At 65.7% G+C, this 55,923-nt stretch carries 50 protein-coding genes and 1 tRNA gene (1 of these 51 cut by a window edge); 17 read left to right on the forward strand and 34 right to left on the reverse strand.

Annotation, left to right across the window (positions count from 1 at the left end; all coding sequences use genetic code 11):
• Together L3V85_RS21115 and L3V85_RS21120 are read right to left on the reverse strand one after the other, a co-directional pair.
• Window positions 1-1,597 carry the 5' portion of an ATP-dependent DNA helicase gene (locus tag L3V85_RS21115; RefSeq protein WP_237674665.1) on the reverse strand. 494 nt of this gene lie to the left of the window's left edge, so only the first 1,597 of its 2,091 coding nucleotides appear in the window; the start codon lies at window positions 1,595-1,597; its stop codon lies beyond the left edge, outside the window.
• Window positions 1,594-1,797 carry a YdcH family protein gene (locus L3V85_RS21120; RefSeq protein WP_198087701.1) on the reverse strand — a complete coding sequence of 68 codons (204 nt, stop codon included), beginning with the start codon at window positions 1,795-1,797 and terminating at the stop codon, window positions 1,594-1,596. Before L3V85_RS21120 ends, L3V85_RS21115 begins: the two co-directional genes overlap by 4 nt.
• 106 nt (window positions 1,798-1,903) lie before the next feature.
• Here L3V85_RS21120 and L3V85_RS21125 point away from each other — a divergent pair, with 106 nt between their 5' ends.
• Entirely contained in the window at window positions 1,904-2,674 is a 771-nt protein-coding gene (locus tag L3V85_RS21125; RefSeq protein WP_237674666.1) for a PP2C family protein-serine/threonine phosphatase, read from the forward strand.
• 40 nt (window positions 2,675-2,714) lie between these two features.
• Here the strand turns inward: L3V85_RS21125 and L3V85_RS21130 are convergent, their stop codons facing one another.
• The 8 genes from L3V85_RS21130 to L3V85_RS21165 form a co-directional block, all read right to left on the reverse strand.
• Complete coding sequence (locus L3V85_RS21130; protein ID WP_237674667.1) at window positions 2,715-3,398, reverse strand: hypothetical protein; 684 nt, start codon at window positions 3,396-3,398, stop codon at window positions 2,715-2,717.
• On the reverse strand, window positions 3,395-4,495 hold the full coding sequence (gene zapE / locus L3V85_RS21135) for a cell division protein ZapE (protein WP_237674668.1): 1,101 nt from the start codon (window positions 4,493-4,495) through the stop codon (window positions 3,395-3,397). Before zapE ends, L3V85_RS21130 begins: the two co-directional genes overlap by 4 nt.
• Before the next feature lie 4 nt (window positions 4,496-4,499).
• On the reverse strand, window positions 4,500-5,930 hold the full coding sequence (gene lpdA, locus L3V85_RS21140) for a dihydrolipoyl dehydrogenase (RefSeq protein ID WP_237674669.1): 1,431 nt from the start codon (window positions 5,928-5,930) through the stop codon (window positions 4,500-4,502).
• Between the two features lie 18 nt (window positions 5,931-5,948).
• Window positions 5,949-7,220: a 2-oxoglutarate dehydrogenase complex dihydrolipoyllysine-residue succinyltransferase gene (odhB, locus tag L3V85_RS21145; protein ID WP_237674670.1), complete on the reverse strand. Its 1,272-nt coding sequence runs from the start codon at window positions 7,218-7,220 to the stop codon at window positions 5,949-5,951.
• A 53-nt stretch (window positions 7,221-7,273) separates the two neighbouring features.
• The gene (locus L3V85_RS21150; protein ID WP_237674671.1) at window positions 7,274-10,150 is read right to left on the reverse strand and encodes a 2-oxoglutarate dehydrogenase E1 component; all 2,877 of its coding nucleotides are present in this window, start codon (window positions 10,148-10,150) and stop codon (window positions 7,274-7,276) included.
• Between the two features lie 179 nt (window positions 10,151-10,329).
• Window positions 10,330-12,300, reverse strand: coding sequence for a propionate--CoA ligase (locus L3V85_RS21155; protein ID WP_272933928.1), 1,971 nt, complete (start codon window positions 12,298-12,300; stop codon window positions 10,330-10,332).
• A gap of 75 nt (window positions 12,301-12,375) precedes the next feature.
• A complete protein-coding gene (locus L3V85_RS21160) occupies window positions 12,376-12,981 on the reverse strand; it encodes an isochorismatase family protein (protein WP_237674673.1) in 606 nt (201 codons plus the stop codon).
• Window positions 12,982-13,015: 34 nt separating this feature from the next.
• The gene (locus tag L3V85_RS21165) at window positions 13,016-13,666 is read right to left on the reverse strand and encodes a TetR/AcrR family transcriptional regulator (protein ID WP_237674674.1); all 651 of its coding nucleotides are present in this window, start codon (window positions 13,664-13,666) and stop codon (window positions 13,016-13,018) included.
• A gap of 93 nt (window positions 13,667-13,759) precedes the next feature.
• On the opposite strand from L3V85_RS21165, the gene L3V85_RS21170 reads away from it, so the two are divergent.
• A complete protein-coding gene (locus L3V85_RS21170) occupies window positions 13,760-15,382 on the forward strand; it encodes a 4-hydroxyphenylacetate 3-hydroxylase family protein (protein ID WP_237674675.1) in 1,623 nt (540 codons plus the stop codon).
• 10 nt (window positions 15,383-15,392) lie between these two features.
• The gene (locus tag L3V85_RS21175) at window positions 15,393-16,187 is read left to right on the forward strand and encodes an alpha/beta fold hydrolase (RefSeq protein ID WP_237674676.1); all 795 of its coding nucleotides are present in this window, start codon (window positions 15,393-15,395) and stop codon (window positions 16,185-16,187) included.
• 10 nt (window positions 16,188-16,197) lie between these two features.
• On the opposite strand, the gene L3V85_RS21180 is transcribed toward L3V85_RS21175, so the two are convergent.
• Complete coding sequence (locus L3V85_RS21180; protein ID WP_237674677.1) at window positions 16,198-17,238, reverse strand: PQQ-dependent sugar dehydrogenase; 1,041 nt, start codon at window positions 17,236-17,238, stop codon at window positions 16,198-16,200.
• A 331-nt stretch (window positions 17,239-17,569) separates the two neighbouring features.
• Here L3V85_RS21180 and L3V85_RS21185 point away from each other — a divergent pair, with 331 nt between their 5' ends.
• A complete protein-coding gene (locus tag L3V85_RS21185) occupies window positions 17,570-18,145 on the forward strand; it encodes a C40 family peptidase (protein WP_237674678.1) in 576 nt (191 codons plus the stop codon).
• Between the two features lie 99 nt (window positions 18,146-18,244).
• Here L3V85_RS21185 and lpdA (L3V85_RS21190) read toward each other — a convergent pair whose 3' ends face one another.
• Genes lpdA (L3V85_RS21190) through aceE form a run of 4 tightly spaced genes read right to left on the reverse strand, consistent with a single transcriptional unit; the run spans window position 18,245 to window position 25,082 of the window.
• Complete coding sequence (gene lpdA, locus L3V85_RS21190) at window positions 18,245-20,065, reverse strand: dihydrolipoyl dehydrogenase (RefSeq protein ID WP_237674679.1); 1,821 nt, start codon at window positions 20,063-20,065, stop codon at window positions 18,245-18,247.
• Complete coding sequence (locus L3V85_RS21195) at window positions 20,062-20,655, reverse strand: MFS transporter (protein WP_237674680.1); 594 nt, start codon at window positions 20,653-20,655, stop codon at window positions 20,062-20,064. The genes lpdA (L3V85_RS21190) and L3V85_RS21195 overlap by 4 nt, the downstream gene beginning before the upstream one ends.
• Window positions 20,652-22,316: a dihydrolipoyllysine-residue acetyltransferase gene (aceF, locus tag L3V85_RS21200; RefSeq protein ID WP_237674681.1), complete on the reverse strand. Its 1,665-nt coding sequence runs from the start codon at window positions 22,314-22,316 to the stop codon at window positions 20,652-20,654. The genes L3V85_RS21195 and aceF overlap by 4 nt, the downstream gene beginning before the upstream one ends.
• A 51-nt stretch (window positions 22,317-22,367) precedes the next feature.
• Complete coding sequence (gene aceE / locus L3V85_RS21205) at window positions 22,368-25,082, reverse strand: pyruvate dehydrogenase (acetyl-transferring), homodimeric type (RefSeq protein ID WP_237674682.1); 2,715 nt, start codon at window positions 25,080-25,082, stop codon at window positions 22,368-22,370.
• A 219-nt stretch (window positions 25,083-25,301) separates the two neighbouring features.
• On the opposite strand from aceE, the gene L3V85_RS21210 reads away from it, so the two are divergent.
• The 5 genes from L3V85_RS21210 (at window position 25,302) to L3V85_RS21230 (ending at window position 32,152) form a co-directional block, all read left to right on the forward strand.
• Window positions 25,302-27,842, forward strand: coding sequence for a PAS domain-containing sensor histidine kinase (locus L3V85_RS21210; RefSeq protein ID WP_237674683.1), 2,541 nt, complete (start codon window positions 25,302-25,304; stop codon window positions 27,840-27,842).
• The gene (locus L3V85_RS21215; RefSeq protein WP_012747279.1) at window positions 27,839-28,471 is read left to right on the forward strand and encodes a response regulator transcription factor; all 633 of its coding nucleotides are present in this window, start codon (window positions 27,839-27,841) and stop codon (window positions 28,469-28,471) included. The genes L3V85_RS21210 and L3V85_RS21215 overlap by 4 nt, the downstream gene beginning before the upstream one ends.
• Before the next feature lie 76 nt (window positions 28,472-28,547).
• Window positions 28,548-29,399: a bifunctional methylenetetrahydrofolate dehydrogenase/methenyltetrahydrofolate cyclohydrolase FolD gene (gene folD, locus L3V85_RS21220; protein ID WP_237674684.1), complete on the forward strand. Its 852-nt coding sequence runs from the start codon at window positions 28,548-28,550 to the stop codon at window positions 29,397-29,399.
• A gap of 5 nt (window positions 29,400-29,404) precedes the next feature.
• Window positions 29,405-31,474: a M3 family metallopeptidase gene (locus tag L3V85_RS21225; protein ID WP_237674685.1), complete on the forward strand. Its 2,070-nt coding sequence runs from the start codon at window positions 29,405-29,407 to the stop codon at window positions 31,472-31,474.
• 30 nt (window positions 31,475-31,504) lie between these two features.
• Window positions 31,505-32,152, forward strand: coding sequence for a glutaredoxin family protein (locus L3V85_RS21230; protein WP_237674686.1), 648 nt, complete (start codon window positions 31,505-31,507; stop codon window positions 32,150-32,152).
• An 18-nt stretch (window positions 32,153-32,170) separates the two neighbouring features.
• On the opposite strand, the gene rpiA is transcribed toward L3V85_RS21230, so the two are convergent.
• Entirely contained in the window at window positions 32,171-32,884 is a 714-nt protein-coding gene (gene rpiA, locus L3V85_RS21235; protein ID WP_237674687.1) for a ribose-5-phosphate isomerase RpiA, read from the reverse strand.
• A 40-nt stretch (window positions 32,885-32,924) separates the two neighbouring features.
• Between rpiA and L3V85_RS21240 the strand changes: the two genes are divergently transcribed.
• Window positions 32,925-34,004 (forward strand): quinone-dependent dihydroorotate dehydrogenase, encoded by a 1,080-nt coding sequence (locus L3V85_RS21240; RefSeq protein ID WP_237674688.1) that lies wholly within the window; start codon window positions 32,925-32,927, stop codon window positions 34,002-34,004.
• A gap of 20 nt (window positions 34,005-34,024) precedes the next feature.
• On the opposite strand, the gene L3V85_RS21245 is transcribed toward L3V85_RS21240, so the two are convergent.
• From L3V85_RS21245 to L3V85_RS21260, 4 genes are all read right to left on the reverse strand, one after another.
• The gene (locus L3V85_RS21245; protein WP_237674689.1) at window positions 34,025-34,750 is read right to left on the reverse strand and encodes a phage holin family protein; all 726 of its coding nucleotides are present in this window, start codon (window positions 34,748-34,750) and stop codon (window positions 34,025-34,027) included.
• A gap of 51 nt (window positions 34,751-34,801) precedes the next feature.
• A complete protein-coding gene (locus tag L3V85_RS21250) occupies window positions 34,802-35,098 on the reverse strand; it encodes a glycine zipper domain-containing protein (RefSeq protein WP_237674690.1) in 297 nt (98 codons plus the stop codon).
• Between the two features lie 135 nt (window positions 35,099-35,233).
• Window positions 35,234-36,343, reverse strand: a complete 1,110-nt coding sequence (locus tag L3V85_RS21255) for an NAD(P)/FAD-dependent oxidoreductase (protein WP_237674691.1) — start codon at window positions 36,341-36,343, stop codon at window positions 35,234-35,236.
• A gap of 40 nt (window positions 36,344-36,383) precedes the next feature.
• Window positions 36,384-36,506, reverse strand: coding sequence for a stereocilin (locus tag L3V85_RS21260; RefSeq protein ID WP_237674692.1), 123 nt, complete (start codon window positions 36,504-36,506; stop codon window positions 36,384-36,386).
• Window positions 36,507-36,737: 231 nt separating this feature from the next.
• Between L3V85_RS21260 and L3V85_RS21265 the strand changes: the two genes are divergently transcribed.
• Both L3V85_RS21265 and L3V85_RS21270 read left to right on the forward strand, forming a co-directional pair.
• Window positions 36,738-37,340 (forward strand): peptidoglycan recognition protein family protein, encoded by a 603-nt coding sequence (locus L3V85_RS21265; protein WP_237674693.1) that lies wholly within the window; start codon window positions 36,738-36,740, stop codon window positions 37,338-37,340.
• Window positions 37,341-37,372: 32 nt separating this feature from the next.
• A complete protein-coding gene (locus L3V85_RS21270; protein WP_237674694.1) occupies window positions 37,373-37,717 on the forward strand; it encodes a hypothetical protein in 345 nt (114 codons plus the stop codon).
• A 58-nt stretch (window positions 37,718-37,775) separates the two neighbouring features.
• Here L3V85_RS21270 and L3V85_RS21275 read toward each other — a convergent pair.
• The 10 genes from L3V85_RS21275 to uvrB all read right to left on the reverse strand — a co-directional run bounded on the left by L3V85_RS21275 (window position 37,776) and on the right by uvrB (window position 46,514).
• A tRNA-Val gene (locus L3V85_RS21275) sits at window positions 37,776-37,850 on the reverse strand.
• 60 nt (window positions 37,851-37,910) lie between these two features.
• Window positions 37,911-38,633, reverse strand: a complete 723-nt coding sequence (dnaQ, locus tag L3V85_RS21280) for a DNA polymerase III subunit epsilon (protein WP_237674695.1) — start codon at window positions 38,631-38,633, stop codon at window positions 37,911-37,913.
• Window positions 38,633-38,971: an ISC system 2Fe-2S type ferredoxin gene (fdx, locus tag L3V85_RS21285; protein ID WP_013542153.1), complete on the reverse strand. Its 339-nt coding sequence runs from the start codon at window positions 38,969-38,971 to the stop codon at window positions 38,633-38,635. The genes dnaQ and fdx overlap by 1 nt, the downstream gene beginning before the upstream one ends.
• Window positions 38,972-38,977: 6 nt before the next feature.
• Entirely contained in the window at window positions 38,978-40,843 is a 1,866-nt protein-coding gene (gene hscA, locus L3V85_RS21290) for a Fe-S protein assembly chaperone HscA (RefSeq protein WP_237674696.1), read from the reverse strand.
• Window positions 40,844-40,934: 91 nt separating this feature from the next.
• Window positions 40,935-41,453, reverse strand: coding sequence for a Fe-S protein assembly co-chaperone HscB (gene hscB, locus L3V85_RS21295; RefSeq protein WP_237674697.1), 519 nt, complete (start codon window positions 41,451-41,453; stop codon window positions 40,935-40,937).
• A 63-nt stretch (window positions 41,454-41,516) separates the two neighbouring features.
• Window positions 41,517-41,840 (reverse strand): iron-sulfur cluster assembly protein IscA, encoded by a 324-nt coding sequence (gene iscA, locus L3V85_RS21300; RefSeq protein ID WP_081268993.1) that lies wholly within the window; start codon window positions 41,838-41,840, stop codon window positions 41,517-41,519.
• A 1-nt stretch (window position 41,841) separates the two neighbouring features.
• Window positions 41,842-42,255 (reverse strand): Fe-S cluster assembly scaffold IscU, encoded by a 414-nt coding sequence (gene iscU / locus L3V85_RS21305; RefSeq protein WP_237674698.1) that lies wholly within the window; start codon window positions 42,253-42,255, stop codon window positions 41,842-41,844.
• Window positions 42,256-42,305: 50 nt separating this feature from the next.
• Complete coding sequence (locus tag L3V85_RS21310) at window positions 42,306-43,526, reverse strand: IscS subfamily cysteine desulfurase (protein ID WP_081268995.1); 1,221 nt, start codon at window positions 43,524-43,526, stop codon at window positions 42,306-42,308.
• Window positions 43,527-43,626: 100 nt separating this feature from the next.
• Window positions 43,627-44,163 carry a Fe-S cluster assembly transcriptional regulator IscR gene (iscR, locus tag L3V85_RS21315; RefSeq protein ID WP_007828186.1) on the reverse strand — a complete coding sequence of 179 codons (537 nt, stop codon included), beginning with the start codon at window positions 44,161-44,163 and terminating at the stop codon, window positions 43,627-43,629.
• A 242-nt stretch (window positions 44,164-44,405) separates the two neighbouring features.
• Window positions 44,406-46,514, reverse strand: a complete 2,109-nt coding sequence (gene uvrB / locus L3V85_RS21320; protein ID WP_237674699.1) for an excinuclease ABC subunit UvrB — start codon at window positions 46,512-46,514, stop codon at window positions 44,406-44,408.
• Window positions 46,515-46,619: 105 nt separating this feature from the next.
• On the opposite strand from uvrB, the gene L3V85_RS21325 reads away from it, so the two are divergent.
• The 4 genes from L3V85_RS21325 to L3V85_RS21340 all read left to right on the forward strand — a co-directional run bounded on the left by L3V85_RS21325 (window position 46,620) and on the right by L3V85_RS21340 (window position 50,707).
• Window positions 46,620-47,816 carry an amino acid aminotransferase gene (locus L3V85_RS21325; protein WP_237674700.1) on the forward strand — a complete coding sequence of 399 codons (1,197 nt, stop codon included), beginning with the start codon at window positions 46,620-46,622 and terminating at the stop codon, window positions 47,814-47,816.
• Window positions 47,817-47,974: 158 nt separating this feature from the next.
• Window positions 47,975-49,417 carry a polyhydroxyalkanoate depolymerase gene (locus L3V85_RS21330; protein WP_237674701.1) on the forward strand — a complete coding sequence of 481 codons (1,443 nt, stop codon included), beginning with the start codon at window positions 47,975-47,977 and terminating at the stop codon, window positions 49,415-49,417.
• 19 nt (window positions 49,418-49,436) lie between these two features.
• The gene (locus tag L3V85_RS21335) at window positions 49,437-50,072 is read left to right on the forward strand and encodes an RnfABCDGE type electron transport complex subunit B (RefSeq protein WP_237674702.1); all 636 of its coding nucleotides are present in this window, start codon (window positions 49,437-49,439) and stop codon (window positions 50,070-50,072) included.
• Window positions 50,069-50,707 (forward strand): LysE family translocator, encoded by a 639-nt coding sequence (locus L3V85_RS21340; protein ID WP_237674703.1) that lies wholly within the window; start codon window positions 50,069-50,071, stop codon window positions 50,705-50,707. The genes L3V85_RS21335 and L3V85_RS21340 overlap by 4 nt, the downstream gene beginning before the upstream one ends.
• Window positions 50,708-50,819: 112 nt before the next feature.
• Here L3V85_RS21340 and L3V85_RS21345 read toward each other — a convergent pair whose 3' ends face one another.
• On the reverse strand, window positions 50,820-51,728 hold the full coding sequence (locus L3V85_RS21345; protein WP_237674704.1) for an EamA family transporter: 909 nt from the start codon (window positions 51,726-51,728) through the stop codon (window positions 50,820-50,822).
• Window positions 51,729-51,846: 118 nt separating this feature from the next.
• Here L3V85_RS21345 and L3V85_RS21350 point away from each other — a divergent pair, with 118 nt between their 5' ends.
• A complete protein-coding gene (locus L3V85_RS21350; protein WP_237674705.1) occupies window positions 51,847-52,344 on the forward strand; it encodes an Lrp/AsnC family transcriptional regulator in 498 nt (165 codons plus the stop codon).
• Here the strand turns inward: L3V85_RS21350 and L3V85_RS21355 are convergent.
• From L3V85_RS21355 to L3V85_RS21365, 3 genes are read right to left on the reverse strand one after another with little or no spacing between them, the layout of a single operon-like run.
• Complete coding sequence (locus L3V85_RS21355; RefSeq protein WP_237674706.1) at window positions 52,334-52,825, reverse strand: VOC family protein; 492 nt, start codon at window positions 52,823-52,825, stop codon at window positions 52,334-52,336. The two genes, L3V85_RS21350 and L3V85_RS21355, sit on opposite strands and share 11 nt — an antisense overlap.
• Window positions 52,822-53,856 carry a biotin synthase BioB gene (gene bioB / locus L3V85_RS21360; protein WP_237674707.1) on the reverse strand — a complete coding sequence of 345 codons (1,035 nt, stop codon included), beginning with the start codon at window positions 53,854-53,856 and terminating at the stop codon, window positions 52,822-52,824. The genes L3V85_RS21355 and bioB overlap by 4 nt, the downstream gene beginning before the upstream one ends.
• Window positions 53,856-55,904, reverse strand: coding sequence for an acetyl-CoA carboxylase biotin carboxylase subunit (locus L3V85_RS21365; protein WP_237674708.1), 2,049 nt, complete (start codon window positions 55,902-55,904; stop codon window positions 53,856-53,858). Before L3V85_RS21365 ends, bioB begins: the two co-directional genes overlap by 1 nt.
• Window positions 55,905-55,923 lie beyond the last annotated feature (19 nt).

The raw sequence follows: 55,923 nt of genomic DNA on the forward strand, positions 1-55,923 counted from the left end.
TGGCATCGCCAATGGTGCGCAAGGCGCGCAGCGTGGTCGTCAGCACCAGCGTGCGGCCACCGAGCTCGGCAGCGCCGCGTGCAGCCAGTTGGGCGACCCGCTGGCTGTGGGAGGGATCATTGGGCTTGGGGAACGCGCGAGGCACGTACAGCGCGGCCTGCGATGCGTAGTCGAACGGGCTCTGCACCCGCAGTACTTCGGCATCGTGCAGACCACAGGGCTCGGTGAACCAACGCAGCGTGGGCTCGTCGCCCAGCGTGGCCGAGGTAAAGACCCAGGCCCGTCCGCCGTCTTCCTGCACCGGCGCCTCACGTGCCGACCGTTCGCCATAGGCATCGAGTTCGTCGTCGCTGTCGTCCCCGTCATCGTCCGCATCGGCACCCGCTTCGTCGACGATCTTGAGCACCCGCTTGCGCATCGCATCGGCGATGTCCAGCGGCGACTCGATCAGTCGCAGCTGCGAGCCGACATCAACCCAGCGCACCGAATCGACCTCGCAAGGCAGCGCGAAGCGTGCGGTGCGCTTGGCTAGCTGGCGTGCCCGCTCGTGCAGCCGCACGAAGTCAGGGGAAATCTCGCTGACGGTGGCCAGCCCCTCGGCCGCCTGCTCGAACGAGTGCTGCAGGTCGTCGAGCGCGCTCTGCCAGGCGTCGGGGTCGATGCCTTCCGGCGCGGGCCCCAGCCAGCGCAGCTTGGCGCCCGGCCACTGCTTGCCGACCACCAGCCGCAGCTCGCGCGCGGTGCGCTCGACACCGGAAACCAGCTGCTGCCAGTCGACCAGCCCGCGCGCGTGCTGCAGGCCCGAGCCCAGCATGTCGCGCGCGAAATCCAGCGCCTGCCCGCTCCCGAGCTGCGCGCCCAGGAACTGCACGCCGGTTTCATTGAGCTGATGCGCCTCGTCGAACACCACGACGCTCACGGTGGGCAGCAATTCCGCCATGCCGGTCTCGCGCACCGCAAGGTCGGCAAAGAACAGGTGATGGTTGATGACGACGATGTCGGCCGCCAAGGCTTCACGCCGTGCCAGGTTGACGTGGCAGGCCTTGAACTGCGGGCACTGCGCGCCCAGGCAGTTCTCGCGGGTGGAGGTGATCAGCGGTATCAGCGGCGAGCGTTCGTCCAGCCCCGGCAGCTCGGCCAGGTCGCCGGTGCGCGTGGCTTTAGACCATTGCTCGATCTTGGCGAGCGTGCGCAGACTGCCGCGCTCGGGCAGCGAGGCGTCGTGGCGCGCGGTGTCGAGCCGGTGCAGGCACAGGTAGCTGCCGCGCCCCTTGAGCAGCGCGGTGCGCACCGGCAGGCCGAAGGCTTCGACCAGCCGCGGCAGATCGCGGCCGAAGAGCTGGTCCTGCAGCGTCTTGGTGGCGGTCGACAGCAGCACGCGCTCGCCGCTCAGCAAGGCCGGCACGAGGTACGAGAAGGTCTTGCCCACGCCGGTGCCGGCCTCGACCACGAGCACGCCGCCCTGGTCGATGGTGCGGGCCACGGCCATGGCCATTTCGGTCTGGCCCGAGCGTTCGCGGAATTGCTCGGCGGCACGCGACAGCGCGCCATCTTGCGCGAAAGCGTCGCGCACCTTGTCTTCGAGTGCGCCCGTCACGCCGGCTCTCTCGGGTCGAGCACGTTTTCGAGGCGCGCGATCTGGTCGCGCAATGCGAGGCGGCGCTTTTTCAGGCGCCGCAGCAGCAGCTCGTCTTGCGGCGAGCCTTCGGCCAGCCGGTCGATGGTGGCGTCGAGATCGGCATGCTCGATGCGCAGCTCGATCAGCTGCCGGGAAAGGGAATGAAGATTGGAGTCCAACGGTGGGGAGCGAACGCAGAGTTGGCGCGTCGCGTGTTCATTCGATAATACGTCCTGACACGAATCCCCGAGCAGACAGAACCACGCGCTTGCGCGCATATGCCTCATGACCCAAGGCTTTCGACTAGCAGCGGCCACCGGACTCCACAAGGGAGACCGCCCGTACCAACAAGACCAGGTCTTGATGATGAGTCATCCGCGGGTGCCCGGCTGCGTGCTGGGCGTCGTTGCCGACGGCATGGGCGGGCGCAGCGGCGGGCGCAAGGCGTCCGACCAGGTCCTGATGACCGCGCGCCAGCTCTTCGCGCGCTACGCGCCGGGCCGCGACGACCCCGAAGTCCTGCTGAGGCAGATGCTGGAAGACTCGCACACGGTCATCAAGCTCACCGCCATCTCCAGCGAACAGGAGCCCCACAGCACGCTGGCGGCCTTCCTGCTGAACCCCAAGGGCGACTGCGCCTGGATCCATGCCGGCGACTCGCGCATCTATCATTTCCACGACGGACAGCTGGTCAAGCGCACGCGCGACCACTCGTACGTGCAGGCGCTGATCGACCGCGGCCAGATCAGCGAAGCGGAGGCCAATATCCACCCGCAGGGCAACATCCTGCTGGGCTGCCTGGGCATGACCACGACACCGCCGCCCATCGACCCGCACTACATCCCGAAGATGCGGTCCGGCGACCTGCTGATGGCATGCAGCGACGGGCTCTGGCACTACTTCACGCCCGAGGAAATGGCGAGCGTTCTGTACGCCCAGCCACCACGCGACGCGGTCGAAATCCTGGTGGGCGAAGCACGACGCCGGGCGCGCGGCACCGGCGACAACATTTCCATTGCGGTCCTGAAGCTCGACGCGCTCCCGGCAGCCGCCTGACTGAGCGCGCCCTTCGCAGCGGCAGCGCCCTATCGATCGATCAGGGTGCGGCCGAGGCCGGAGCCGGAGTGCCCGGCGGGGGAGGAGGCGCCGGCAGCGGCGCACCACGCGGCTTGTCGCGCGACGCATTCTGCCGCTCGACGCTGGCCTTGTGCTCGGCCGCCCTCTTCTGCTTGTCCTGGAAGCGCTGCACGTTTGCGGGCGCTTCGGTACGCTGCTGGGCCGTCTTGGCCTGCTCGTCGGCATGCGCCTGCTGCTTCGACTGGAATGCGCGCTCGCGCTCGGCGTCGCTGGCGGCCGTGGAGGCACGGCTGGCCGCGTGATCGGCTGCGCGCTGCTCGCGGTCTTTCTGGTTCTGGATCGACTGTTCCTGCTTCTCGCGCGTGTCCTGCTCGCGTGGGGTGGCGGCCTTCTGGTCGAGCTTCTGCAGCTCGGCCGCGCCGCTGCGCTGGCGCTGGATGTCGTTGATCGCGGTTTCCTGGCGCTTGATGCTGTCGGACTCGACCCGGCGCCGGGTACGGCTCTCGCTCAGGCAGTCTTCGACCGCGAATTTCTTGTAGCAGGCGGTCCGCTCTTCCAGGAAGCGCTTTTCCATGGCCTCGCGCTCGGACGAAAGCCTGCGCTTCTCGGCTTCGAGGTCGACGGTGCCCGAAGCGGCATTGGACTGCGCCCACAGAGGCAGGCTGGCCAACGACATCAGCAGGACAAGAGCGAATTTTTTCATGTGAGTCGGGTGTCGACGATGCGGCGTTCCAGGGAAAGAAACTCGCTCGACTGCATTTCAGTGAGCCGGGAGACCGTGCGCGGGAATTCGTGCGCCAGCGGACCCTCGGTGTACAACGCCTCGGGCGGAACCTCAGCCGACATGATGAGCTTGCAGCGCCGGTCGTACAAGACGTCGACCAGCCAGGTGAAACGGCGTGCTTCGGAAGCCATGCGCACGGGCATGTGCGGCACGTCGGACAGCAGCACGGTGTGAAACTGGCTCGCGATTTCCAGATAGTCGTTCTGGGAGCGCGGACCGCCGCACAGCGTCTTGAAGTCGAACCAGACCACGCCGCCGGCCTTGCGCCGCGCGCGGATCTCGCGCGACTCGATATGCAGCACCGGGTTTTCGTCCGCCACCTCGGCCAGCTTGTCGAAGGCCTTGCGCATTTCCTTCTCGGCCGCCGCGTCGTTGGGCGTGAGATACATGCGCAGCTGCTCCAGCGTGCGGCGCCGGTAGTCGGTGCCGTTGTCGACGCTGAGCACTTCGAGCTTCTCGTTCAGGAGCGCAATGGCGGGCAGGATGCGGTCGCGATGCAACCCGCCGGGGTAAAGATCGTCGGGCTTGAAGTTCGAGGTGGTGACGAAGCCCACGCCGTTCTCGAACAGCGACACCAGCAGCCGATGAAGAATCATCGCGTCGGTGATGTCCGCCACATGGAACTCGTCGAAGCAGATCAGCTTGTAGCGCTTGGAAATGCGCAAGCCCAGTTCGTCGAGCGGATTGACGGTGCCTTGCAGCTCGCGCAGTTCGCGGTGCACTTCACGCATGAATTCGTGGAAATGCAGACGCGTCTTGCGCCGCAGCGGCACGGCGTTGAAGAAGAGGTCCATCAGGAAGCTCTTGCCCCGCCCGACGCCACCGTACATGTAGACGCCGCGCGGAAGCTCCGGCCGGTTGATGAACTTCTTCAGCGCATTCGAGCGCTGGGCCTTGTACTCGGCCCACTCGTTGGCGCAGCGATCCAGCGCCTCCACGGCGTGCAGTTGCGCGGGATCGCTGTGGAACCCGCGCGCTGCGAGTTCCGCCTCGTAGGCCTGTTTGACGCTGGTCAAAGGATCAGAAGTTCAGCGTGCGCTTGTCGACAGCCAGCGCGGCTTCCTTCGTTGCTTCCGACAGCGACGGGTGCGCATGGCAGATGCGCGCGATGTCTTCCGCGCTCGCCTTGAACTCCATGGCCACGACGGCTTCGGAGATCAGCTCGCTGGCCTGCGGGCCCACGATGTGCACGCCCAGGATCTCGTCGGTCGTGGCGTCGGCCAGGAACTTGACCATGCCGGTCGTGTCGCCCAGCGCGCGCGCGCGGCCGTTCGCCAGGAACGGGAAGGTGCCGGCCTTGTAGGCGCGGCCCGCGGCCTTGAGTTGCTGCTCGGTCTGGCCGACCCACGCGATCTCGGGGTTGGTGTAGATCACCCACGGGATCGTGTTGAAGTTGACGTGACCGTGCTGGCCGGCAATGCGCTCCGCCACGGCAACGCCCTCTTCCTCGGCCTTGTGCGCCAGCATCGGGCCGCGCACCACGTCGCCGATGGCCCACACGTTGGGCAGGTTGGTCTTGCACTCGTCGTCCACGGCGATGGCGCCGCGCTCGTCGAGCTTCAGGCCCACGGCTTCGGCGTTCAGGCCGATGGTGTTGGGCACGCGGCCGATCGACACGATCAACTTGTCGACTTCCAGCGTCTGGGCTTCGCCCTTGGCATTGGTCCAGGCAACGCTCACGCCCTTCTTCGACGACTTGATCTCGCCGACCTTCACGCCGAGTTCGATCTTGAGCTTCTGCTTGTCGAAGGCCTTCTTGGCTTCCTTGGCGATCTGCTCGTCCACCGCGCCGAGGAAAGTCGGCAGTGCTTCGAGCACCGTGACTTCCGCGCCGAGGCGACGCCACACCGAGCCCATTTCGAGGCCGATGACGCCCGAGCCGATCAGGCCCAGCTTCTTGGGCACCGCGCCGATGCGCAGCGCACCGTCGTTCGAGAGGATGTTTTCCTCGTCGAACGGGGCACCCGGCAATGCGCGGGCGTTGGAGCCCGTGGCAATGACGACATGCTTGCCGCTGATCGACTCTTCGGTGGCGCCTGCCACCTTGAGTTCGTAGCCGGTTTCGTCGGTCTTCACGAACGACGCGCGACCGTGGAAGAACGTGATCTTGTTCTTCTTGAACAGGTACAGGATGCCGTCGTTGTTCTGCTTCACGACCTGGTCCTTGCGGGCCAGCATCTTGTCGATGTCCAAGCCCAGGCCTTCGACCTTGATGCCGTGGTCGGCGAAGTGGTGGCCGGCCTGGTCGAAGTGCTCCGACGACTGCAGCAGCGCCTTCGAGGGGATGCAGCCGACGTTGGTGCAGGTGCCGCCCGGTGCCGGGCCGCCCTTGCCGTTCTTCCACTCGTCGACGCAGGCGACGTTGAAGCCGAGTTGCGCCGCACGGATCGCAGCGATGTAGCCGCCGGGGCCGCCGCCGATGACGACGACGTCGAATTGCTTGTTTGCCATCTGATTCTTTCTCCCGGATCAGATATCGAACAGCAGGCGCGACGGATCTTCGAGAGCTTCCTTCATGGCGACCAGGCCCAGCACGGCTTCGCGGCCGTCGATGATTCGGTGGTCATAGCTCATGGCCAGGTAGTTCATCGGGCGGATCACGATCTGACCGTTCTCGACCACGGCGCGGTCCTTGGTGGCGTGCACGCCCAGGATGGCCGACTGGGGCGGGTTGATGATCGGGGTCGAGAGCATCGAGCCGAAGGTGCCGCCGTTCGAGATGGAGAACGTGCCGCCGGTCATGTCTTCGATGCCCAGCTTGCCGTCTTGCGCCTTCTTGCCGAACTCGGCGATCTTCTTCTCGATGTCGGCGAAGCTCATCTGGTCGGCATTGCGCAGGATCGGCACCACCAGGCCGCGCGGCGAACCGACGGCGATACCGATGTCGAAGTAGCCGTGGTACAGGATGTCGTTGCCGTCGACCGAGGCGTTGATCACCGGGTACTTCTTCAGTGCGTGCACTGCCGCCTTCACGAAGAAGGACATGAAGCCGAGCTTCACGCCGTGTTCCTTGGTGAAGCTGTCCTGGAAGCGCTTGCGCAGTTCCATGACGGGCGCCATGTTGACTTCGTTGAAGGTCGTCAGGATGGCGTTGGTCGACTGCGACTGCAGCAGGCGCTCGGCGATGCGGGCGCGCAGGCGGCTCATAGGCACGCGTTGTTCCGGACGCTCGCCCAGGTCGGGCGCGCCGGTGGGCGCTGCGACTTGCGGCAGCGCGGGCTTGGCAGCCGGCGCGGCGATGGTGGCGGCAGGTGCCGCGGGCTTGGCGCCCGAAGCAACGGCGCCGAGCACGTCACCCTTGGTGACGCGGCCGTCCTTGCCGGTGCCGGCAACGTCGCTGGTCTTCAGGTTGTTGTCGGCCAGCAGCTTGGCGGCGGCGGGCATGGCCACGTCGGCCTTCGAGCCACCGGTGGCAGCGGCTGCCGAGGCAGGCGCCGCGGCTGCCGGAGCAGCGGCGGGTGCTGCTGCGGCAGCAGCCGGCGCGGCAGCCGAAGCCTTGCCTTCGGTGTCGATCTTGGCGATCAGCTGCTCGGCCACCACGGTGGCTCCGTCGGGCTGCACGATTTCGGCCAGCACGCCGGCCGATGGCGCGGGCACTTCGAGCACGACCTTGTCGGTCTCGATCTCGATCAGGATTTCATCGACGGCGACGGCTTCGCCGGCCTTCTTCTTCCAGGTGAGCATGGTGGCTTCGGCCACGGATTCGGAAAGCTGGGGGACTTTGACTTCTACGATAGACATGTGGAGTTAGCTCCGTTTTGTTCTTCAGGTGTTCGTGTGAAAAGGGACAGGTATTACTTGGTCAGCACGAAGCCCTTGAGCTTGCCGAACGCGCCGTCGACCAGCGCCTTCTGCTGTTCCTGGTGCAGGTGCGAGTAGCCCACCGCCGGCGATGCCGAGGCGGCACGGCCGGAGTAGCCGAGCTTCTGGCCGTCCTGCATGTTTTCGTGGATGTAGTGCTGCACGAAGAACCAGGCGCCCTGGTTCTGCGGCTCGTCCTGGCACCAGACCACGTCGACGAGGTTCGGGTACTTCTTGATCTCGGCGGCGAATGCCTTGTGCGGGAACGGATAGAGCTGCTCGACGCGGATGATGGCCACGTCTTCGTTGCCCAGTTCTTCGCGCTTCTTGGCCAGGTCGTAGTAGACCTTGCCCGAGCAGGCGATCAGGCGCTTGACCTTGTCGGCCTTCAGGCCCTTGCTGTCCGGAATGACGGTCTGGAAGCTGCCCTTGGTGAACTCGGACAGCGGCGAGGTCGCGTCCTTGTTGCGCAGCAGCGACTTGGGCGTGAGGATGATCAGCGGCTTGCGCAGGTTGCGCACCATCTGGCGGCGCAGCACGTGGAAGATCTGGCTGGCCGTGGTGGGCTGGACCACCTGCATGTTGGTGTCGGCGCTCAGCTGCATGAAGCGCTCCAGGCGTGCCGAGCTGTGCTCGGGGCCCTGGCCTTCGTAGCCGTGCGGCAGCATCATGGTCAGGCCGTTGACGCGGCCCCACTTCACTTCGCCCGAGGCGATGAACTGGTCGATCACCACTTGCGCGCCGTTCACGAAGTCGCCGAACTGGGCTTCCCAGATCACGAGCGTGTTCGGGTCGTTCGAGGCGTAGCCGTATTCGAACGCGAGCACGGCTTCTTCCGACAGGATCGAGTCGATGACGACGAACGGAGCCTGGTTGTCGGCCACGTTCTGCAGCGGCGTGTAGGTGCCGGTGTCGAACTTCTCGCGGTTCTGGTCGTGCAGCACGGCGTGGCGGTGCGTGAACGTGCCGCGGCCCGAGTCTTCGCCCGACAGGCGAACCGGGTAGCCGCTGGCCACCAGCGAGGCGAAGGCCATGTGCTCGCCCATGCCCCAGTCGATGTTGACGTCGCCGCGGCCCATGGCCGCGCGGTCGTCCAGCACCTTCTTCACGAGCGGGTGCACGGTGAAGCCTTGCGGCACGGCCGTGATCTTCTCGGCCAGGCGCTTCCACTCGCTCGAGGGAATGGCGGTGTCGCCGGCATCGGTCCACTTCTTGTTGAGGTACGGGCTCCAGTCGACGGCGTACTTGCTCTTGAAGTTGGTGAGCACGGGGTCGACGGTGTTCTTGCCTTCGTCGAAGGCGGCGCGCTGCGCCTTGACCATGTCGTCGCCGAGCGTGTCGCCCAGGCCTTGAGCGGCCAGCTTGTCGGCGTACAGCTTGCGCGTGCCGGGGTGCTGGGCGATCTTCTTGTACATGAGCGGCTGGGTGAGCGAGGGGGTGTCCTGCTCGTTGTGGCCCAGCTTGCGGAAGCAGATGATGTCCACGACCACGTCCTTCTGGAACTCCATGCGGAAGTCCAGGGCGATCTGGGTGGCGAGCACCACGGCTTCGGGATCGTCGCCGTTCACGTGCAGCACGGGTGCTTCGATCATCTTGACGATGTCCGAGCAGTACAGCGTCGAGCGGCTGTCGCGCGGGTCGCTGGTGGTGAAGCCGATCTGGTTGTTGATGACGATGTGCACCGTGCCGCCGGTGGAGTAGCCACGGGTCTCGGCCAGCGCCAGCGTTTCCATCACGACGCCCTGGCCTGCGAAGGCGGCGTCGCCGTGCACGATCACGGGCAGTACCTGCTTGCCCAGCGGGTCGCCGCGGCGGTCCATGCGGGCACGCACCGAGCCTTCGACCACGGGGTTCACGATTTCAAGGTGCGAGGGGTTGAACGCGAGGCTCAGGTGCACCGGGCCGCCGGGGGTGGTCACGTCCGAGCTGAAGCCCTGGTGGTACTTGACGTCGCCGCTGGGCAGGTCTTCGGGGGCGGTGTGGTCGAACTCTGCGAACAGGTCGGCCGGCATCTTGCCGAGCGAGTTGACCAGCACGTTCAGGCGGCCGCGGTGGGCCATGCCGATCACGATTTCCTGCACGCCCTTGACGCCGGCCTGGTTGATCAGCTCGTCCATCGCGACGATGAAGCTTTCGCCGCCTTCGAGCGAGAAGCGCTTCTGGCCGACGTACTTGGTGTGCAGGAAGCGCTCGAGGCCTTCGGCGGCCGTCAGGCGGTTCAGCACGTGCTTCTTCTGCTCGGCGCTCAGCTTGGGGTTGGTGCGGGCGCTTTCGAGCCGCTGCTGCCACCAGCGCTTGTGGTTCTGGTCGGTGGTGTACATGTACTCGGCGCCCATCGTGCCGCAGTACGTTTCGCGCAAGGCGTTGAGCAGGTCGCGCAGCGACATGGTCTCCTTGCCGAAGAAGGTGTTGCTCGTGTTGAACACCGTTTCGAGGTCGGCATCGGCAAAGCCGTAGAACGAGGGCTCGAGTTCAGGAATGGCGGGACGCTCGGCGCGCTTGAGCGGATCGAGGTCGGCCCAGCGGGCGCCGACGTTGCGGTAGGCGGCGATCAGCTGCTGGACGGAGGTGCGCTTGCGGCCGAGTTCGGAGTCGGCGCCGCTGGCCTGCACGACCTTGGTCGTGCCCTGCTTCGCGCGTTCGGCGAAGGCGTTGATGACCGGCAGGTGCGGGACGTCGCGGGTGTTCGTGCCGTCGGCGGCGGGGACGTTCTGCAGCGCGTCGAAGTACGAACGCCAGTTGTCGGGCACGCTGCCGGGGTTGGAGAGGTAGTTTTCGTACATCTCTTCGACATAGGGCGCATTGCCGCCGAAGAGGTAGGTGTTGCCTTGATAGGCGGTGTACGCCGATGGCGTCGATGAATCGCTCATGATCCGCTGACCTTCGCTTCCCTGAAGGAAGCACTAGCTGGTTAAGAAACCTTCCGCGACACGGCTGAACCGATTGGCGGATGCGACTGTGGCTGGGGAAGGGCCTGAGTACCTTGGCATTGTGCCACGTCAACCATATGACGATTCAAAGGACCTACGCAACCCCCTCCCCCGCTAACTCAGACGGAAGAAAGTAACTGTTTGATCTGCTGCAGCGTGGCGGGATCGTCGATGGTGGTCAGGTCGCCCGGATCGCGCTGCTCGCACACGGCCTGGATGGCACGGCGCAGCAATTTGCCGCTGCGCGTCTTGGGCAGCCCGCTCACGAAGCGCACGCGCGCGGGACGGGCCAGCGCGCCGAGCTGGTCAGCCACCAGCTTCATGATTTCACCTTCCAGCTTGAGCGCCAGGTCGGCGTCGGCCACGGCCTTTCCGTCCTTCGGAACGACGAAAGCCATCGCGACCTGCCCCTTGAGCGCATCGGCCACGCCGACCACGGCCACTTCGGCGACGTTGGCATGGCCCGAAATGCTCTCCTCGATCTCGCGCGTGCCGAGGCGGTGACCCGCGACGTTGATCACGTCGTCTGTACGCCCGAGGATGTAGAAATAGCCGTCCTCGTCGCGAATGCCCCAGTCGAAGGTCGAATAGACCATCTTGCCGGGCACGCTTTTCCAGTAGGTGTTGACGAAGCGCGCGTCGTCCTTCCACACGGTCAGCATGAAGCCGGGCGGGGTTGGGCCCTCGACCACGACCACGCCTTTCTCGTTGGCGCCGGTCAGTTCCTCGCCGGTCGACTCGTGCAGGATCTTGATGCGGTAGCCGTACATCGGCACGCCCGGGCTGCCGAACTTGCTGGCCTTGGCCTCCACGCCGTTGGCGATGGTGATCATCGGCCAGCCCGATTCGGTCTGCCAGTAGTTGTCGATGATCGGCACGCCCAGGCCCTCGCTGATCCAGCGGGCGGTCGGCTCGTCGAGCGGTTCACCGGCCAGGAACAGCGCGCGCAGGGTCGACAAGTCGTACTTTTTCAGCAATGCCGGGTCTTGCTTCTTGAGCACGCGCACCGCGGTCGGCGCGCTGAACATCACCGTCACCCTGTATTTCTCGACGAGGCGCCACCAGATGCCGCCGTCCGGCTGGCGGTCGATGCCTTGGGTGGGCAGGCCCTCGTACATGATGGTCGCCATGCCCGCGATCAGCGGGCCGTAGACGATGTAGCTGTGGCCCACGACCCAGCCGATGTCGCTGGTCGAAAAATAGGTTTCGCCGGGCCTGCCGTCGAAGATGTGCTTCATGCTGGCGGCCAGCGCCACCGCATAGCCGCCCACGTCGCGCTGCACGCCCTTGGGCTTGCCGGTGGTGCCGCTCGTGTAGATGGTGTAGCTGATATCGGTCGATTCCATCCAGGTGCAAGGCACCTTGGCGTCGATGTGCCGCTGCCGCAGCTCGGCGGCGAGGTGGTCGCGGCCCGCCGCCAGGTCCATGGGCGCGAGGCCGCGGTCGGTGAGCAGCACCGCGGAGGGCTTGTGCTTCGAAAGGCGGATCGCCTCGTCGAGCAGCGGCTTGTATGCGATGACCTTGCCGCCGCGCGAGCCGGCATCGGCGCTCACGATCACCTTGGGCTCGGCGTCCTCGATGCGCGTGGCCAGCGAAACGCTCGCGAAGCCGCCGAACACCACGCAGTGAATCGCGCCGATGCGCGCGCAGGCCAGCATGGCGAACGCGGCCTCGGGAATCATCGGCATGTAGATGAGCACGCGGTCGCCCTTGCCCACGCCCAGTTCCATCAGGCTGGCGGCGGTGCGCTGCACTTCGGCGTGCAGCTCGTCGAAGCTGTAGCTCTTCTCGACGCCGGTTTCGGTGGAAACGAAGACCAGCGCGGGCTGGCCGCCGCGCGTGGCCAGGTGCCGGTCGACGGCGTTGTGGCAAAGATTGGTGGTGCCGCCGACGAACCAGCGCGCGAACGGCGGCTGGCTGGCGTCGAGGATCTGCTGCGCCGGCGTGTGCCAGTCGATCAGCTTCGCCTGTTCGGCCCAGAAGGCCTCCGGCTCATCCACGGACTGGCGATAGAACTCTTCGAAGCGGCTCATCTGACTTGTCTCCGTTTTATGTTTTCGTTCTGGCTGTCGCGCCAAAACTGAATTCATAATTATGGAGACCGATCTTGCAGCAAGCTGACGGCCGGTACAACCCGGCCAAGCCCCAGCACTGGCCGCGCCGGCTTATCGGATCAGGGTCTGCAGGTCGCGAAACGCCGGATGCTCGGCGGTGCGCAGCCATTCGAAACCGACCATCTCGGTCGTGACCAGTTCCGCGCCCGCGCCGGCCAGGCGGTCGAACGCGGCGTCGCGGTTGCGCTCGGTGCGCGAGCTGCAGGCGTCGGTGACGACCCACACTTCGAATTCGTCTTCCAGCAGGTCCAGCGCGGTCTGCAGCAGACAAACGTGCGCTTCGCAGCCGGCGATCACGATGGTGTTGCGCTCTTCGGGCGCGGCTTGCGGCTTCTGCAGGTGCTTCGGCAGGCTTCGGGCATTGCCTTGCGGCGCGGCCTTGGCGGGCGCTCGCAGCCATTCGCCGAGGCCCTCTTCCACGCCGCTGAAGTGCATCTTTGCCAGCGTCTTCTTGCACAGCGCGCGGATGTCCGGCAGGTTTTCGCCCAGCTTGGACGGGTTCTGCTCGGTGCCCCAGACCGGCACGTCGACCCACTTCGCCATCTGGCCGAGGCGCACGGCATTCTTCGCAACGGCCTCGCTTTCGAAGACCGCCGGCATCAGCCGTGCCTGGTAGTCGACCAGCACGAGTTGGGATTGCGAAGCGTCGAGCAGCATGAACGGATTCTTTCTTGTAGAGGTTTAGATTGGGCTAAACCGTACCACTGAAAAGACCGGGTTTGCCCGCTTGGGCTGCAACGCGCTCCACGAGCTGCGCCACGTAGGTCTTGAACAGCGCGTCGGCCGACTGCCTGAACATGCGGATGCGCCCGGTGTGCTGCATCAGCAGCAGGCCGACGCCGTGCGCGAAGAGCGAGGTGTTTTCCCGCAGGGCAGCTTCCGCATCGAGGCCCATGGCCTGCAGCGCGTCTTCGCAGGGGCGAAGGGCCTGATGCAGGTGGTCGTTGAGTTCATGGTCGAGCTCGCTGGTCAACCCGCGCGGGCGCATGCCCTGCACCAGATAGAAGCCGAGATCGAGTTCGCGCGGGTTCGCGGCGTAGAAGTCGAACCAGGCCTGCGCCTTCGCGGCCAAGGTGAGGTCGGGGCGCCCTTCGGACGCCGGCGCATCGGCGACCGCCGTCTGCAGCCGCTGGATCGATTCATCGAGCAGCGCGCCGTAGATCGCCTCCTTGCTCTCGAAATAGGAGTAGATGGCGCCCGGCGTGTAGCCGGCCCTGCGCGCGATTTCGCGAATGCTCGCGCCCTCGATGCCGGCCTCCAGGAACACGGCGCGCGCGGCGTCGAGCACAAGGGCGCGGCGCGCATCGGTGAGCGCCTGGCGGCGTTGGAGCTTGGCATGCATGGGCGGGACTATACAAAAATTCGAGCATTGATCAAAAAATTAAACAGTGTTCAAATTTTGCCTCCGAGCACAAAACCAAGGAGACAGAAAACGATGAACGCCCCGCTCCCCGCCACCACGCTGATGCCCGGTGCCGACTACCGCGAATCGCTGCGCCGCTATCGCCCCACCGTCTTCGTGGACGGCCGCCGCGTCGACAGCGTGGCCGACGAGGCCGCCTTTCAGCCCGGCATCAATGCCATCGCCCTCACCTACGACTACGCGCTGCGCAAGGAATACGAACCGCTGATGACGGCGGTGCAGCACACGAGCGGCAAGCGCGTGAACCGGCTGTCGCACATCAACACCAGCGCCGGCGACCTGCTCAACAAGCTGGAGGCGGTGCGCCTGGTCTGCCAGGAAACCGGCTGCGCCCAGCGCTACCTGACGCACGACGCGCTCAACGCCATCGCGCAGGTCTCGGCCCGCATCGACGATGCGCGCGGCAGCACCGAGCACACCGCGCGCTTCCACGAATACCTGCACCGCGTGCAGGACCAGGACCTGACGCTGGGCGTCGCCATGACCGACGCCAAGGGCGATCGCAGCCGCCGGCCGCACGAGCAGGCCAACGTCGACAGCTACCTGCACGTGGTCGAGAGCAACGCGCGCGGCATCGTCATCTCGGGCACCAAGGCCATCGTGACGGGCGCGCCCTACGTGCACGAGCTGCTGGTCATGCCCTGCCGCAACATGGGCAAGGAAGACGCCGACTTCGCCGTCTGCTGCGCCGTGCCGCTGGACGCGCCGGGCCTGACCATCGTCGCCCGTTCCGCCGGACGCCCCGGAGAAAAGCTGGAACACGGCGACGCCCTCTTCAGCCGCAAGTACGGCCAGAGCACCGGCGTGTGCATGTTCGACAAGGTCTTCGTGCCCTGGGAGCGCGTGTTCTACGCAGGCGAATGGGAGCACTCGGGCCACCTGACCTACAGCTACGCCACGCACCACCGCCACAGCTGCATCGCCGCCCGCGCGGGTTTCGGCGACCTGCTGATCGGCGCCGGCGCGCTGATGTGCGAGGCCAACGGCTTCGACCCGGGCAAGGAAAGCCACCTGCGCGAGCAGATGGTCGAACTCATCACCATCACCGAGAGCTTCTTCGCCTGCGGCGTGGCGGCCAGCGTCTACGGCAAGGCCGACGAACACTGCGAGGTCTTCATGCCCGACCCGGTGTTCAGCAACATCGGCAAGCTGCTGCTGGCCACGAAGATCTACGACATGCACCGCATTGCGCACTACGTGAGCGGCGGGCTCATCGTCACCCTGCCCGGGCCCGACGAAGACCACAACCCCGAGACCGCGGCCCGCCTGTCGGACGTGCTGCGCGCAAACCCGGCCATCCCCTACGAGCAGCGCATCGAGACCGCCCGCTTCATCGAAGACCTGACGGCCGGCTACCAGGGCGGCTGGTACAGCGTGATCAGCTTGCACGGCGGCGGCTCGCCGGCCGCCATGAAGCAGGAAATCTGGCGCAACTACCCGGTGGGCTCCAAGGTCGAGCTGGTGGAGCGCATCCTCGAGCGCGGCATTGCCGCCGACGGATCGCCAGCCGCCGCGCCGCACGACCCGGGCCGCGCCATCACCCGCAATCGCCAGCCCGGCAAATGCTGCGACACCGGCTGCACCACGCCGGGCCAGCCCGTGATGGTCGACCTGCCGGCGTCCCGCCGCGCCTAAACTGCGGCGCATGAAGCTGCCGTCAACACGTCTTTGCCTCGTAGCCCTCGGAATCGGCGCGGCATTGCTCGTCGCGGCCTGCGGCGGCGTGCGCAAGGCCACGGTGCCGATGGCGACCACGCTCGACAAGAGCAATTGCGCGCGCAACATCGACACGCTGCTGGTCATGCTGCCCGGCGCCTATTCCACGCCCGACGAGTTCACGCGCGAGGGCTTCGTCGATGCCGTACGCGACGCCCGGCTCGCCGCGGACGTGATGCTGGTCGACGCGCACCTGGGCTACTACAACAACAAGACCATCCTCGAGCGCCTGAGCGCCGACGTGATGGCGCCGGCACGCCAGCAGGGCTATCGCCATATCTGGATCGTCGGCATCTCGGTCGGCGGCTTCGGCGGATTGCTCTATGCGCAGACGCATCCCGGCGAACTCTCCGGCGTGGTGACGCTCGCGCCCTACCTCGGCGAACGGGCGCAGAGCACCGACATCGCCAATGCCGGCGGCCTCGCGCGGTGGCAAGGCCCGCTGGCCGATCCGGGCGAAGGCATTCCCCGCACGCCGAACGAAACGCAGCTCTGGCAATGGCTGCGCGGCTACGTGGGCTTCACGCAGACCGCGGCCCCGCGCCCGCCGCTCTATCTGGGCTACGGCGTGGACGACCGTTTCGCCTTCAGCCACCGGCTGCTTGCGGCGGCATTGCCCGCCGAACGCGTCTTCACGACCGAAGGCGGTCACGACTGGCCCGAATGGAAACGCCTGTGGCAACGCATGCTGCCGACGCTGCCGCTGCCGGGCTGCCCCGGCTGACGGCCGCGCCTCAGCTCGGCTTCAGGCGCAGCAGCTTGCCGTCGGCTTCGTCGGTCAGCACGTAGAGCAGGCCGTCGGGGCCCTGCTTCACATCGCGGATGCGCGCCCGCCCATCGGCCAGGAGCTTGTGCTCAGCCACGACCTTCTCGCCCTTCAGTTCGATGCGGTCGAGGTAGCCGAACTTGAGCGAGCCGACGAACAGGTTGCCCTTCCAGGCCGCGCCGTAGCGGTTGCTCGAGAGAAAAGCCATGCCGGACGGCGCGATCGACGGCACCCAGTAGTGCAGCGGCTGCTCCATGCCTTCCTTGGTGGTGATGCCTTCGCCGATCTTGCCGCCGCCATAGTTCTCGCCGTAGGTGATGACGGGCCAGCCGTAGTTGCGCCCCGCCAGCGGAATGTTGATTTCGTCGCCGCCCTGCGGGCCGTGCTCGGTCATCCAGAAGCGGCCGTCCGCCGCGAGCGCCGCGCCCTGCCCATTGCGGTGGCCGTAGCTCCAGATTTCGGGCAGCGCACCCGGCTTGCCGACGAAGGGGTTGTCCTTGGGCACGGAACCATCCTTGGCGATGCGCACGATCTTGCCCAAGTGGTTGTCGAGCTTCTGCGCGTCTTCCTTGCGGCCGAAGCGATCGCCCAGCGTGAGGAACAGCGTGCCGTCACGCGCCTCGACGATGCGGCAGCCGAAGTGATTGCGGCTCGCCACCTTGGGCTGCTGGCTGAAGATGACTTTCATCTCCTCCAGCTTCGCGCCGTCGGCCGAGAGCCTGGCGCGCGCCAATGCGGTGCTGTTGGCGGAGCCGCCGGCGTCAGGCTCGGAGAAACAAAAATAAACGGTCTGATTCTTTTCGAAACCCGAGTCGGCCAGCACGTCGAGCAAGCCGCCCTGCCCGCCTGCCGCAATGGTTGGCAGACCCGAGACCGGCGCACCGATTTTTCCGTCCGCAGCCACGAGACGCAGCCGGCCCGGGCGCTCCGTCACGAGAAAGCGGCCACCCGGCAGGAAGGCGATGCCCCAGGGATTTTCAAGGCCCGAAGCGACGGTCTCGGGGCGCATCTGCGCCAAAGCCTGGGTGCCAAGACTCAGCCCAATGAAGGCTGAAAAAATTCCAAGAAGACGCTTCGGCGCTTTACTCTGCAAGTTCATGTCTTTTCCTATTGGATGACATCATCTTGGAGAGAAATGACGACCGGAACCAGTTTCTACTGCTGTTCACCTCGACGTCGAAGGCCCATTTCGTGACAACCACTTATGGGCCATAAACGTTCACCGTTACATTTTTTCTTTGGCCGAATAGAAAAAATCCAAGTAAATCAATGGTTTACGCGGGCAATCGCTAATTCTGTTTAAATTGACATAACCGCGCGTCATCAATATCCTACGCGCCATGCGTTTTTTCGTCCTACCCGCGTCCCTCCTGCTTGCCGTCGCTGCCCACGCAGCCCCCCAACAGGACCGATCTGACGACGAGATGGCCCGCATGCTTGCAGACAAAGGCCTGATCGGCCAGCTGCAGCAGGTCCGTCAAACAGTCTCCGAACGAACCTCCGACCTGGTGGTTACCGCCATCGGCTTCCTCGGCGTACCCTATCGCCGTGGCGGCAACACGGCGGAAGCAGGCTTCGATTGCAGCGGCTTCGTTCGTGCCATGTACAACCAGACGGTGGGCCACATGCTCCCGCGTCGTGCCGAAGAGCAGGCCGCCGCCACCGAAAAGATCGACCGCGAGCAGCTCAAGCCCGGCGACCTCGTGTTCTTCAACACCATGCGCCGCGCCTTCAGCCATGTCGGCATCTATGTCGGCGAAGGCAAGTTCATCCACTCGCCCCGCTCCGGCGCCCAGGTTCGCGTGGAAGACATGAACGGCAGCTACTGGCAACGCCGCTTCGACGGTGCCCGCCGCGTGCTGGCCGGCCCGACGGACGAAGTGAAGGCGGCAGCCGTCGCGCACAGCGGCAACTGAGCCCGCTCTCCCTTTTCCGGGAATTCAGGACGAAAAAAATCCCGCCGCGGCGGGATTTTTTTTATGGGCGCCTGACAAGCGCCCTTTTTCATCCGGCAATCAGCTCTTGCGGGCCGGCGGCAGGTCGGTGCAGCTGCCGTGCGCCACTTCCGCCGCCATGCCGATGCTTTCGCCCAGCGTCGGGTGCGGGTGGATGGTCTTGCCGATATCGATTTCGTCGGCGCCCATCTCGATGGCCAGCGCGATCTCGCCCAGCATGTCGCCGGCGTGCGTGCCGACGATGCCGCCGCCCAGGATGCGATGCGTCTCGGCGTCGAACAGCAGCTTGGTGAAGCCCTCGTCGCGGCCGTTGGCGATGGCACGGCCCGAGGCCGACCACGGGAAGTGCCCCTTCTTGACCTTGATGCCTTCGGCCTTCGCCTGGTCTTCGGTCAGGCCGACCCACGCCACCTCGGGGTCGGTGTAGGCCACGCTCGGGATCACGCGGGCGTTGAAGGCCGCGCTGGACAGCTCCTTGTCGCCCTTCTGCTCGCCCGCGATGACTTCCGCGGCCACGTGCGCCTCGTGCACCGCCTTGTGCGCCAGCATGGGCTGGCCCACGATGTCGCCGATGGCGAAGATGTGCGACACGTTGGTGCGCATCTGGATGTCGACCGGAATGAAGCCGCGGTCGCTCACCGTGACGCCCGCCTTCTCTGCGCCGATCTTCTTGCCGTTGGGGCTGCGGCCCACTGCCTGCAGCACCAGGTCGTACACCTGCGGTTCCTTCGGTGCGTTTTCGCCCTCGAAGGTGACCTTGATGCCTTCCTTCGTGGCTTCGGCGCCGACCGTCTTGGTCTTGAGCATGATGTTGTCGAAGCGCGGCGCGTTCATCTTCTGCCAGACCTTGACCAGGTCGCGGTCGGCGCCCTGCATCAGGCCGTCGAGCATTTCGACCACGTCCAGGCGCGCACCCAGCGACGAATACACCGTGCCCATCTCGAGGCCGATGATGCCGCCGCCCAGGATCAGCATGCGCTTGGGGTCCGTGCCCATCTCCAGCGCGCCGGTCGAGTCGACCACGCGCGGGTCTTTCGGCATGAAAGGCAGGCTCACGGCCTGCGAGCCCGCAGCGATGATCGCGTTGCGGAACTTCACGGTCTGCTTGCTGCCCGTGGTGTCCCAGCTGGTGCCCGAGGTTTCCTCGACTTCCAGGTGGTACGGGTCGATGAAGTTGCCGACGCCGCGCAGCACCGTCACCTTGCGCATCTTGGCCATGGCCGTGAGGCCGCTGGTGAGCTTGCCCACCACCTTGTTCTTGTGGCCCAGCAGCTTGGCGCGGTCGACCGTCGGGGCCGCGAAGCTCACACCCAGGTCGGCGAAGTGCTTGACCTCGTCCATGACGGACGCCACGTGCAGCAGCGCCTTCGACGGAATGCAGCCGACGTTCAGGCACACGCCGCCGAGGGTGGCGTAGCGCTCGATCAGCACCACCTTCAGGCCGAGGTCGGCGGCGCGGAAGGCGGCCGAGTAGCCGCCGGGGCCGGCGCCGAGCACGACCACGTCGCATTCGACATCGACCTTGCCGCCATAGCTCGACACGGCCACGGCCGCCGAAGCGGGGGCTGGTGCCGGCGCGGCCTTGGGAGCGGGGGCAGCGGCAGGAGCCGGTGCGGCCGCAGCCGGAGCGGGGGCAGCAGCGCCGTCGACTTCCAGCGTCAGCACGACCGAGCCTTCCTTGACCTTGTCGCCCACCTTCACGGCCAGCGCCTTCACCACGCCGGCGGCGGACGACGGGATTTCCATCGAGGCCTTGTCCGATTCGACCGTGATCAGCGACTGCTCGGCCTTGACCGTGTCTCCGACATTGACCAGCACCTCGATCACCGCGACTTCGTCGAAGTCGCCGATGTCGGGCACCTTGATTTGTTGTTCGCTCATTTGGACACTTTCAGTTTGAGTGTGAGAACGTCGACCGGTGGGGCCGAATTGCGATCGAATTCGCAGGCGGCGGCAATGCCTGCCTCCGCCACGTCGCGCGAGCTGCGCGACTTGATGTCATAGGCCGCGTGCATGGCGCCGAGCGCGAAGCTGCGTCCCGAGCCGATGGCCCAGAACTGCTTGAACTCGAACACCTCGCGGTAGCTGTAGATGCCGTAGATGCCGCTCGGGTTGGCCATCAGCATCGTGAACTGGCTCGACTCGTAGGGCTCGTGGTCGTCTTCCTTGGTCTGCATGAAGAACGAGTCCTTCAGCACCGGATGCAGCATCGTGAAGGTGCGGAAGATCTCGTGCTTGCTGCCGAACAGCAGCTTCTCGCGCGGTTGCGCGGCCAGCGCATGCTGCAGCACCAGGAAGTGCGCGGCGGCGCCGGCCATCGCGAACAGGCTGGAGCCCGCCGCGTCCTCGACGGTGAAGATCTTCTGGTTCGTTTCGGCGCGGTGCGAAAGCCGCGTGTCGCCGAAGGTCACCAGAGAATCGGCTGCCATCGTGACCTGGCCGCCCTTGCGGACGGCCACTACGGTGGTCATAGCAGGATACGGCGATAGTCCGCGAGCACTTGCCCCAGGTAGGCGTTGAAACGCGCAGCCAGGGCGCCGTCGATCACGCGGTGGTCGTAAGACAGCGACATCGGCAGCGTCAGGCGCGGCACGAACTGCTTGCCGTCCCACACCGGCTTCATCGCGCTCTTCGACAGGCCGAGGATGGCCACTTCAGGCGCGTTGATGATGGGCGTGAAGTGCGTGCCGCCGATGCCGCCGAGCGAGCTGATCGAGAAGCAGCCGCCCTGCATGTCGGCCGAGCCGAGCTTGCCGTCGCGCGCCTTCTTGGCGAGTTCGCCCATCTCGGCGCTGATCTGCAGGATGCCCTTCTTGTCGGCATCCTTCAGCACCGGCACCACCAGGCCATTGGGCGTGTCCGCCGCGAAGCCGATGTTGTAGTACTGCTTGTAGACGAGCTGGTCGCCGTCCAGGCTGGTGTTGAACTCGGGGAATTTCTTCAGCGCCGCGACCACCGCCTTGATGACGAAGGCCAGCATCGTGACCTTCACGCCCGACTTCTCGTTCTCCTTGTTGGTGGAGACGCGGAAGGCTTCGAGCTCGGTGATGTCGGCTTCGTCGTTGTTGGTGACGTGCGGAATCATCACCCAGTTGCGGTGCAGGTTGGCGCCGCTGAGCTTCTTGATGCGCGACAGGTCCTTGCGCTCGACCGTGCCGAACTTGGTGAAGTCGACCTTCGGCCACGGGATCAGACCCAGCGCAGCGCCGTCGCCGCCACCCGCCGGCGCCTTGGCCGCGGAAGCCTTGGTGCTGACCTGGCCGCTCATCACGGCCTTGGTGAAGCTCTGGACGTCTTCCTGCGTGATGCGGCCCTTGAGACCGGAACCCTTGACCTCTTCGAGCGGCACGCCGAGTTCGCGGGCGAACTTGCGCACCGACGGGGACGCGTGCGGCAGCTTGCCGCTGGGCGCGACGGTCGGGTCGTGCGGTGCGGCGGCAGCGGCCGGGCTCGCGGCGGGTGCCGGGGCCGCCGGCGCGGGTGCACTGGTGGTTGCCGCAGCCGGTGCGGCGGCAGCGGCCTGTGCGGGCGCTGGCGCAGCGGCTGCGGTGCCTTCGAGCACGGCGATCAGGTCGCCGATGTTGACCGTGTCGCCGACCTTGACCTTGAGTTCCTTGAGGACGCCGGCCGCCGACGACGGGATTTCCATCGAGGCCTTGTCCGACTCGACCGTAATGAGCGACTGCTCGGCCTTGACCGTATCGCCGACCTTCACGAGCAGTTCGATGACCGCGACGTCCTTGAAATCGCCGATGTCGGGCACCTTGACCTCGACCGGACCCGACGCCGCGGGAGCGGCGGCAGGAGCCGGCGCGGCCGCTGCAGGCGCGGGCGCAGGTGCTGCCGCGGCGGGAGCCGCGGCTGGGGCGGGCGCCGGTGCAGCCGCACCCGCTCCTTCGGCCTCGAGCACGAGCACCACCGAGCCCTCCTTCACCTTGCCGCCGACCTCGACCTTCAGCTCCTTGACCACACCGGCCGTGGACGACGGGATTTCCATCGATGCCTTGTCCGATTCCACCGTGATGAGCGACTGCTCGGCCTTGACCGTGTCGCCCACCTTCACAAGCACCTCGATCACCGCGACTTCATCGAAATCGCCGATGTCCGGCACCTTGACTTCCACTGCTGCCATATCGTTTGTCTCCCGCCGTGAGGCGCCGTTTCGTTCGTTGATTGTTGAGGGTCAGGCGTAGAGCGGGTTGACCTTGTCGACATTGATGCCGTACTTCTTGATCGCTTCCACCACCTTGGCCACCGGCACGGTGCCATCTTCGCTCAGCGCCTTGAGCGCGGCCACCACGATGTAGTGGCGGTTGATTTCGAAGTGCTCGCGCAGCTTGTTGCGGAAATCGCTGCGGCCGAAACCGTCGGTGCCCAAGACCTTGTAGGTGCGGCCCTTCGGGATGAAGGGGCGGATCTGCTCGGCGTAGGCCTTCATGTAGTCGGTCGATGCCACCACCGGGCCGGTGGTCGCGCCGAGCTGCTCGGCCACGAAGGGCACGCGCGGCGTCTGGTCGGGGTGCAGCAGGTTCCAGCGGTCGGCGTCCTGGCCGTCGCGGGTCAGCTCGTTGAAGCTCGGGCAGCTCCACACGGAAGCCGACACGCCCCAGTCCTTCTCGAGCAGCTCCTGCGCGGCAAAGCTCTCGCGCAGGATGGTGCCGCTGCCCAGCAGTTGCACCGTGGGTGCCTTGGCCTTGAGCGCGGGGCCCTGCTTCGACAGGTACATGCCCTTGATGATCTGCTCTTCGGTGCCGGGCTGCAGGCCTGGCATCGCGTAGTTCTCGTTCAGCAGGGTGATGTAGTAGTAGACGTTGTCCTGCTTCTCGACCATGCGCTTGAGGCCGTGGTGCAGGATGACGCCGACTTCATGCGCGAAGGTCGGGTCGTAGCTCACGCAGTTCGGGATGGTGTTGGCCAGGATGTGGCTGTGACCGTCTTCGTGCTGCAGGCCTTCGCCGTTCAGCGTGGTACGGCCGGAAGTGCCACCCAGCAGGAAGCCGCGGGCCTGCATGTCGCCGGCCGCCCAGGCCAGGTCACCGATGCGCTGGAAGCCGAACATCGAGTAGTACACGTAGAACGGCACCATGATGCGGTTGTTCGTGCTGTACGAGGTGGCGGCAGCGATCCAGCTGGACATGCCGCCGGCTTCGTTGATGCCTTCCTGCAGGATCTGGCCGGCCTTGTCTTCCTTGTAGTACATGACCTGGTCCTTGTCGACCGGGGTGTACTGCTGACCGTGCGGGTTGTAGATGCCGATCTGGCGGAACAGGCCTTCCATGCCGAAGGTGCGGGCCTCGTCCACCAGGATGGGCACGACGCGCGGGCCGAGCGCCTTGTCGCGCAGCAACTGCGTGAGGAAGCGCACGTAGGCTTGCGTGGTCGAGATCTCGCGGCCCTCGGCCGTGGGCTCCATCACCGCCTTGAAGGTATCGAGCGACGGCACGGTGAAGCTCTCCTCGGCCTTGACGCGGCGGTGCGGCAGGTAGCCGCCCAGGGCCTTGCGGCGCTCGTGGAGGTAGCGCATTTCCGGCGTGTCGTCGGCCGGCTTGTAGAACGGCAACTCGGCGATCTGGCTGTCGGGAATCGGGATGTTGAAGCGGTCGCGGAAGGCCTTGATGTCTTCGTCGCCGAGCTTCTTGGTCTGGTGGACCGTGTTCTTGCCTTCGCCGATCTTGCCCATGCCGAAGCCCTTGACGGTCTTGACGAGCAGCACGGTGGGCTGGCCCTTGTGGTTCTGGGCCGAATGGAAGGCGGCGTACACCTTCTGCGAGTCATGGCCGCCGCGCTGCAGGTTCCAGACCTCGTCGTCGGTCATGTGCTCGACCATCTTCAGCGTGCGCGGGTCGCGGCCGAAGAAGTTCTTGCGAACGTAGGCGCCGTCGTTGGCCTTGAACGACTGGTAGTCGCCGTCGTTGCACTCCATCATGATCTTGCGCAGCGCGCCGTCATGGTCCTTCTCGAGCAGGGCGTCCCAGCCCTTGCCCCAGATCAGCTTGACGACGTTCCAGTTGGCGCCGCGGAACTCGCCTTCGAGCTCCTGGATGATCTTGCCGTTGCCGCGCACCGGGCCGTCCAGGCGCTGCAGGTTGCAGTTGATGACGAAGATCAGGTTGTCGAGGTTCTCGCGCGCCGCCAGGCCGATGGCGCCCAGCGATTCGACTTCGTCCATTTCACCGTCGCCGCAGAACACCCAGACCTTGCGGTTCTCGGTGTTGGCAATGCCGCGTGCATGCAGGTACTTGAGGAAGCGCGCCTGGTAGATGGCCATCAGCGGGCCCAGGCCCATCGAGACGGTGGGGAACTGCCAGAACTCGGGCATCAGCTTGGGATGCGGATAGCTCGACAGGCCCTTGCCGTCCACTTCCTGGCGGAAGTTCAGCAGCTGTTCTTCGGAGAGGCGGCCTTCGAGGTAGGCGCGAGCGTAGATGCCGGGGGAGACGTGACCCTGGATGTAGAGCAGGTCGCCGCCGTGGTTTTCACTCTCGGCATGCCAGAAATGGTTGAAGCCGGCGCCGAACATGCTGGCCAGCGAGGCGAAGGAGCCGATGTGGCCGCCGAGGTCACCGCCTTCGGCCGGGTGATGGCGGTTGGCCTTGACCACCATCGCCATCGCGTTCCAGCGCATGTAGGCGCGCAGGCGCTGTTCGATTTCCAGGTTGCCGGGGCTGCGGGCTTCCTGGGAGGGTTCGATGGTGTTGACGTAGCCCGTGTTGGCCGAGAACGGCATGTCGACCGTGTTCTGGCGGGCATGTTCGAGCAGTTGCTCGAGAAGGAAGTGGGCCCGCTCGGGACCCTCGCTCTGGATGACGGAAGACAGTGCATCCATCCATTCACGGGTCTCCTGGGCGTCCGCGTCATTCGCGGCCGAGCCGAACAGGTTCTCGGGATTTGCCGACATGCTTGTCTCTCCTTTTAGGGCTGTGGCGGTAATTTAGTGCGCTATGCACTCAGCGCGGCGGAGTTTCTCATAGAAATATCTGAATTTCAAATAGTGCTTGATGATTTCTCAATGTGATATTTTGATGAATTTCGACAGTTTAAATATGGCCATTCGAGAGCCCATGCCACTGTCGCCTTGCAGTCGTTGCCGAAGGGGGCCATCACCTAAACTCGGACCATGCCTCTTTCTTCTCCGCTGGCGGTTGCCCGCAGTGCCGTGAACGCCTCGCCCCTCTCGTGGTGGCGCAGGTGGTGGCGCAAGCAGACGCCGGTGCTGCAGGACGCCGTGGCCATGCTCGCGCCGATGGCGGCCGTGCTGCTCTTCCTCGCGGCCATCGTGTCGGCCTTCTGGTATCTGCGTACCGAGGAAGTGGAGCGCGAGCAGGAGTCGGTACGCCGCGACGTCGAATACGCGCAGCAGCGCATGCGCCTGCGGTTGCTCGAGCGGCAGGAACAGCTGATGCGCATCGCACGCGACGCCTCCAACCGCGAGATCGACCCGATCGAATTCACCAGCCGCGCCGAGTCGCTGGTGAGCCAGTTCCCCGAGCTGCAGACCATCACCTGGATCGACGACCGCCGCCGCTTCAAGGCCGGCTATGCGGCGCCCAGCGTGCATCCGGCGCAGCAGCACCTGATCGGCGACGTGCTGCGCCCCGGCGACATCGAAAGCAACTACGCGCTGGCACGCGAGCTGCGCCAGCCGGTGTATTCGCAGCCCGCGGCGGGCGGCGATCCCCCGGCGATGCTGCAGCTGCACATTCCCCTGTTCGACCAAGGCCTGTTCGCGGGCGTGGTGCTTGGCGAGTTCTCGGTCGACGGCCTGCTGCGCTACGGCATGCCGTCCGAGGTGCAGGCACGCTACGCGGTGTCGCTGCTCGACGCCAAGGGCCACGTGATCGCCGGCAACACTACTAACCTGAAGGACAGCGGCACGCGCCTGCTGCCCTGGACCGAGCGCACCAACGAATATGAAGTGCCGGTGTCGCCGGTCGGCAATGCGCTGGTGCTGCGGGCGCAGGCCTACCGCACCTCGCAGGGCGTGGTCGGCAACGGGCTGTTCTGGCTGGTCTGCGCGCTCAGCGTGCTCACGAGCTGGATGCTGATCGGCACCTGGCGCCACACGCGAAGACGACTGCAGGCGCAGCAGCGGCTGGTGGCCGAAACCAACTTCCGCCGGGCGATGGAAAACTCCATGCTCACCGGCATGCGGGTGCTCGACCTGCAAGGCCGCATCACCTACGTGAACGCCGCCTTCTGCGCGATGACGGGCTGGAGCGAGGAAGAACTGGTCGGCCAGTCGCCGCCCTTCCCTTACTGGCTCGAATCCGACCGTGAGGTGATGAACGAGCGGCTCGAAGAAGAACTGCACGGCCGCGCCCTGCCCGGCGGCTTCCAGGTGCGGGTGAAGCGCAAGAACGGCAGCGTCTTCAACGCCCGCCTGTACGTGTCGCCGCTGATCGACGCGCGCGGCCACCAGACCGGCTGGATGACGTCGATGACTGACATCACCGAGCCCACGCGCATCCGCGAGCAGCTCTCCGCCTCCTACGAGCGCTTCACCACGGTGCTGGAGGCGCTGGACGCCGCCGTGTCCGTGGCGCCCATCGGCTCCGAGGAACTGCTGTTCGCCAACAAGCTGTACCGCCTGTGGTTCGGCTCCGACACGGTGGGCCACCTGGGCATGGTCGCGCAGGCCGGCGTGCCGGCATCGAACGCGCACGACGAGGGCCTGGACGACGTCGACCCCTACGCGGGCCTGCCGATCGACACGCTCACCGCGGCGCAGACCGCCAACAACGAGATCTTCGTGCCGCACCTGGGCAAGTGGCTCGAAGTGCGCTCGCGCTACCTGACCTGGGTGGACGGACGCCTCGCCCAGCTCGTGATCGCCACCGACATCACGCCCCGCCGCGATGCCGAGGAACAGGCCGCCGCGCAGGCCGACAAGGCACAGGCCGCCAGCCGCCTCATCACCATGGGCGAGATGGCATCGAGCGTGGCGCACGAGCTCAACCAGCCGCTCACGGCCATCACCAACTACTGCAACGGCATGATGTCGCGCATCAAGGGCCAGACGATCGACACCGAGGCGCTGCTCGCCGCGCTCGAGAAGACGTCGAAGCAGGCCCAGCGCGCCGGCCAGATCATTCAGCGCATCCGCTCCTTCGTGAAACGCAGCGAGCCCAACCGCACGCCGGCCGACGTGGCCACCATGGTGAGCGAGGCGGTCGAGCTCGCGGGCATCGAGCTGCGCCGGCGCAACGTGCGCCTGAACCACTACGTGGCCGCGCGGCTGCCGGTGGTGCGCGTCGACCCGATCCTCATCGAGCAGGTGATGGTCAACCTGCTGAAGAACGCGGCCGAGTCGATCGACATCGCCGACCGCCCGCTGGCGCGCCGCAGCGTCGAGCTGCGGGTGCTGCCCAAGGTGATCGAGGGCCACAACGCCATCGAATTTTCGGTACAGGACACCGGCAAGGGTCTGGCCCCGGAAGTGATGGACCGGCTCTACGAGGCCTTCTTCTCGACCAAGCCCGAAGGCATGGGCATCGGGCTGAACCTGTGCCGCACCATCGTCGAGTCGCATCGCGGCCGGATGCAGGCGGAGAACATCTACAATGGTCCGGATGTGATCGGATGCCGTTTTTCCTTCTGGATTCCGGTGTTGGACGCTATCAGTTCCGTAGCTAGCGACGAGGCAAAGGTACCTGCATGAGTTTGATTCCGAAGAAGGGCACGGTCTATGTCGTTGATGACGACGAAGCCGTACGCGATTCGCTGCAATGGCTGCTCGAAGGCAAGGACTACAGAGTCCGCTGTTTCGATTCCGCCGAATCCTTTCTCTCCCGATACGACCCGCGCGAAGTCGCCTGTTTGATCGTCGACATCCGCATGGCCGGCATGACCGGCCTCGAACTGCAGGATCGGCTGATCGAGAGGCGCTCCCCGCTGCCGATCGTGGTCATCACCGGCCACGGCGACGTGCCGATGGCCGTCGACAGCATGAAGAAGGGCGCCATGGATTTCATCCAGAAGCCCTTCAACGACGAGGAACTCGTCACGCTGGTCGAGCGCATGCTCGAACATGCGCGCGGCGCCTTCACCCAGCACCAGCAATCGGCCAGCCGCGACGCGCTGCTGTCCAAGCTCACCGGCCGCGAGGCACAGGTGCTCGAGCGCATCGTCGCCGGCCGCCTGAACAAGCAGATCGCGGACGACCTGGGCATCAGCATCAAGACGGTCGAGGCGCACCGCGCCAACATCATGGAAAAGCTCAACGCCAACACCGTGGCCGACCTCCTCAAGATCGCGCTCGGACAGGCGGCCCCGGCGGCCAAGGCCTAGAAGCTATCCCTGCGATAGCGATGAATGAACACCACGCCTGCGCAAGCGGGCGTTTTTACTTGGAAGATCGAAACCGATGACCGCCCAACTGATCGACGGCAACGCCCTCGCCCAAACCATCCGCGCCGAAGTTGCCGGCCGCACCGCCGCGCTCAAGGCCCGAGGCGTGAACCCGGCCCTTTCCATCATCCTCGTGGGCGAAGACCCGGCCAGCCAGGTCTACACGAAGCACAAGGTCAACGACAGCGCCCAGACCGGCCTCTCGGCCACGCTCGAGACCTACCCCGCCGACATGACCGAGGCCGACCTGCTGGCCCGCATCCGCGCGCTCAACGACGATCCGAAGGTGCATGGCATCCTGGTCCAGCTCCCGCTGCCGAAGCACATGGACAGCCAGAAGGTCATCGAGACGATCTCGCCCAGCAAGGACGTGGACGGCTTCCACGTCGCCAGCGCCGGCGCGCTCATGACCGGCGCCCCCGGCTTCTGGCCCTGCACGCCGCACGGCTGCATGAAGATGCTCGAATCCATCGGCTACAACCTGCGCGGCAAGCACGCGGTGGTCATCGGCCGCAGCAACATCGTCGGCAAGCCGATGGCCATGATGCTGCTGGCCAAGAGCGCCACCGTGACCATCTGCCACAGCGCCACGCAAGACCTGGGCGCCATCACGCGCCAGGCCGACGTGATCGTCGCCGCCGTGGGCAAGCGCAATCTCCTCACGGCGGACATGGTGAAGCCCGGCGCGGTGGTCATCGACGTGGGCATGAATCGCAAGGAAGACGGCAAGCTGGCAGGCGACGTCGATTTCGACGGCGTCAAGGAAGTCGCAAGCTGGATCACGCCCGTGCCGGGCGGCGTCGGGCCCATGACGCGCGCCATGCTGCTCGCCAACACTCTTGAAGCCGCCGAACGCGCCGCAAAGTAACTTCCATGGCCATGACGAACAACCCCCTCCTCGATTTCAACGATCTCCCGCTGTTCGACCGGATCAAGCCGGAGCATGTGTCGCCCGCGGTCGATACGCTGCTGGCCGACGCCGAGACCGCGCTGCAGACCGTGACGGCGCCCGAGTTCCCCGCCGACTGGAACGCGATCTCGAAGGTGCTCGACGTGGCCTCCGAACGCTTCAGCCGCGCCTGGGGCGCCATCGGCCACCTGAACGCCGTGGCCGACACCCCTGAGCTGCGCGCCGCCTACAACGAGGCCATGCCCCGCGTCACCGCCTTCTGGACCCGCCTGGGCTCCGACGAGCGGCTCTACGCCAAATACAAGGCCATCGACGTCGCCACGCTCAACGCCGAGCAGCGCCAGGCCCACCGCAACGCGGTGCGCAACTTCGTGCTCGGCGGCGCCGAGCTTCAGGGCGATGCCAAGAAGCGCTTCGCCGACATCCAGGAACGCCAGGCCGAGCTGAGCCAGAAGTTCAGCGAGAACGCCCTCGACGCGACCGACGCCTTCGCCTACTACGCCCAGCTCGGCGAACTCGAAGGCGTGCCCGAAGACGTGGTGAGCGCCGCCCGCGCGGCCGCCGAGGCCGACGGCAAGGAAGGCTACAAGCTCACGCTCAAGATGCCGTGCTACCTGCCGGTGATGCAGTTCGCCAAGAGCAGCGCGCTGCGCGAAAAGCTCTACCGCGCCTACGTCACCCGCGCCAGCGAGTTCGGCGACGCGGCCTTCGACAACACCCCGCTCATCACCGAGATCCTCGCGCTGCGCGAGGAAGAGGCCAAGCTGCTGGGCTACAGGAATTTCGGCGAACTGTCGGTCGTGCCGAAGATGGCCGAATCGCCCGAGCAGGTCGTCAAGTTCCTGCGCGACCTCGCGACCAAGGCCAAGCCCTATGGCGAACGCGATCTGGCCGACCTGCGCGTCTTCGCTGCCGAGCAGTTGAGCATCACCGACCCGCAACCCTGGGACTGGAGCTACATTGGCGAGAAGCTGAAAGAAGCGCGCTACGCCTTCAGCGAGCAGGAGGTGAAGCAGTACTTCCCGGCGCCGAAGGTCATGGCCGGCCTTTTCAAGATCGTCGAGACGCTGTTCGAAGTGTCGATCCGCCGCGACAGCGCGCCGGTGTGGCACCCGAGCGTCGAGTTCTATCGCATCGAACGCCAAACCCCTCAGGGCGTCCAGAAGGTCGGCCAGTTCTATCTCGACCCGTCCGCCCGCGCCGCCAAGCGCGGCGGTGCCTGGATGGACGACGTGCGCGCCCGCTGGCTGCGCCCCGACAACGGCGTGCTGCAGACGCCGGTCGCGCAGTTGGTGTGCAACTTCGCGAGCGGTGTCGACGGCAAGCCGCCGCTGCTCACGCACGACGACGTGACCACCCTCTTCCACGAGTTCGGCCACGGCCTGCACCACATGCTCACGCAGGTGAACGAGCGCGACGTCTCGGGCATCAGCGGCGTCGAGTGGGACGCGGTCGAGCTGCCAAGCCAGTTCATGGAAAACTTCTGCTGGGAATGGGATGTGCTCAAGCACATGACCGCCCACGTCGATACCGGCGCGCCGCTGCCGCGCGCGCTGTTCGACAAGATGACGGCTGCCAAGAACTTCCAGAGCGGCCTGCAGACGCTGCGCCAGATCGAGTTCTCGCTGTTCGACATGCTGCTGCACACCGAGTACCACGCGGCCGACGCCAAGCCCGGCGACGTGATGGCGCTGCTGGGCAAGGTGCGCACTGAAGTCGCTGTGATGCCCTCCCCGCCGTTCAGCCGCACGCCGAATACTTTCAGCCACATCTTCTCGGGCGGCTACGCGGCCGGCTACTACAGCTACAAGTGGGCCGAGGTGCTGAGCGCCGACGCCTACGCGGCCTTCGAGGAAACCGTGGGCGCCGACGGCGAACCGAACATCGAGACCGGCCGCAAGTACCGCCAGGCCATCCTCGAAGCCGGTGGCAGCCGCAGCGCGATGGATTCGTTCAAGGCCTTCCGCGGCCGCGAACCCCAGCTTGATGCGCTGCTGCGACATCAAGGCATGGCCGAGGCCCAGCCCGCTTGATGCGGCGCTGAAGCTTGCGATACTCGGGCGATGCATCCGCCCCCTTACAAATTCTCACCGCATCGCCTGATCGGCCTGGCCCTTGTGTTCGCCGCCGCGAGCGCAACGGCGCAGACCGTCTACCGCCAGGTGGACAAGAACGGCAAGGTCACTTTCTCGGACCGCGCACCGAGCGCCGACGCAGGGGCGGCTTCGGGGCCGCAAGGCGGCATCTCCACGCCGCCCAATGCCGGGTTGCCCTATGAACTGCGGCAGGTGGCTCAGCGCTACCCGGTCACGCTGTACAGCGGCGAAGAATGCGCGCCCTGCAGCGCCGCCCGCTCCATGCTCACGACGCGCGGCATTCCGTTCGACGAGCGCACCGTCAAGAGCAACGAGGAACTCGAGGCGCTGCAACGCCTGAGCGGCCAGAGTTCGCTGCCGCTGCTGACCATCGGATCGCAGCAGCTCAAGGGTTTCTCGGATGTCGAATGGTCGCAGTACCTCGACGCGGCGGGCTATCCGAAGAGCAACAGCCTGCCCGCCGGCTACCGCAACGGCCCGGCGCGGCCGCTGGTCGCGCAGCAGGCCGCACCCGCCGCCCGTACGCCTGCCGCGGCACCGGCTGCGCAACCCACCTCGCCGCCGCCCGCATCGAACGAGCCGAGTCCGAGCAACCCGGCCGGCATCAAGTTCTGAACCTGAGGCGTTGCCCTTTCAGGCAAACGTCATCGTTTTCACGCCAGTCGCGGTGCCCAGCAGGCACACGTCGGCCTTCTGGTGCGCGAAGACGCCGACAGTCACCACGCCCGGCCACTGGCTCACTTCGGACTCGAAGGCCAGCGGGTCGCCGATGCGCAGGCCGGTCACGTCGACGATGTGCTGGCCGTTGTCCGTCACCAGCGGCAGGCCGTCCTTCTCGCGCACCTGGGCAATGCCACCCATGGCCGTGAACTGGCGCATCACGCGGCGTGCAGCCATCGGAATCACCTCCACCGGCAGCGGGAAGGCGCCCAGCGTTTCTACCAGCTTGGAGGCATCGGCGATGCAGATGAACTTGCGCGACTGGGCGGCCACGATCTTCTCGCGTGTAAGTGCCGCGCCGCCGCCCTTCACCATGAAGCCGCGGTGATCGATTTCGTCGGCACCGTCGATGTAGACGGCCAGTTCCTCGACCTCGTTGCTGTCGAACACCGGGATGCCCAGCGCCCGCAGGCGCTCGGTGGAGGCAACCGAGCTGGAAACGGCGCCCTTGATCTGGTCCTTGATCGTCGCCAGCGCGTCGATGAACTTGTTCACCGTGGAGCCGGTGCCGACGCCGACGATCTCGCCCTTGACCACGTAGGCCAGAGCGGCATGCCCGACCAGGGCCTTGAGTTCGTCCTGGGACAGGGTGCCGGAAGCGGGGGTTGGGGAGGCGGGTGCGGTCATCGCGGAGAATCCTTGGCTCATTGAAGTCGAGAATTATCCGATGCCCCTGCTGATGCCCTCTTCGCTCTACGGCCTGGCCCGCCCTTTCCTGTTCGGCTTCGACCCCGAGCACGCCCATGAACTGACCCTCGACGGACTCGCGCGCACCCAGAACACGCCCCTGGCCTGCGCCTATTCGGCGCCGCGCGTCAGCGATCCCATCCAGCTCGCAGGGCTGAGCTTTCCCAACCGGGTTGGTCTGGCGGCCGGCCTCGACAAGAACGCCCGCTGCATCGACGCCTTCGCGGCCATGGGCTTCGGGTTCGTCGAAGTGGGCACGGTCACGCCGAAGGGCCAGCCGGGTAACCCCAAGCCCCGCATGTTCCGCCTGCCGCAGCGCGACGCGCTGATCAACCGGCTGGGCTTCAACAACGAAGGTCTGGAGGCCTTCCTGGCGAACGTGCAGAAGGCGCGCTTCCGCAAGGCAGGCGGCGCGGCCAAACAGCCGATGCTGCTGGGCCTGAACATCGGCAAGAACGCCGCCACGCCGATCGAGCGCGCGGTGGACGACTACCTTGCCTGCCTCGACGGCGTGTATCCGCATGCCGATTACGTGACGATCAACATCTCCAGCCCCAACACGGCCAACCTGCGCTCGCTGCAGAGCGACGAGGCGCTCGATGCCCTGCTCGGCGCCGTGGCAGAGCGCCGCGAAGCGCTGGCCACGCGCCACGCCAAGCGCTCGCCGCTGTTCGTGAAGATCGCGCCCGACCTCGACGAGACGCAAGTCGCGGTCATTGCGGCCACGCTGAAGCGCCACGGCATGGATGGCGTCATCGCCACCAACACCACGCTGGCGCGCGACGCGGTGAAGGGCCTCCCGCATGCGGAGGAAGCAGGCGGCTTGTCGGGTGCGCCGGTACGAGAAGCCAGCAACCGCGTGATCGCGCAACTGCGCGCGGCACTGGGCTCGGGTTTTCCGATCATCGGGGTGGGCGGCATCCTGAGCGGGGCTGATGCCAAGGCCAAGATCGCGGCCGGCGCGGATGTGGTGCAGATCTACACCGGCCTGATCTACCGCGGCCCCGCGCTGGTCCGCGAAGCGGCCCAGGCGCTGCTGCACGATCGCAGCAAGGCCTGAGTCTTTCCGGCTTTTTTTGGTTAGCGCATGCGCCAGAGCACTGGCGCAATGAACGCGGCCCAGCGCAGCAGACGCTTTGGCCGGATCACCACCACGGCGGCCGCGGCGATCACGCCGGTGGCCACGGGGTGGGCGCGAGCAAGGCGCAATGCAGCGGCAGCGGCGGACTCGTCGGGCGGAGGCGCTTGCTGCTCCCCCTCGGCCGCATCGTGTGCGAACTGCGGGTCGCGGCCGCCCTGCAGCGTTGCGATGCGTTCGCGCTGCCGATCCATGCGCGCGAGCAACTCTTCTCGCGTAACCGGCCGCGGCGGGCGCGGTTCGTCTTCGTGCTGGTCGGGGTCTTTGCCGAGGCCGAAGCGGTCCTGCACCCAGGCCCAGTCGCGTTCGAACTCATGGCGCGCCGGCGCAAAGCCGTTGGACGCGTTGCGCAGGGTCTGCAGCAGGCCGATGGCAGCCACCAGCCACAGCACGATCCACACGCCCGCCACCGACCATGCGGCCGTGATGCGGTAAGGCGTGTCCCAGAAATGAACCACCACTGCCACGGACACCAGCGCCACGGTGACGGTGGTCAGCCCCAGCACGGCCAGCCCGAAGACGAGCATCAGCTTCAGGCGCTGTTTCTCGTCCTCCCAGGCCATTCGCAGCAGTTGCACCCGGTCTTCGGCCGCCAAGGCGCCTTCGGCGGCGGCGATGCGCAGCCGGCGGACGCGGGCGTCCAGGCCGAACAGGGACAGCAGCCTCATGGGCTGCCCCCGGTCATGCCCGGGTGAACGATGCTGCGGTGCGAGTGCCGGTCAGCGGCGGCCAAGCAGCAGGCCCACCAGCACGCCGACGGCCAGTGCGGCACCGGCGATCTGCCATGGTTCGTCGTGTGCGTAGGCGTTGGCGGAGGTGGCCGCTTCGCGCGCCTTCTTGGCGGCGAGCTTGCTTTTCTCGGAAGCGAGCTCGCGCGCGATGGCGAGCTTGGTGTCGATGCGCTGGCGCAGCGCCTTGATGTGGGGAACCGAATCCAGGTCCTTGCTCGCCAGCACGCCGCGCACGTCGCTTGCGATGTCTTCGGCTGCTGCTTCAAGATTTTTGGATGCACTCATTGGAATCTTTCCTCCGTGATGACACCGGCACCGCGCCGGCGGCTTCACGCCAGCAAATGGCGTACTGTCATGTTACAGGCACAAAAGACCCTCATGCGCGACAGATGTGCGGACTTGTGCCCTTGATTCACTCACTCAAGCTTCCGTACCCGCCAGCAGGCGGGCGACATGCGCCCCGATCGCCAGGCTGCTCGTGAGCCCCGGCGACTCGATGCCGAACAGATTGACCAGGCCCGCCACACCGTGCGACGAGGGCCCCTCGATCACGAAGTCCGCAGCCGGCTCGCCCGGCCCCGAGATCTTGGGCCGCATGCCTGCGTAGCCGGGAATAAGTGCGCCGTCGGGCAGCGCCGGCCAGTACTTGCGCACCTCGGCATAGAAGCCGTCGCCGCGCGCGGGGTCGACCACGAGGTCGTCGGCCGAAGACACCCACTGCACGTCGGGCCCGAACTTGGCCTGGCCGCCGAGGTCGATCGTCAAATGCACGCCCAAGCCGCCCGGCTCGGGAACCGGATAGACGAGGCGGCCGAAAGGCGCTCGCCCCGACAGGGTGAAGTAGTTGCCCTTGGCGAAATACTCTTGCGGCACCGACGAGGCGGGCAGCCCCTCGAATCGACGGGCCAGCGCCGGGGCTCCGAGCCCCGCTGCATTGACCACCGTCCGGCAGCGCAACGCCGTGCCGTCCTGCGCGATCAGCACGATGCCGTCGGCACCACATTCGGCGCGCGTCACCGGTGATTTCAGCGCGAGCATGCCGCCCGCGTTCTCGAGGTCGCCGAGCAGGCTCAGCATCAGCGCATGGCTGTCGACGATGCCGGTGCTGGGCGAATGCAGGGCCGCCACGCATTGCAGTTGCGGCTCCAGCGCCTTGGCCTGCTGTTCGGTAAGCAGTTCCAGATCGTCGACCCCGTTGGCAGCCGCCTTGACCCGGATCGCCTCGAGTTGACCGGCCTGTTCGGGCGACGTCGCCACGATCAGCTTGCCGCAGCGCCGATGCGGCACGCCGCGCTCATCGGCATAGGCGTACAGCAGTTGCTTGCCCTCGACGCAAAGCCGTGCCTTCAGCGAGCCCTTCGGGTAATAGATGCCCGCGTGAATCACCTCGCTGTTGCGCGAACTCGTTGCAGTGCCGATGGCACCTTCGGATTCGAGCACCAACACCTCCCGGCCCGCGAGCGCCAACGCGCGCGCCACGGCCAGCCCCACCACTCCAGCGCCGATGACGGCGCAATCAATTTCGTCCATCGTGCGAGCTTATCGCGGCCCGCACGATGCACGAACAAACTCAACTCACCGAGGGTGGCGGCTCGGGGTCGGTGGGTTCGTCCGGTGGCGTGCTCGGGCCTTCATCGGGCTCGACGGGCAGGTCCGGCGTCACGGGGGTCGGAAGATCGGGATGAGTGGCCATGGTCTTGCTCCTTTCATCCAGGTTCTAGGCCAGTGCCGTGGGAAGTGCGACAGCCCTTGGCTGCACTTGCCGTCGGTGCCAACCGACAGTCAAGTAAGGCGGAAGCAATCAGCGCCGCGGGCTCTGTCAAATCGCGTTACCAATGCGGTTTTGTCATCCGCGATCGATGTGTTTTACTTCGACGCGCTGACAGAGCAGCAACGAGCATCGCTTTCTTCTGGAGGGAGAGAAATGTCCACCATCGACACCAACGGGATGCTGGTCGATCCCAAGGTGATACCCAGGCGGTCATCCGGCATCGAGCACGGCGCATTGCCCAGTGTGCTGGCCATCGTCGTTCACCAGACCGATTCCAGCACCGCCGAGTCCAGCCTCAACGGCTACCAGGCGGGCGGCAACGGCGCCCACTTCCTGATCGACAAGAACGGCCAGATCTACCAGACGGCCAGCGTGTATGCGCGCTGCTATCACGTCGGCAAGCTGATCAAGTCGAAGTGCCTCACCATCAACAAGAGCACTTGCGACACGTCAGCCATGGCCAAGATGCTGGCGATGTCGTGGACCAGCCAGATCAACGCCATCGATGCGCATGAGCGCGCAAAGCCCTACCCCGATCGGTATCCGGTGAACAACGACTCGATCGGCATCGAACTGGTCGGCCTGCACATCGACGACAAGAGCTACGAGGACGTGACAGCTGCGCAGAACGCGTCGCTTCAATGGCTGATCGATGAGCTGTACCTGCAGTTCAACCTGAAGTCGAGCGACGTCTACCGGCATCCGACGGTGTCGTACAAGAATCCAGGCGAAGCGAGTTCGGCGCTATGGAAGTAAGAATCCGCGTTCTTGCGTTGGCGGTTGGTGCCATGCTTGTCGCTTCGTGTGCGACCCGCGACGCTGCGTCGTTCACGAACGTCTACGTCGCAGACTTCCACACCGACGAACCGGCCGCGGCCTGCCGGACATCCGATGTGCCGCAGAGCCACGGCAAGGCGCGCGAATTCTTTTCTCGCGCGAAAGAGGTCGACTACAAGACCTTGCACGACAACTACCAGCTGGCGCCCTGCTACGTCGAAGGCACGCTGACCCGGCAAGGCAGGTCGTGCGACTGGCAGATCCGGGCGGGTGCCACAGGGTCGGTGCAATGCGGGGAGCAGAAGCTCTACTTCGCTTGCGATAACTGCGACGACCTCTTCGGCGCGAAGCAGTAAAAAGACCGGACGCGCAAAACAAAAAAGCGACCTGGAAATCCAGGTCGCTTTTTGATGATGGTGGGCGGTGGAGGCTTCGAACCTCCGACCCCAGCAGTGTGAATGCTGTGCTCTACCCCTGAGCTAACCGCCCAAAACAACGCGTTTGACTGCGTTGCTTTGAATTACGAATCGCGTTCAGCGAAGCCTCAGATTATGCCACAGCTTTTTCGTCATTTTGACGAAACAGTGTGCGGCCACCAGAAGATTTATCGAGTTGAGCCAGCACGCCCTCGTGCGCGGCGAGTTCTTGCTCCGCTGCCAGGATCACCGGCAGCTCGAACTGGCTCAGGTCCATCGCCACGACGGCGGTGCCCACCTCGGGCTCGCTCGACGCCACATCGATGAGCAGCGCATCCTGCCCGCGTGTGAGGTTGATGTAGACGTCAGCCAGCAACTGGGCGTCCAGCTTGGCGCCGTGGAAGGTGCGGTTCGAACGATCGACGCCGAAGCGGTCGCACAGTGCATCGAGCGAATTGCGCTTGCCCGGATACACCAGCTTGGCCATGGCCAGTGTGTCGGTCACTTCCGCAACGAAGGTGCGCAGCGGGGGAAAACCGGCGCGCTCGAACTCCTTGTTGAGGAAGCCCACGTCGAAGGCCGCGTTGTGAATGATCAGCTCGGCATCGCGCAGGTACTCGACGATGTCGTTCGCCAGCGTCGCGAACTTCGGCTTGTCGCGCAGGAAGTCGGTCGTCAGGCCGTGGACCTTCAGCGCGTCTTCGTGGCTCTCGCGCTCCGGGTTGAAATAGATGTGCAGGTCGTTGCCGGTGAGCTTGCGGTTGAACAGCTCCACGCAGCCGAGCTCGATGACGCGGTCGCCGTTTTCCGCGGAAAGCCCGGTGGTTTCGGTATCGAGGACGATCAAGCGACTCATCAGTGGTTTTCCTTGGCGTGATTGATCGAGTATTTGGGAATCTCGATAGTCACATTCTCCTGCGCCAGGATCGATTGGCAACTCAGGCGCGATTGCGGCTCCAGGCCCCAGGCACGGTCGAGCAGATCTTCTTCGCCCTCTTCCGCTTCGTTGAGCGAGTTGAAACCCTCGCGCACGATCACGTGGCAGGTGGTGCAGGCACAGCTCATCTCGCAGGCGTGCTCGATGTTGATGTGGTTGTCGAGCAGCGCCTCGCAGATCGAGGTGCCTGCGGGCGCGGTGATTTCGGCGCCTTGCGGGCAGTACTCGGGATGCGGGTAGATCTTGATCGTGGGCATGTTGTTCTAGAGAGATTCGACCTTGCGGCCGGCAAGTGCGCGCGCAATGCCCGCGTTCATGCGCTGTGCGGCAAAGGCCTCGGTGTCGTCGGCCAGCTTCTTGGTTGCGGCCTCGATGGCGCCGGCGTCGTTGCTGGTCTTGGCGGCTTCGCGCAACTGCGCCATCGAAGCGTCGATGAGCGTGCGCTCTTCGTCGCTCAGCAGATCGCCATCGGCATCGAGCGCGCTCTGGGTGGCGAGCAGCATGCGGTCGGCGTCGACGCGCGCCTCGACCAGCGCACGGGCTTGCATGTCCTGCTGCGCGGTGGAGAAGCTTTCCTGCAGCATGGTCGCGATCTGGTCGTCCGACAGGCCGTACGACGGCTTGACGGCCACGCTGGCCTCGACGCCGCTGCCCTGCTCTTTGGCGCTCACGCTCAGCAGGCCGTCGGCATCGACGGTGAAGGTCACGCGAATGCGCGCCGCGCCGGCCGCCATCGGTGGAATGCCGCGCAGCGTGAAGCGCGCGAGGCTGCGGCAGTCGGAGACAAGGTCGCGCTCGCCCTGCACCACGTGCAGCGCCAGCGCGGTCTGGCCGTCTTGGTAGGTCGTGAAGTCCTGCGCCATCGCGGTCGGGATGGTCTGGTTGCGCGGCACGATGCGCTCGACCAGCCCACCCATGGTCTCGATGCCGAGCGACAGCGGGATCACGTCGAGCAGCAGCAATTCGCCCGCGCCGTTGTTGCCGGCCAACTGGTTGGCCTGGATGGCTGCACCCAGGGCCACGACTTCGTCGGGGTTTAGGTTGACCAGCGGCTCGCGGCCGAAGAAATCGGCGACTGCACGGCGGACCTGTGGCATGCGGGTAGAACCGCCGACGAGCACGATGCCTTGCAGCTCGTCGGGCTTGAGCTTCGCGTCGCGCAGTGCCTTGCGGACGGCTGCGATGGTGCGATCGGTGAGTGGCTGGGTCGCGGTGTAGAACTGCTCGCGGCTCAGGTCGAAATTTGCAACCGTGCCGGCGACATTCGCGCTGAAGGTGGTCGACGCCGAATCGGTCAGCGCTTCTTTCGCGGCGCGCGCAGCCACGAGCAGCGCGGCCTTGTCGGCGTCGCTGCCCGCTTGCAGGCCGGTCTGCGCGAGCACGAAGTCGGCAAGCGCATGGTCGTAGTCGTCGCCGCCGAGGGCCGAATCACCACCCGTGGCGATCACTTCGAACACGCCCTGCGTGAGCCGAAGGATCGAGATGTCGAAGGTGCCACCGCCCAGGTCGTAGACCGCGTAGACGCCTTCGCTCGCGTTGTCCAGGCCGTAGGCAATGGCCGCGGCCGTGGGTTCGCTGATCAGGCGCAGCACGTTGAGGCCGGCGAGCTGCGCGGCGTCCTTGGTCGCCTGGCGCTGGCCTTCGTCGAAGTATGCGGGCACGGTGATGACTGCGCCGTAGAGCTCGTCATCATCGAAGGTGTCCTGGGCGCGGTAGCGCAGCGTCGCCAAAATTTCGGCGCTGATCTCGACCGGCGACTTCTCGCCCGCCAGCGTCTGCACATTCACCATGCCGCCGTCGCTGCTTCCGATGCTGTACGACATGGCATCGCGGTTCGCGATGTCGGCCAGGCCGCGGCCCATGAGCCGCTTCACGGAAGTGATGGTGTTGGCGGGGTCCTGCGCACGCGCGGCCACGGCGTCGAAGCCGATCTGGCGGCGGTCGCCCTCGAGGTAGCGCACGGCCGAAGGCAGCAGCACGCGGCCCTGGTCGTCGGGCAGGCATTCGGCCACGCCGTTGCGCACCGAGGCCACCAATGAATGCGTGGTGCCCAGGTCGATGCCCACGGCAATGCGGCGCTGATGCGGATCGGGCGCCTGGCCGGGTTCGGAAATCTGAAGAAGAGCCATCAGGCCTCCCGCCGGGCCGCCCCAAGGGAGGCCTGCGCCCCCATGGGGGGCAGCGAATACACGAAGTGATGAGCGTGGGGGTTCATGTCTTCTATTGTCCCAACTGATCGAATTTGGCTTCGACGTCCTGCCCGAAGCGCTCAATGAACATGAGGGCTCTCACTTGTTGTGCCGCTGCCGGGTAGTCGCCCTTCTCGTCGATCAGCCAGTCGAGCGACGACAGCGCGCGTGCGCGGCCGGCCTCGACCTCGGCCTGGAGCTTTTCGAGCGATTCAACGTTCTCTACATCGTCGAGTGCCTCGCGCCACTCCATCTGCTGCATGAGGAACTCCGGTGGCATCGCCGTGTTGTTCTCGGCATTCAGCGGCGCGCCATTCATCTCGCAGATGTAGCTGGCGCGGCGGATCGGATCCTTCAGGCGCTGGTAGGCCTCGTTGATGCGCACCGACCATTGCATGGCCACGCGCTGCGCCGCGGCGCCCTGCGCGGCAAAGCGGTCCGGATGGGCCTCGCGCTGCAGCTCTTTCCAGCGCGCGTCGAGCGCGGCGCGGTCCTGCGCGAAAGTCGCCGGGACGGCGAACAATTCAAAGTCGGTGTCGTTCAGGTTCATGGCAAGAAAAAACCGCCAGCACATGACATGGTGGCGGCTGTTGTCGCGGTCAGCGACGGCGCATCAGATGCGAAAACTTTCCCCACAACCGCAGCGGTCGCGCTCGTTGGGGTTGATGAACTTGAAGCCCTCGTTCAGGCCTTCGCGCACGAAGTCGAGCTGCGTGCCGTCGATGTAGGCCAGGCTCTTCGGATCGACCAGCACCTTCACGCCATGGTCTTCGAACACCACGTCTTCAGGCGCCAGTTCGTCCACGTATTCGAGCTTGTAGGCCAGGCCGGAGCAACCCGTGGTCTTCACGCCCAGCCGCACGCCCACGCCCTTGCCTCGCTTGCCGAGGTAACGGGTGACGTGCCGTGCAGCGGCTTCGGTCAGCGTGACGGCCATGTCAGTGAACAGCTTCGGCTTCAGTCGCTTTGACGCCGTGCTTGGCCTTGTAGTCGCTCACGGCTGCCTTGATGGCGTCTTCGGCCAGGATGGAGCAGTGGATCTTCACGGGCGGCAGCGCCAGTTCTTCGGCGATCTGCGCGTTCTTGAGCGCAGCCGCTTCGTCGAGCGTCTTGCCCTTGACCCATTCGGTCACGAGCGACGACGAGGCGATGGCCGAGCCGCAGCCGTAGGTCTTGAAGCGGGCGTCTTCGATCACGCCGGTTTCCGGGTTGACCTTGATTTGCAGCTTCATCACGTCGCCGCAAGCCGGTGCGCCGACCATGCCGGTGCCTACCGAGTCGTCGCCCTTTTCGAAGGAGCCGACGTTGCGGGGATTTTCGTAGTGGTCGATGACCTTGGAAGAATATGCCATGGTGTACCTCTCAAACTTTGTTCAATCGTGGAGCCTGGTGCGGGCCTGCGTCAGTGGGCCGACCACTGGATCGTGCTGATGTCGACGCCGTCCTGGAACATCTCCCACAGGGGGCTCAGCTCGCGCAACTTGGCAACGTTGTGCTTGATGGTCGAAATGGCGTAGTCGATTTCTTCTTCGGTCGTAAAACGGCCGATGGTCATGCGAAGGCTGCTGTGAGCCAGTTCGTCGCTGCGGCCCAGGGCGCGAAGCACGTAGCTGGGCTCCAGGCTGGCCGAGGTGCAGGCCGAACCCGACGACACCGCCAGGCCCTTGATGCCCATGATCAGCGACTCGCCTTCGACGTAGTTGAAGCTCATGTTCAGGTTGTGCGGCACGCGGTGCTCGAGGTCGCCGTTGATGAACACCTGCTCCACGTCTTTCAGGCCGTCCAGCAGACGCTTCTGCAGGCGGCGCGCGTGTTCGATGTCCTTGTGCATCTCGAGCTTGGCAATGCGATAGGCCTCGCCCATGCCGACGATCTGGTGCGTGGGCAGCGTGCCCGAGCGCATGCCGCGCTCATGGCCACCGCCGTGCATCTGCGCTTCGAGGCGAATGCGCGGCTTGCGGCGCACGTACAGCGCACCGATGCCCTTGGGGCCGTAGGTCTTGTGCGAAGCCAGGCTCATCAGGTCGATGGGCAGCTTCGTGATGTCGATGTCGATCTTGCCGGTGGCCTGGGCAGAGTCGACGTGGAAGATCACGCCCTTTTCACGGCAGGCATTGCCGAGCGCGACCACGTCCTGGATCACGCCGATTTCGTTGTTCACGAACAGCACGCTGGCCAGGATGGTGTCGGGGCGAATGGCCGCCTTGAACTTCTCCAGGTCGACGAGACCGTTTTCCTCGACGTCGAGGTAGGTCACTTCGAAGCCCTGGCGCTCCAGTTCGCGCATGGTGTCGAGCACGGCCTTGTGCTCGGTCTTCAGCGTGATCAGGTGCTTGCCCTTGCCCTTGTAGAACTGGGCCGCGCCCTTGAGCGCGAGGTTGATCGATTCGGTCGCGCCCGACGTCCAGACGATTTCGCGCGGATCGGCATTGATCAGCTCGGCCACCTGGCCGCGCGCCTTCTCGACCGCCTCTTCAGCCTCCCAGCCCCATGCATGGCTGCGCGACGCCGGGTTGCCGAAGTGTTCGCGCAACCAGGGAATCATGGCGTCGACCACACGCGGGTCGACCGGCGTGGTGGCGCCGTAATCGAGATAGATCGGGAAATGAGGAGTTACGTCCATGGCTGGCTCGTGCTGGCGTGGGGGTTGTTTTTTGATCTGGGCTGCTGCTCGTGCCGGCGCCCGAAGGCGCCGCCGGGAATCAGAAGTCTCGAAGGAGGTCTCAGGACTTCGCGAAGGCGTTGCCGAGGGCGAACACCGAATTCGGCGCGTTCACGCGAATCGGCTTGACCACCGGTTGGGCCGAGATCGCGCGCTTGACGACCGGCTTGTTCTCGATCTGCACGCCCTTGGCGATCTGGTCGTCAACCAGCTTCTGCAAGGTGACGGAATCGAGGAACTCGACCATGCGCTGATTCAGCGAAGCCCAGAGCTCGTGCGTCATGCAGCGGCCGGCTTCGCCCAGACAATTTTCCTTGCCCCCGCACTGGGTGGCGTCGATGGGTTCATCGACGGAAACAATGATGTCGGCAACGGTGATGTCCGCAGCCTTGCGGCCAAGGCTGTAGCCGCCACCGGGGCCACGGGTCGATTCGACTAGTTCGTGACGGCGCAGCTTGCCGAACAGCTGTTCGAGGTAGGACAGCGAAATCTGTTGCCGTTGGCTGATCGCAGCCAGCGTGACCGGACCGGTGTTCTGACGCAACGCCAGATCGATCATTGCCGTGACCGCAAAACGGCCTTTGGTAGTGAGACGCATCGCAAGCTCCTTCAAGTGCTTACCGTTGAAATGACACCGTGGTCCTGGACCGCGGTGACCTCGTCTCCGCCCTGCCCGACCCCTGACGCTGGTGAACCAGCCGGTAGGAGTCGGTCCTTCATCGCGAAGTTCTTTTCTTGTTGTTGAGTATTTCGCTCAAGTATAACAGAAGCCCCCGGACTCTGCTGGGGTAAACCCCAGCGCCGCCCGCTTGAAGAACGCGAACGTTTGAACTAACGCGACTAGAGCGCGATGTTGTCGCCGCCGGCAGCCCCGAAAGCCTGCTCGCGCAGCAGCGCCAGTTGGTCGCGCACACGGGCCGCCTTCTCGAATTCGAGGTTCCGGGCGTGCTCCAGCATCTGCTTTTCGAGCCGCTTGATTTCCCGGGCAATGTCTTTCTCGCTCATGTCCTCGACCTTGGCGCGCTCCAGGTCGAGCTTGGCCATTTCCTTGCCCGTCTTCTCGCTGTAGACGCCGTCGATCAGGTCGCGCACCTGCTTGACGATGCTGCGCGGCGTGATGCCGTTGGCCTCGTTGTGGGCGATCTGGCGGGCGCGGCGACGCTCGGTTTCGTCGATGGCCTTCTTCATCGAGTCGGTCATGCGGTCGGCATAAAGAATGGCCTTGCCATTCAGGTTCCGCGCGGCCCGGCCGATGGTCTGGATCAGCGAGCGCTCGGCGCGCAGGAAGCCTTCCTTGTCGGCATCGAGGATCGCCACGAGCGACACCTCGGGAATATCCAGCCCCTCGCGCAGCAGGTTGATGCCCACCAGCACGTCGAAGGTGCCCAGGCGCAGGTCGCGCAATATCTCCACCCGTTCGACGGTGTCGACGTCGCTGTGCAGGTAGCGCACCTTCACGCCGTTGTCGCCCAGGTAATCGGTCAGTTGCTCGGACATGCGCTTGGTCAGCGTCGTGATCAGCACGCGCTCGTTCTTCTCGACGCGTACGCGGATCTCGCCCAGTACGTCGTCCACCTGGTGGGTGGCGGGCCGCACCTCGACCTCGGGATCGATCAGGCCCGTGGGCCGCACCAGTTGTTCGACCACGTTGCCGGCATGGTCCTTCTCGTACTGCGCCGGCGTGGCCGACACGAAGATGCACTGGCGCACCCGCGCCTCGAACTCTTCCATCTTGAGCGGCCGGTTGTCCAGCGCGCTTGGCAGGCGAAAGCCGTATTCGACCAGCGTGGTCTTGCGCGCCCGGTCGCCGTTGTACATGGCGCTGAGCTGGCCGACCATCTGATGGCTCTCGTCGAGGAACATCAGCGCGTCCTTGGGCAGGTAGTCGGTGAGCGTGGCCGGCGGATCGCCCGGCGCGGCGCCCGACAGATGGCGCGTGTAGTTCTCGATGCCCTTGCAGTGGCCGATTTCGGCCAGCATCTCCAGGTCGAAACGGGTGCGCTGCTCAAGCCGCTGTGCCTCGACCAGCTTGCCCGCGCCCACCAGCTCCTTGAGCCGTCCGGCCAGTTCGATCTTGATGGTTTCGACCGCCGCCATGACCTTGTCGCGCGGCGTTACATAGTGGCTCGACGGATACACCGTGAAGCGCGGCACCTTCTGCCGGATGCGCCCTGTGAGCGGGTCGAACAATTGCAGCGACTCGATCTCGTCGTCGAACAATTCGAAACGGATCGCCAGCTCGCTGTGTTCCGCCGGAAACACGTCGATGGTGTCGCCCCGCACGCGGAAGGTGCCGCGGGCAAAGTCCTGCTCGTTGCGCAGGTACTGCATGCGGATCAGCCGCGAGATCAGGTCGCGCTGCCCGACCTTGTCGCCGACGCGGGCTATCAGCCGCATCTCCATGTAGTCCTCGGGCGTGCCGATGCCGTAGATCGCGCTCACCGTGGCCACGATGACCGTGTCGCGCCGCTCCAGCACGCTCTTGGTGGCCGACAGCCGCATCTGCTCGATGTGCTCGTTGATCGACGAGTCCTTCTCGATGAACAGGTCGCGCTGCGGCACGTAGGCCTCGGGCTGGTAGTAGTCGTAGTAGCTGACGAAGTACTCGACGGCGTTCTTCGGAAAGAACTCGCGGAACTCGCTGTACAGCTGCGCCGCAAGCGTCTTGTTGGGCGCGAACACGATGGCCGGGCGACCCAGCCGCGCGATCACGTTGGCCATGGTGTAGGTCTTGCCCGAGCCGGTCACGCCCAGCAGGGTCTGGAACACCTCGCCGTCGATCACGCCCTCCACCAGCCCTTCGATGGCCTTGGGCTGGTCGCCCGCCGGCGGATAGGGCTGGAAGAGCTCGAACGGGGAGTCGGGGTACCTGATGAATTCACCCTGTTTCGCGGGGCCGATCGGGTCCAGTTTCTTCAGGTCTGCTATGGCTTCGTTGTTGTCTGGCATGGCTGTTCCCGACAGGTGGCGCTCGCGCCGGTAAAATTCAAGGCAACCGGAAAGCATAAAGCCTAGTCCGGTTGCAGCGAAGCTTTCATCCCAAAGGACCTTTCCATGTCTATGTTCACCGCGGTCGAAATGGCACCGCGCGACCCGATCCTCGGCCTCAACGAGCAATTTGCAGCCGATACCAACCCCAACAAGGTCAACCTCGGCGTCGGCGTCTATTACGACGACAACGGCAAGCTGCCCCTGCTGCAGTGCGTGCAGGCCGCAGAACAGAACATGATGAAAGCGCCCACCGCGCGCGGCTACCTGCCCATCGACGGCATCGTGGCTTACGACAACGCCGTCAAGGCGCTGGTCTTCGGTGCCGACAGCGAACCAGTCACCTCGGGCCGCGTGGCCACCATCCAGGCCATCGGCGGCACCGGCGGCCTGAAGGTCGGCGCCGACTTCCTCAAGAAGCTCAGCCCCTCCGCCAAGGTCCTGATCAGCGACCCGAGCTGGGAAAACCACCGCGCGCTGTTCACCAACGCCGGCTTCGAAGTCGAAAGCTATCCTTACTACGACGCGGCCAAGCGCGGCGTCAACTTCGACGGCATGCTGTCCGCCCTGAACGCGGCGCCGGCCGGCACCATCGTCGTGCTGCACGCCTGCTGCCACAACCCTACCGGCTATGACATCACCGCCGCCCAATGGGACCAGGTGGTCGCCGCCGTCAAGGCCAAGGGCCTGGTGCCCTTCCTCGACATGGCCTACCAAGGCTTCGGCTACGGCCTGAAGGAAGACGGCGCCGCCGTCGCCAAGTTCGTCGAAGCCGACCTGACCTTCTTCGTCTCGACCTCCTTCTCCAAGAGCTTCAGCTTGTACGGCGAGCGCGTCGGCGCCTTGTCGGTGCTGTGCGCCAGCAAGGAAGAAGCCGGCCGCGTGCTGTCGCAGCTCAAGATCGCCATCCGCACCAACTACAGCAACCCGCCCACGCACGGCGGCGCCGTGGTGGCGGCAGTGCTCGGCAACCCCGAGCTGCGCGCCCTCTGGGAAAAGGAACTGGGCGAAATGCGCGTGCGCATCAAGGCCATGCGCCAGAAGCTGGTCGACGGCCTGAAAGCCGCCGGCGTGAAGGAAGACATGAGCTTCATCACCACCCAGATCGGCATGTTCAGCTACTCGGGCCTGACCAAGGACCAGATGGTGCGCCTGCGCAATGAGTTCGGCGTGTACGGCACCGACACCGGCCGCATGTGCGTGGCCGCGCTCAACAGCAAGAACATCGACCACGTCTGCGCGTCGATCGCCAAAGTCATCTAGGTGACAGCAAAGTGTGAGGGAATCCGTCCCAGCGACGATTCCTTCACGCTCATAGGCAAAAGGACCCTCGCAGCGGGGTCGGTGTAGGGGTTAGGCCCCCTGCAACGCAGCGAATGCGCTGATATATTGCACCGCAACATTCCACTCCAAGATCAGCGATGCTCTATCAACTCTACGAAGCCCAGCGTTCCTTGATGGAGCCGTTCTCGGACTTCGCCCAGGCAGCCTCCAAGCTCTACGGCCAGGGCGCCGTGTGGGGCCAGCTGCCGATGGCCCAGCGCATGGCCGCAGGCTACGACCTGCTCTACCGCCTCGGCAAGGACTACGAGAAGCCCGAATTCAACATCAAGTCGGTGAAGGTCGACGGCGCCGACGTCGTCATCCAGGAAGCCATCGCGCTCGACAAGCCCTTCTGCGAGCTGCGCCGCTTCAAGCGCTTCACCGACGAGCCGGATATCCTCAAGACGCTCAAGAGCCAGCCCGTGGTGCTGGTCGTCGCGCCCCTGTCGGGCCACTACGCCACCCTGCTGCGCGACACCGTGCGCACCATGCTGCAGGACCACAAGGTCTACATCACCGACTGGAAGAACGCGCGCCTGGTGCCGCTGTCGGACGGCGAGTTCCACCTCGACGACTACATCAACTACGTGCAGGAGTTCATCCGCCTGCTGCAGGCCGAGTACGGCAACTGCCACGTGGTGAGCGTGTGCCAGCCCACCGTGCCCGTGCTCGCGGCCGTGTCGCTCATGGCCAGCCGCGGCGAGCCGCTGCCGCTCACCATGACGATGATGGGCGGCCCCATCGACGCGCGCAAATCGCCCACGGCGGTCAACAACCTCGCGATGAACAAGAGCTTCGAGTGGTTCGAGAACAACGTGATCTACCGCGTGCCGCAAGGCTTCCCCGGTGAAGGTCGCCGCGTGTACCCGGGCTTCCTGCAGCACACCGGCTTCGTGGCCATGAACCCCGACCGCCACGCAAGCAGCCACTACGACTACTTCAAGGACCTCATCAAGGGCGACGACGCCAGCGCCGAGGCCCACCGCAAGTTCTACGACGAGTACAACGCCGTGCTCGACATGGACGCCGATTACTACCTCGAGACCATCCGCACCGTATTCCAGGAGTTCGACCTGGTCAACGGCACCTGGGACGTCAAGGATCCCGACGGCAAGGTGGAGCGCGTGCGCCCGCAGGACATCCACGGCACCGCCCTGCTCACCGTCGAGGGCGAGCTCGACGACATCTCCGGCTCGGGCCAGACCGAAGCCGCGCACAGCCTGTGCACCGGCATCGACGACGCCAAGCGCGAGCACTACGAAGTCAAGGGCGCCGGCCACTACGGCATCTTCAGCGGCCGCCGCTGGCGCGAACTGGTCTACCCGAAGATGCAGAAATTCATCGAGGCCAACGACCAGCCGCAACGCCGCGCAAGCGCCCGCGACGCACTGGCCGCCGAAGACACGGTGAAGCCGGCTCGCAAGGCGCCGGCTCCCGCGGCCGTCGCCGCCAAGAAGGCCGCGGCTAAAACGGCCACGACCGTCGCCGTGAAGAAGCCGGCCGCGCGCAAGAAGCCCGGCACCAGCGCCGCGCCGCGCTGAAGCGCGCGCCATTCCCAAAGTGATCGGGCTCGCCGCACGCATCAACGACGCACTGCCTCAAACGCAGTGCACACGTTGCGGCTACCCGGATTGCGCGAGCTACGCCCAGGCCGTGGCCGACGGCGAGGCCGGCATCAACCAGTGCCCGCCCGGCGGTGCCGAAGGCATCGAGCGGCTCGCGCGGCTCACGGGCCGGGCGCCGCTGCCGCTCGACCCTGAATGCGGCATCGAAGGCCCGCGCGCCATGGCCGTCATCGACGAGGCCTGGTGCATCGGCTGCACGCTGTGCCTCGACGCCTGCCCCACCGACGCCATCGTCGGCATCAACAAGCGCATGCACACGGTGATCGAAGCCCATTGCACGGGCTGCGAGCTGTGCATTCCGGTCTGCCCGGTCGACTGCATCTCGCTCGAGGTCGAAACGCCCGGCAGCACCGGCTGGCAAGCCTGGTCCGCAGAGCAGGCCGCGAGCGCGCGACGCCGCTACGACCTGCACGGAAAACACCGCAACACCGACGCCCGCCTCGCGGAGAAGCCGCCCGAGGCCGACGCTCCGCAGGACGCCAGCGCGCGCAAGCGCGCCATCGTCGAAGCGGCTCTGGCGCGGGCCCGCGCCGCTTCGCAACAACGCGCGCAGGCCGCCAACAAGCCATGACCCTCGACACCCTGCTCATCTATGTGGTCGCATCGCTCGCGCTGGCCCTGATTCCGGGACCGACGATGCTGCTGGCGTTGTCCAACGGCATCGAGGGCGGCATGCGCCGCGCGAGCTGGGGCATCGCGGGCGCGTCGCTCGGCAGCATCACGCTGATCGCGGTCGTCGCGCTCGGGCTGGGTTCGCTGCTGGCGGCTTCGGAATGGCTCTTCAACGCGATACGCGTCGCCGGCGTGGCTTACCTCGTGTGGCTGGGCGTCAAGCTATGGCGCAGCGAGGCAACCGACCTCGGTGCCGCGTTGGCCAAGTCACCGCTCGAAGTTCGCCCGCACGGCCGCATCGCGCTGCTGCGCAGCCTGGCCGTGGCGCTGTCGAACCCCAAGACTGTCTTGTTCTTCGCGGCCTTCCTGCCGCAGTTCGTCGACATCGCGAAGCCGCAGGGCCCGCAGTACCTGCTGCTGGGCAGCGTGTTCGTCGCGCTCGACACCTGCGTCATGCTGGCCTATGCCGGCGCCGGCACGCAGGCCGTGCGCTTTCTTTCTCAGCGCGGCGTGAAGGCGATGAACCGCGGCTGCGCGGCCGGCATGTGGCTGCTGGCGGCCACCCTGGCTATCTGGCGCCGCCCCGGCGCATAACAAAGACTCGCCCCCAGGCTTCGCGCACTTCGTGTCGCTTCTCCTTCCCCCTACCGGGGGCAACACCTGCGGCCCGGCAAAGCCGGTTCCGCGGTGTTTCGGGAAGTGAATCTCAGGCTCTTCGCCTTAAAAGCAGCAACAGCACGCCCGCCAGCACCACGCCCACGGCGTACCACTCGAAGCGCGTGACCGTCTCGTTGGCGATCCACACGCCCAGCAGCATCGCGATCACCGGATTCACGAAGGTGTAGCTCGATGCCAGCGCGGCCGGCGCCCTGGCCAGCAGCACCATGTAGGCATTGAAGGCGATCAGCGAGCCGAACACCACGAGGTAGACCCACGCGGCCGCGGCCTCGGCCCGCAGGGGCCAGCTCATCGTTTCGCCTGAGACGGCGGCCAGCCCCATCAGCACCACGCCACCGCACAGCATCTCGCTCGCGAAACCCATTGCACCGGGCGCCAGCGGCAGGCTGCGCTGGCTCAGCACGCTGCCAAGCGACCAGCAGACGCAGGCAATGCAGATGGCCAGCAGGCCTTCAGGCGACGACCGGAAGCCGTTGCCCTGCGTGAGCATCAGCACCCCGACGAGCCCCAGCGCGATGCCCGCGGCCTCCAGCCGCGAGGGCTTCACGCCCCAGATCAGGTTGAGCAGCGCGATCAGCAGCGGAATGACGGCGATGAAGGCCACCACCAGCCCCGAGCCGATCGACACCTCGGCATGGGCCGTGCCGCCCATGCCGCCGCCCAGCATCAGCGCGCCGACGACGAAGGCATTGCGCCATTGCACCGGCGATGGCCACGGCGCGCCGCGCCAGCGCATCCACACCGCGAGCAGCACGCCCGCGCACAGGAAGCGCGAGCCCATCTGCAGGAACGGCGGAAAGCTGACGAGCGCGTATTTGATCGCGAGGTAGGTCGAGCCCCAGACCAACCAGGTGGCGGCGAGGCACAGCCACAGCAGCGGCGGCAATCCGGAACGCGCGGCGGATGCGGCGCCGGCGGGAGAAGCAAGGGTCGACATGTTCGAGGGAAGTCTCTTGTTGGTATGGGGCGGCAGCCATGGTATGAAAGCCGACCTCCGGCATCCATGCGACTTTCATGGTTCTGCCCTCCCCCAACCGTCGATTTAAAGGAGTTGCATGGACTTCGCCTTGAACCCCTCATTGGACGCGCACGACACCCGCATCCTGGCCGAACTGCAGAACGATGCGCGGCTGACCATGGCCGAACTCGGCCGCCGCGTGCACTTGAGCCAGCCCGCCGTGACCGAGCGCGTGAAGAAGCTGGAGGCCGCGGGCGTCATCAGCGGCTACCGCGCCACGGTGAACCTGGGCAAGCTGGGCTACGGCATCCGCGCCATCATCCGCGTGGGCCGCGCCGACTACGCGCGCGTGGTCGAACTGGTGCAGCAGACGCCCGAATGCGTCAATGCCTACAACGTGACCGGCGAAGACAGCTGGATCCTGGAGATCGCGGTGATCGACGTGAGCCACCTCGATGCCGTGGTCACCAAATTCTGCATCCTCACGGAAACGGCCACCTCAATCATCCTGAACCCGGCGCGCGAGCACCAGGCGATGCTGCCGCCTCAGCGCTCGGACGTGAAGCCGCCCATCAAGAAGGTGCTCAACGCGTAGCCGCGAGCGCGCCGAATGCCGCGACGACTTCGGGCGGCGCCTGCACCATCTCGATCAGCACGCCCTCGCCCGCGATCGGGAACTCGTCGTTCGCCTTCGGGTGCAGGAAGCAGATGTCGAAACCGGCCGCGCCCTTGCGGATGCCGCCCGGCGCAAAGCGCACGCCCTGCGCCGTCAGCCACTCGACGGCCTTGGGCAGGTCGTCGATCCACAGGCCCACGTGGTTCAGCGGCGTCGTGTGAACGGCCGGCTTCTTCTCGGGGTCCAGCGGCTGCATCAGGTCAACCTCGACCTTGAACGGGCCCACGCCCATCGCGCAGATGTCCTCGTCAACGTTCTCGCGCTCGCTCTTGAATGTGCCCGTGACCTCGAGCCCCAGCATGTCGACCCACAGCTTCTGCAGCCGCAGCTTGTCGGGCCCGCCGATGGCGATCTGCTGGATGCCCAGCACCTTGAAAGGGCGTGCGGTGGCGGCGGTCATGCGGCGCAACCTTCGGGTTGCTCCTCGACCTGCCGGGCATTGAGCCCCAGCTTGCGCAGAAGCACCGTGTCGGCCTCCACGTCGGGGTTGCCGGTGACGAGCAGCTTGTCGCCGTAGAAGATCGAATTCGCGCCGGCCATGAAGCACAGCGCCTGCACCGCGTCGCCCAACTGCTGGCGCCCGGCCGAAAGCCGCACGCGCGCGGTCGGCATGGTGATGCGCGCGACCGCGATCATGCGCACGAAGTCGAAGGGATCGACCGGGTCCGAATCGGCCAGCGGCGTGCCGGGCACGCGCACCAGGCTGTTGATGGGCACCGATTCCGGATACGGATTCAGGTTGGCCAGCTGCGCGATCAGCCCCGCGCGGTGCACCGGCTGCTCGCCCATGCCCACGATGCCGCCGCAGCACACGCTGATGCCCGCGCTGCGCACGTTGGCCAAGGTGTCGAGCCGCTCCTGGTAGGTGCGGGTGTCGACCACGTCGGTGTAGTACTCGGGCGCGGTGTCGAGATTGTGGTTGTAGTAGTCCAGGCCAGCGGCCTTGAGCTGGTGCGCATGGTGCGGCTCCAGCATGCCCAGCGTGGCGCAGGTCTGCATGCCCAGGCCCTTCACGGCCTCGACCAGCACCGCCACCTTCTCCACGTCGCGGTCCTTCGGCGCGCGCCATGCCGCACCCATGCAGAAGCGCGTGGCGCCGGCGTCCTTGGCGGCCTGCGCGGCGCGCACCACCTCCTCGACCTCCATGAGCTTCTGCGCCTTCACGCCGGTATCGAACTCGGCCGATTGCGGGCAGTAGCCGCAGTTCTCGGGGCAGCCGCCGGTCTTGACCGACAGCAGCGTGGCCAGCTCGATGTCGCCAGCAGGGAAATGCTGGCGGTGCACGGTCTGCGCCTCGAACAGCAGGTCCATCAACGGCTTGTCGAGCAGCGCCTGGATCGCCTCGACGGACCAGCGGTCCGTGGCCTTGGGAACGGCCGCCTTGGCGGGCCGGTGCAGCGTGATCGCCTGTTGCAGGTCGTTGGCACCCATCAGTTGAACTCCATGATGATCTGGTCCACCGCGAGGGACTCGCCCTTGTTCGCGGAAATCTTGCCCACCACGCCGTCCTGCGTGGCGAACAGCACGTTCTCCATCTTCATCGCCTCGATCACGGCGAGCTTCTCTCCGGCCTGCACCTGCTGACCCGGCTGCACCGACACCTCGACCAGCAGGCCCGGCATCGGCGACATCAGGAACTTGCTGAGGTCCGGCGGCGCCTTGTAAGGCATCAGCTCAAGCAGGCGCGCGCCCAACGGCGACAGCACCATCGCCTCGAGCTGCGTGCCGTCGTGCGACACGCGCAGCGCCAGCGGGTTCTTGCCCGCGCCGCGCTCCACCTGCGCGGTAAAGGGCTTGTCGTTGACGATGCCCTGCACGCGGATCGCGCCCAGCGCCAGGCTGCTGTCGATCTTGTAGCTCTTGCCGCCCACGGCCACCGCGCTCGCGCCGGTCTTGCCCTGGAAGTCGGTGACGGAAACGGGGTGGTGCACATGCTTGCCCTCGGGGCCCAGCTCCACCACCACGAACTGCTCGCCCACCTTCACGCCGTGGCCTTCGAGCTGCCCGCTGATGCCCGATGCGCGCGCGCGATAGCGGCGGTGCACATAGGCGGCCAGCGCGATCAGGAAGGACGGATCGGCGTGCGGCACGTCTTCCGCGTGGAAGCCCTTGCCGTAGTGCTCGGCGATGAAGCCGGTGTTGAAATCGCCCGCCACGAACTTCGGGTGCGCCAGCAGCGCCGCCTGGAACGGAATGTTGCTGCTGATGCCGCGGATCACGAAGCCGTTGAGCGCCTCGCGCATGCGTGCGATCGCATGCTGGCGGTCCTTGCCGTGCACGATGAGCTTGGCGATCATCGAGTCGTAATACATCGGGATCTCGCCGCCGTCGTACACGCCGGTGTCCACCCGCACGCCGTTCAGGTGCGCGGTGTCGCTCGCGAACATGGTCTCGGTCGGAGGCTGGAACTTCACCAGCCGGCCGGTGGAAGGCAGGAAGTTGCGGAACGGATCTTCGGCGTTGATGCGGCACTCGATGGCCCAGCCATCGCGCTTCACCTCGGCCTGCGTCAGCGGCAGCTTCTCGCCGGCCGCCACGCGGATCATCAGCTCGACCAGGTCGAGGCCGGTGATGCACTCCGTCACCGGATGCTCCACCTGCAGGCGCGTGTTCATCTCCAGGAAGTAGAAGCTCTGGTCCTTGCCGACCACGAACTCCACCGTGCCGGCGCTCTGGTACTTCACGGCCTTGGCCAGTTGCACCGCCTGCTCGCCCATCGCCTTGCGCGTCGCGTCGGAGATGAAGGGCGACGGAGCTTCCTCGATCACCTTCTGGTGGCGCCGCTGGATCGAGCACTCGCGCTCGTTCAGATAGATCACGTTGCCGTGCGAATCGCCCAGCACCTGGATCTCGATGTGGCGCGGCTCCTCGACGAACTTCTCGATGAACACTCGGTCGTCGCCGAAGCTGTTGCGTGCTTCGTTGCGGCACGAGGTAAAGCCCTCGAAGGCCTCCTTGTCGTTGAAGGCCACGCGCAGGCCCTTGCCCCCGCCGCCGGCTGAGGCCTTGATCATCACCGGGTAGCCGATGTCGTTGGCAATCTCCACGGCGCGCTCGGCCGTCTCGATGGCGTCGTTCCAGCCCGGAATGGTGTTGACCTTGGCCTCGTTCGCGAGCTTCTTCGAGGCGATCTTGTCGCCCATCGCCGCGATCGAATAGTGCTTCGGCCCGATGAAGGCAATGCCCTCTTCCTCGACCTTGCGCGCGAAGGCTTCGTTCTCCGACAGGAAACCGTAGCCCGGGTGCACGGCCTCGGCGCCGGTCTTCTTGCAGGCTTCGATGATGCGATCGGCCTGCAGATAGCTTTCGCGGCTGGGCGCGGCGCCGATGTGCACGGCCTCGTCGGCCAGCTCGACGTGACGGGCTTCCTTGTCGGCGTCGGAATAGACGGCCACCGTCAGGATGCCCATCTTCTTCGCAGTCTGGATCACGCGGCAGGCGATTTCACCGCGATTGGCGATCAGGATTTTCTTGAACATTTGCCTTACTCATTTCTCA

Source organism: Variovorax paradoxus, assembly GCF_022009635.1.
In the GTDB taxonomy this organism is placed as follows: domain Bacteria; phylum Pseudomonadota; class Gammaproteobacteria; order Burkholderiales; family Burkholderiaceae_C; genus Variovorax.

Excerpts from the sequence above, each read along its gene's own strand:
- L3V85_RS21175 (WP_237674676.1), top strand. The coding sequence starts at position 15,393 with ATGAAGCTGCCGTCAACACGTCTTTGCCTCGTAGCCCTCGGAATCGGC.
- bioB (WP_237674707.1), bottom strand. The coding sequence starts at position 53,856 with ATGGGTGCCAACGACCTGCAACAGGCGATCACGCTGCACCGGCCCGCC.
- L3V85_RS21245 (WP_237674689.1), bottom strand. The coding sequence starts at position 34,750 with ATGAGGCTGCTGTCCCTGTTCGGCCTGGACGCCCGCGTCCGCCGGCTG.
- L3V85_RS21345 (WP_237674704.1), bottom strand. The coding sequence starts at position 51,728 with ATGTCGACCCTTGCTTCTCCCGCCGGCGCCGCATCCGCCGCGCGTTCC.
- L3V85_RS21240 (WP_237674688.1), top strand. The coding sequence starts at position 32,925 with ATGCCCCTGCTGATGCCCTCTTCGCTCTACGGCCTGGCCCGCCCTTTC.
- L3V85_RS21365 (WP_237674708.1), bottom strand. The coding sequence starts at position 55,904 with ATGTTCAAGAAAATCCTGATCGCCAATCGCGGTGAAATCGCCTGCCGC.
- L3V85_RS21130 (WP_237674667.1), bottom strand. The coding sequence starts at position 3,398 with ATGAAAAAATTCGCTCTTGTCCTGCTGATGTCGTTGGCCAGCCTGCCT.
- L3V85_RS21165 (WP_237674674.1), bottom strand. The coding sequence starts at position 13,666 with ATGCATGCCAAGCTCCAACGCCGCCAGGCGCTCACCGATGCGCGCCGC.
- L3V85_RS21185 (WP_237674678.1), top strand. The coding sequence starts at position 17,570 with ATGCGTTTTTTCGTCCTACCCGCGTCCCTCCTGCTTGCCGTCGCTGCC.
- L3V85_RS21250 (WP_237674690.1), bottom strand. The coding sequence starts at position 35,098 with ATGAGTGCATCCAAAAATCTTGAAGCAGCAGCCGAAGACATCGCAAGC.
- L3V85_RS21310 (WP_081268995.1), bottom strand. The coding sequence starts at position 43,526 with ATGGACGTAACTCCTCATTTCCCGATCTATCTCGATTACGGCGCCACC.
- lpdA (WP_237674679.1), bottom strand. The coding sequence starts at position 20,065 with ATGAGCGAACAACAAATCAAGGTGCCCGACATCGGCGACTTCGACGAA.
- aceE (WP_237674682.1), bottom strand. The coding sequence starts at position 25,082 with ATGTCGGCAAATCCCGAGAACCTGTTCGGCTCGGCCGCGAATGACGCG.
- L3V85_RS21265 (WP_237674693.1), top strand. The coding sequence starts at position 36,738 with ATGTCCACCATCGACACCAACGGGATGCTGGTCGATCCCAAGGTGATA.
- iscA (WP_081268993.1), bottom strand. The coding sequence starts at position 41,840 with ATGGCCGTCACGCTGACCGAAGCCGCTGCACGGCACGTCACCCGTTAC.
- L3V85_RS21150 (WP_237674671.1), bottom strand. The coding sequence starts at position 10,150 with ATGAGCGATTCATCGACGCCATCGGCGTACACCGCCTATCAAGGCAAC.
- L3V85_RS21195 (WP_237674680.1), bottom strand. The coding sequence starts at position 20,655 with ATGACCACCGTAGTGGCCGTCCGCAAGGGCGGCCAGGTCACGATGGCA.
- rpiA (WP_237674687.1), bottom strand. The coding sequence starts at position 32,884 with ATGACCGCACCCGCCTCCCCAACCCCCGCTTCCGGCACCCTGTCCCAG.
- L3V85_RS21325 (WP_237674700.1), top strand. The coding sequence starts at position 46,620 with ATGTCTATGTTCACCGCGGTCGAAATGGCACCGCGCGACCCGATCCTC.
- iscU (WP_237674698.1), bottom strand. The coding sequence starts at position 42,255 with ATGGCATATTCTTCCAAGGTCATCGACCACTACGAAAATCCCCGCAAC.
- L3V85_RS21155 (WP_272933928.1), bottom strand. The coding sequence starts at position 12,300 with ATGAATTCAGTTTTGGCGCGACAGCCAGAACGAAAACATAAAACGGAG.
- L3V85_RS21215 (WP_012747279.1), top strand. The coding sequence starts at position 27,839 with ATGAGTTTGATTCCGAAGAAGGGCACGGTCTATGTCGTTGATGACGAC.
- L3V85_RS21180 (WP_237674677.1), bottom strand. The coding sequence starts at position 17,238 with ATGCGCCCCGAGACCGTCGCTTCGGGCCTTGAAAATCCCTGGGGCATC.
- hscA (WP_237674696.1), bottom strand. The coding sequence starts at position 40,843 with ATGGCTCTTCTTCAGATTTCCGAACCCGGCCAGGCGCCCGATCCGCAT.
- L3V85_RS21350 (WP_237674705.1), top strand. The coding sequence starts at position 51,847 with ATGGACTTCGCCTTGAACCCCTCATTGGACGCGCACGACACCCGCATC.
- odhB (WP_237674670.1), bottom strand. The coding sequence starts at position 7,220 with ATGTCTATCGTAGAAGTCAAAGTCCCCCAGCTTTCCGAATCCGTGGCC.
- L3V85_RS21255 (WP_237674691.1), bottom strand. The coding sequence starts at position 36,343 with ATGGACGAAATTGATTGCGCCGTCATCGGCGCTGGAGTGGTGGGGCTG.
- L3V85_RS21260 (WP_237674692.1), bottom strand. The coding sequence starts at position 36,506 with ATGGCCACTCATCCCGATCTTCCGACCCCCGTGACGCCGGACCTGCCC.
- L3V85_RS21225 (WP_237674685.1), top strand. The coding sequence starts at position 29,405 with ATGGCCATGACGAACAACCCCCTCCTCGATTTCAACGATCTCCCGCTG.
- iscR (WP_007828186.1), bottom strand. The coding sequence starts at position 44,163 with ATGCGTCTCACTACCAAAGGCCGTTTTGCGGTCACGGCAATGATCGAT.
- dnaQ (WP_237674695.1), bottom strand. The coding sequence starts at position 38,633 with ATGAGTCGCTTGATCGTCCTCGATACCGAAACCACCGGGCTTTCCGCG.
- L3V85_RS21330 (WP_237674701.1), top strand. The coding sequence starts at position 47,975 with ATGCTCTATCAACTCTACGAAGCCCAGCGTTCCTTGATGGAGCCGTTC.
- L3V85_RS21340 (WP_237674703.1), top strand. The coding sequence starts at position 50,069 with ATGACCCTCGACACCCTGCTCATCTATGTGGTCGCATCGCTCGCGCTG.
- L3V85_RS21270 (WP_237674694.1), top strand. The coding sequence starts at position 37,373 with ATGCTTGTCGCTTCGTGTGCGACCCGCGACGCTGCGTCGTTCACGAAC.
- uvrB (WP_237674699.1), bottom strand. The coding sequence starts at position 46,514 with ATGCCAGACAACAACGAAGCCATAGCAGACCTGAAGAAACTGGACCCG.
- L3V85_RS21170 (WP_237674675.1), top strand. The coding sequence starts at position 13,760 with ATGAACGCCCCGCTCCCCGCCACCACGCTGATGCCCGGTGCCGACTAC.
- aceF (WP_237674681.1), bottom strand. The coding sequence starts at position 22,316 with ATGGCAGCAGTGGAAGTCAAGGTGCCGGACATCGGCGATTTCGATGAA.
- fdx (WP_013542153.1), bottom strand. The coding sequence starts at position 38,971 with ATGCCCACGATCAAGATCTACCCGCATCCCGAGTACTGCCCGCAAGGC.
- L3V85_RS21210 (WP_237674683.1), top strand. The coding sequence starts at position 25,302 with ATGCCTCTTTCTTCTCCGCTGGCGGTTGCCCGCAGTGCCGTGAACGCC.
- L3V85_RS21355 (WP_237674706.1), bottom strand. The coding sequence starts at position 52,825 with ATGACCGCCGCCACCGCACGCCCTTTCAAGGTGCTGGGCATCCAGCAG.
- lpdA (WP_237674669.1), bottom strand. The coding sequence starts at position 5,930 with ATGGCAAACAAGCAATTCGACGTCGTCGTCATCGGCGGCGGCCCCGGC.
- L3V85_RS21160 (WP_237674673.1), bottom strand. The coding sequence starts at position 12,981 with ATGCTGCTCGACGCTTCGCAATCCCAACTCGTGCTGGTCGACTACCAG.
- folD (WP_237674684.1), top strand. The coding sequence starts at position 28,548 with ATGACCGCCCAACTGATCGACGGCAACGCCCTCGCCCAAACCATCCGC.
- hscB (WP_237674697.1), bottom strand. The coding sequence starts at position 41,453 with ATGAACCTGAACGACACCGACTTTGAATTGTTCGCCGTCCCGGCGACT.
- L3V85_RS21230 (WP_237674686.1), top strand. The coding sequence starts at position 31,505 with ATGCATCCGCCCCCTTACAAATTCTCACCGCATCGCCTGATCGGCCTG.
- L3V85_RS21125 (WP_237674666.1), top strand. The coding sequence starts at position 1,904 with ATGACCCAAGGCTTTCGACTAGCAGCGGCCACCGGACTCCACAAGGGA.